Origin of the sequence: Methanobacterium sp. (genome assembly GCA_016222945.1) — an archaeon.
Lineage (GTDB): Archaea > Methanobacteriota > Methanobacteria > Methanobacteriales > Methanobacteriaceae > Methanobacterium_D.
Genome location: JACRPY010000003.1, coordinates 1 through 57,671, shown reverse-complemented (window position 1 = coordinate 57,671; position 57,671 = coordinate 1). Strand labels below are relative to the sequence as shown.

Genomic DNA, 57,671 nt, shown 5'->3' with positions numbered 1-57,671 from the left:
GAAAATAAAGAATAAACATATTATTGACGAGTATCTTCAAATTAAAACATGTAATCGCGCTGAACTCTACTTAGTTTTAGATGAATGTTATTTTGAAGATCTTGATTTTAAGAATCTTGTGGTTGAAACTGATGACGATGCCTTGAAACACCTTTTAATGCTTTCATGTGGTTTAGAATCTATGATAATAGGTGAAGATCAAATATTGGGACAAATAAAAGATTCTAGAATGAAAAGCCTTTCTGAGAAAAATGCAGGCAATATTTTAAACGCTATTTTTACCAAAGCCATTCATGTAGGGCAATCTGTACGGAAAAAAACAAATATAAACAAAGGATCTATCTCTATAGGTTCTGCAGCAGTAGAACTTGCAGAATCAGTTCATGGTGACCTTAAATGTAAAAAAGTTCTTGTGATTGGTGCTGGAAAAATGGGAACCCTTGTTGCCAAGGCTCTTGTGGAAAAACACCTTAAAGCAATAGTCGTTGCAAACAGGACATATGACCGGGCAACATGTCTTGCAAAAGAGCTTGGGGGTTCTGCAATTCATTTTGACAGGCTTGATGAAGCTATGAGTGATGCAGATGTTATAATAAGCGCTACAGGTGCCCCTCATCCTATTTTAACCTATGATAAAGTGAAAAATGCCGTTTCTACTGGAAAACTTAGCACAATGGTAATGGTAGATATTGCAAATCCAAGAGATATCGAAGATGAAGTTAAAGAATTAGGTGTTAAATTATTTAATATTGATGATTTAAGGGGAATAGCTGACAAAAATAGGAAAATGAGGGAATCTGAAGCTGAAGATGCAATGGAGATTATTGAAGAAGAGCTTCAACTTCTTAAGAATTCCCTAAAGCGGCTTGAAGTTGAAACTCTTATTTCAAATATAAGACGAAATGCTGAGGAAATCAGAACTCAAGAGACTCAAAAAGCTTTTAGAATGCTTGGAGATATGAATGGTAAAGAAAAAATAGTAAATGACCTCACTCAAGTCGTTGTCGATAAAATCTTCTCTGATATTATAAAGAATATTAAAAATGCTGCAGAAAATGATAATAAAAAGTTTATTGAAACTGCAGAATGTATTTTTGCAAGAGAAGAAAGTAAATAGTATTTATTATATCTTTAAATAATAATTTTAAACTGATTATATGAATCCAAAATGGAATAGACTTTTAAAACCAATATGGCCCATAGACAGTAGGATTAGGAAGATTTTAGAGGCCATAATAATCATTTTAATAATCACAGACTTATTCCTGCTTATTCTAATTACATTTATTAATATTCCTCCTCAAACTGTCAGTTTAATAATAGATTTTGACCTTTTTGTTTGTATAGTGTTATTTTTTGAATTTGTAATTAAGATTAGGACTGAAGAAAAGAAATTGCATTATATACGCAAAAATTGGATTGATATAGTTGCAATGATACCTGTAGATTTTTTAATTCTGCTTTCAGCAGATTATATGGGATTCATAAGATTTATAAGGTTAATAAGGATTTTTAGAGTCCTGGTACTTCTTAAAAAGGGCCAGAAAAACATTCTGGAATTCCTTAAAAAAACTAATGTAGTTCATGGGGCGGTTATATTTCTGTTTATAATTGCAGCAGGAACGGTTTCATTCTTTTTATTAGAGGGAGGTATAAATGATGATGTTGACAGTTATGATGATGCATTGTGGTATGTTATAGTCACTATTACAACTGTAGGCTATGGGGATATAAGTCCGGAATCAGTTGGAGGTAGAATGACAGGTGCAATCATAATGATTGCAGGTGTGTTCCTCATGAGTATTTTAACGGCATCTTTAGCATCTATAATGATTGAAAGGGACTCTAAAGAAGAATCTGATAAAAATTTAGAGGAAATGAAGGCTAAAATGGACGATATGCGCCATGAAATGTTATCAGAGATTAATGAGTTAAAAGAAATAATTAAAAAGAATAAATAGCATCTATTTCAATTTATAAAATATGAATCAATTATAGATTGATATATGGCAGTGTAAGATGTGCTTGTAGCTTGATTTAGGGGTTTTTGTATATTTGATCTATTTTTTGTTTGCATCCAGTCATTCCAAGATATTTCTCCATTTACACGTCCGTTATAAAGTGATGAGCTTAAATCATCAGTGGATTGGATGTATTGGGGTGTAGAAAAACTTGCTTCAGCTTCATATAATACATGATACAGTTTATTATCGTTAGTCCCACAATGAGGCGCGCAAAAGCTGTCGGTTATGTAGTGTGATGCTACTCCATAGCAATAACTTGCATAATGATAATCTCCAGTTTTATAATAATATTGCCCCTGATTTAGCCAATAACTTGCTTTATTGTAGCTATTTGGATAACGATGATTACTAAAATCAAAAAATTTAAAGTCAGGAGCTTCAGCACCATCTTTCATTGCAGACAAATCTAAATTTTGCTGAATATCTGGAGGTAATGAATAATAGTTAATTGCTACTATTTCTTCATGTGTATTCCAATTCCATGCAGATACTGAGGGTATTTGCATTAATAAAAGGTTTACTAAAATAAGAAGTATTATTATATGGTTATTCATAATTTCACGGCATAAAATCTGTTTATTGTTATTTTAAGTAATTGATATCTAATTATTTTTTTGGATTTGCTGATACTTATTTTTTGGGGATAGAAAAAGATTTAAATAACTATTGTTATATAACAATTGTAATAATATTTTTTAATTAACTTTAAAGTGAAATTTATGACTTATGATATAGCAATAATTGGAACTGGCGCTGGAGGCGCAACAGTAGCAAGAGAATTATCAAAAAAAGGACTTAAAGTCCTAATTTTAGAGAAAGGGAAACGTTATCCTGTGGGAAAATCAGTAAATCATATTAAAAATATTCAAATGGATTTAAAATTAGATTTAATCAATGAAAACAAAGAAAATTATGAATTTCTTAACTATCCTGCAGAATTGATGTATATTGAAGATTTAGGAGGTACTACTCCTGTTTCTCTTGCAAATGCTTGTTATGCATGTAGTAATTGTTATTCAAATTCTGCAACAAATCAATTTAAAATCCATGGCATTGATCTCTTTAAGGAACTCATAGACGCAAGTGCAGATTTAAAGGTTAGTCCATTTCCAGCTGATTTAATGGGACCTGCAACTTGTAAAATTGTTGATGCTGGAGAAAATATTGGGTTTTTCATGGAGCCTATGCCTAAGTTTATAGATTTTTCTAAGTGTGATGGATGTGGGCTATGTATCAATGGATGTAAAATCAATGCAAAATGGGATGCAACACATTTTATAAATGAAGCTCTTGAAAATGGAGCAACACTCATTTCAGATTTCATTGTTACAAAAATAAACCACAATAAAAAAGAATTAACAGGAATTGAAGGTATTTCAGGAGATGAAATAAAGAAATTTAAAGTTAAGAAAGTTATACTTGCTGCAGGAGCATTAAACACGCCTCAAATATTAAAAAATTCAGGAATTACAGAAAACGTTGGTGAAGGGTTATTTTGTGATCTTTTTATAACTATTGGGGGATATATAAAGGATATAAATTTCAATAAAGAAATTCCAATGGGTGTTAAATCTGAATTTGGCCCCTACTTCCTATCGCCCCATTTTTCAAACCAATTAATAGTGCTTTTAAAAAATAAAGGATTCAATGCAAATCCTGAGGATGTCATTGGAATAATGATTAAAATAGCCGATGAAGCTAACGGAAAACTAAATGAGGATAAAACTATTACTAAACCTCTTACAGAAAGAGATCTAGGGTTATTGAAGGAAGGATACGAAAAAAGTGAGAAGTTACTTGTTGAAATTGGAGTAGATCCATCATCTATAGTTTCAACACATATACGGGGTGCACATCCTGGTGGAACTGCTGCAATGGGTAAAGTGGTAGATAAAAACCTTGAAACAGAAATTAAAGGTCTTTTTATTGCAGATGCCAGTGTTATTCCCCAAGCTCCTGGCAGGCCACCAATCCTCACAATAACTGCACTTGCAAAAAAATTAGCTAATAACATTGTTCAGGATATACAATTAAAAAAGAAAACAAAAATTTAATTTTTTAATGATTATAGCAACTTAAATCCTATTTAAATGATAAAGGTGGTTAAATAATGCAGGATAGATACTCAAGGCAGGCGATTTTACAAAACATTGGCAAAGAAGGTCAGGAAAAACTAGCTCAAAGCCATGTTATTATTATTGGGTGCGGGGCACTGGGAACAGTTGCTGCAAACAACCTTACACGTGCAGGAATCGGTAAAATATCCATTTTAGACCGGGATTTTGTGGAATTGAACAACCTGCAAAGACAAATGTTATTTGATGAAAGTGATGTAGGAGAAACAAAAGCAATAGCTGCAACCAGAAAACTGGAATCTATTAATTCTACCATAGAAATCATCCCTATTGTCAAAGATTTAAATCATACAAATATTGATGAAATAATAAAGGATGTTGATCTGGTTTTAGATGGAACAGACAATATTCAAACAAGAATGCTTATAAATGATGTTTGTGTAAGGGAAAAAATACCATGGATTTACACAGGTGCAATTGGAATGTCGGGGATGACTATGAATATCCTGCCTGGAGCTGCATGCATCCGATGCCTTTACCCAAACATTCCTAAAGCAGGATCACTTCCAACTTGTGACACAATGGGAGTATTAAACACTTTAACTGTGATAATGGGTTCAATGGCAAGTACAGAAACCTTAAAAATACTTCTTGGAGAATTAAAGCCAGTAAATGAACATGACAGCAATTTGATAGTATATGATGCGTGGAACAACTCATTTGACAATATACTTGTTAGAAAAAATGAAGAATGTGCGTGCTGCGTGGATGGAACTTTTGATTATTTAAATGCAGAAGATAAAGATGTTATATCGTCACTTTGTGGCAGGAATGCAATTCAAATAACTCCTGCAAATGCAAAAGAAATAAATTTACATGAATTGGCATCTAACTTGGAACATTTAGGCAGTACTAAATGTGCAGACTTCATACTACTTTTTAAGATAGATAAATATGAAATATCCGTTTTTAGAGATGGAAGAGCAATAATTAAAGGAACTAACGATGAAAAAGTTGCAAGATCAATTTATGCAAGATATATAGGAACATAACATCTTAAAGCACTGAACTGACAAGTTATGGGATGTATTGATTTTAGTTTATATACTAAAAGGAGCAATTATTATAATATCAAATTTTTTTAAATTGATTATTTAATTAGACATATGGGGTACAATCAAGATGAATACTCTTAAAATAGGTGAAAACACCTTTAAACTCGCTGAAAGCGTGATTAATGATTTAAAGGCATCAGAAAATCTTGGAATTCTTAAATGCATCCAATGCGGGATGTGTACGTCAGTCTGTCCTGCGGCAAGGCACACAGACTATGACCCACGAGAATTAGTTAAAAGAGTACTTGATAAAGATGAAAATCTAATTTCAGATGATATAATTTGGGATTGCTTTTATTGCTATACTTGCCACAGTGTATGTCCTGTAAATAATAGTCCATGTGAGATAAATCAAATAATAAGGCAAAAATCAATTGATAATGGAAAAGGAAAACTTAAAATTGCCTTATTTTCAGCTTACGGTGAAAGTTTCCTGGAATTGGGGCTTGGTTCTATCCCCTCAGATTTCTTCGATGAAATAGTAAAAGATTTTGGGAAGGAATGGCTTCAATTAAAAGTAGATATTGAGGATATAAGAGAAAATTTAGATTTAGGGTCCATGTTCCTGCCAGAAAAGGACATAAATGAAATTAACAAAATTTTAGATAAAACTGGATTTAAAAATAGGCTAAATAAGATAAAGCGGTGCAAAGATGAAGAAAATACCAGATAAAGACATACTAATCTTTAAAAGCTGCCTTGTAAATGTGGAATATCCCGGGGTGGAATCATCTACAAAATTTATCTTTGACAAATTAGGAGTGGAATATATCATAAGTGAACGGCAGTCCTGTTGCACAGGTTTAGGACATTATGCTGACTTATTTGACCAGTTTTCTACTACTGCGCTTGCAGCAAGAAATTTTCAGGTTGCAAGAGAGGAAGAACATAAAAATATAGCAACATTATGTGCAACATGCTATGCTATACTTAAAAAATCCTGTAATATCTTAAATAATAGAGAAGATGTAAGAGAAAAAGTAAATAAGATTTTTGAAGATTCAAATTTGCCTGATTTAAAATATGATGCAGATGATATGGATTCAAGGAATAATATTTTCCATACAGCTGAAATCATTTATAATAAAGCAGAAGAAATTGAAAATTTAGTGGAAATGGATTTATCTGGCTTTAAAGTGGCTGCTCATCACGCATGTCACTACTGCAAAGTCCATCATAAAGACACTATTGGAAATGCAAGAGATCCAATGGTTATAGAGACTCTTGCAAAAGCATGCGGTGTAGAAACCGTAGACTGGTATGACCGTAAAACCAGTACCTGTGGCAACGGTTTCAGGCAACGTTATATGAACAAAGAGTTATCATTTTCTGTGACTGCTGAAAAACTTCTAAGTTTAAAAGAGCATGATGTTGATATTTTGCTTCATATGTGCCCTAATTGTCAGATGCAGTTTGATAGGAACCAGAAATCCATTGGAAAATCATTAGACACAGAATTTAATATAATTTGTCTTAATATTTCCCAATTTGTGGCCCTTGCCCTTGGAGCTGACCCTTACAAAGTAGTTGGGGTTCAAACACATACAGTTCCTGTAGATCCTATTTTAAAGAAAATAAAGCAGATTAACCCATGTTTATAAGGCAACCTTTTAAAAAAAAGCCCTCGAAAACACCGTTTTCGGGGCATGCAAAAAACGAAGTTTTTTGCGGCTACAAAACTGAGAGTTTTGTAAGCACCAAAAATTCTACGAATTTTTGAGTGGTTGATCAAAAAAGTTCAAAAAAAATAGATCACAAATCAATTATTATGAGGTAATAAAGTGAATAACTATCCTTTCTCAAGATATGCGCCAAAAAGCAGTATAGATATCGGTGTTTTTTTATGTCGCTGTGGAGGAAATATTTCGGACACAGTAGATATGGAAAAACTTCGTTCTTCAGTCGACGCTAAAGTAGTGAAAGAATTTGAAAATCTTTGTTCTATAAAATGTCAAAAGAATATTAGGGACATCATACTTGAAGAAGGATTGGATCGAGTTGTTATCGGTGCTTGTTCGCCTATTACTCATGAAAAAACCTTTAGAAATCATGTAGCTCCTCTAAATCCTTATTTGTTGGAGATGGCTAATTTAAGGGAGCAGTGTTCATGGGTACATTCTGATACGGATAAAGCAACAGATAAAGCTATATCCTTGACAAACGCGGCTGTTGAAAGGGTTAAATATGCTCGTCCATTGGATGCTATTGTCCGGAAGACCAAAAAACATGCGGCTGTAATTGGCGGGGGAATTTCAGGAATAACTGTAGCACTTTCCCTTGCTAAACAAGGTATAAAAGTGGATATTATTGAAGAAAAGCCTACTGTTGGGGGTAACATGATAAAAATAGGTAAAGTATTCTCCCCAGAAAAGCTTGCAGAAGAGTGTGCATTATGCTTATTTAATCCATTAATAAACGAGGCTGTACAGCATAAAAATATCAATATTATAACTAATGCAGAGCTTAAATCATCAAAAAGAAGATCTGGAAACTTTAATTTACTTGTTGAGAGGAAACCACGGTATGTTAAAGAAGATAGGTGTATTGCATGTGGTAACTGTGCAGAAGTTTGTCCAGTAGAAGTTCCCAATGAATGGAATGAAAAATTGATGATGAGAAAGGCTATTTATAAGCCGTTCCCTCAATCAGTGCCTGATGTTTACACAATTGATGAAAAACACTGTATTAAATGTGGTAAATGCCAAAAAGTCTGTACAATGGATGCTATTGATCTTTCAATGAAAGGTGAAATAATACCTTTAAACGTTGGTTCTGTGGTTATAGCAACAGGACATAAAGGATTTGACCTTAAAAAACGTCCAGAGTATGGATATGAAAGATATGATGATGTGATAACTCAAATGGAGCTTGCAAGGATAATGGGAGTTAATGGCCCTACAAATGGTAAGCTTCTACGGCCTTCCAATGGTGAAATCCCTAGAAGAGTGGTAATGGTACAATGCGCGGGTTCAAGGGATGAAAAACCAGAAGGAAAACGATACTGCTCAAAAATTTGCTGTATGGTTGCATTAAAACATGCAAGCTTTATAAGGCATTATTATCCTGAAACAGAAATAGTTATCTGTTATACAGATATGAGGACACCTGGAATGTATGAAAATTACTTTAGATACGTGCAATCAAAGGAAATTAATTTAATAAGGGGAAGGCCTGGAGATATATCAAGGAATGGAGAAAATATTGTTGTAAGAGTAGAGGATACTCTTCGAGGCGAACAACTGGAAATAGAAACGGACATGGTTGTTTTATCTGAGGCAATGGAACCATCAGAAGGTACTTTAAGTGTAGCAGAGACATTGAATGTGGGTCTTACTGAAGATCTCTTCGTAAAAGAGAAGCATTCTAAAATAAAACCTGTAAGTACTGATATAGAAGGAATTTATGTTTGTGGAACTGCACAGGGGCCTAAAGATATTACTGATAGTGTTTCTCAGGCAAATGCAGCTGCATCTAAAGTTTCAGAGATTATGAATGGAGGATTAGAAATAGAACCAACAATTGCTGTGGTTGATCCATCTAAATGCAAAATGTGTAGGGATTGTGTGGATGCATGTACATATAAGGCTATTTATATGCATGATGAACGTATATCAGTTGATCCTATTGCATGTAACGGCTGTGGAGTATGTATATCCAAATGTAAGCATGAAGCAGTTGAGATTATGGGTCAAACAGACAGCCAGATATTTGCCACAATCTCAGGTATATTAAAGGATAAAAAAGATGGTGAACGGAGAATACTGGCGTTTGTTGATTATATAGGTTATGTGGCCTCTGATAATATTGGAATAAACAGAATATCCTACCCAGAATCAGTTCGAATTATCAGAATCTCATCAATAAACCGTTTAATGCCAAAACATATTATATATGCATTTGAAAATGGTGCTGATGGAATATTTTTAGGTGAATATCCTGATGACATAATTTATCCAAGTATCCAAGAAAAAGTGCAGGAAATCAGGTCAGAACTTCTAAAAAACAGCATAGATCCAGATAGATTGATGTATTATAAGGTTTATGCACCCTACTTTAGGGGATTAGCCAATAAATTCTATGAATTTGATAAACAAGTTAGTAATGCTCTTGATAAGCTTGAAGCAGTTTTATATAAAGCGTCTTCTAAAGATTTATAGTTTGAATTTTACTTAGAAATAAAAATAGGAACTTTTTTTGGAAGTATATCATTTTTAAAATCAACTAATAATGCGCTGGCTCTGGATGGATTTTTTCAATAAATTCAGTGTCAAAAATATCTTTTTCTTTTAAATTCTTTTTCATATAACCTAAACTTCTCAAAACAGGAATAAATTTTAGTGCAGATTCAATATACTCCTTTGGAATGCTTGCACAGTATTTTGGAGATATTTTATATGTATCTAGCACAAAATCTTTATCAATAATTTCAATTTCTTTTAAAGCTTTTTCTGCTGCTTTTTCGGGGTGTAATCTAATTAAATTACATGCATCTTCATGGGCCTTTAAGAAATTTGTTATAAATTCTGGTGATTTATCAATTAATTCTTCTTTTACTGTTATTCCATAGCTTGGATTATAAGGCCAAAGTTGGTTTGGTGGAATTACAATTTTAGAATCAAATCTATTTGAAATAACTGTTTTAAGGGATGGAGTTCCAATGCCTGCGGCAATTTCTCCTTCTTCAATTGCATCCAAGATAAAATCAGCCCATGTGAAATTTTTAATGTGTATATCATAATCTTTGGTAATTTCACGTATGATTACATCGTGAATACAGCCGTGGGTTGGAGTTCCAATAGTTTTACCTTCAAACTGATTTAAAACAGCATCCATGCTTCCTAATTCATCAAAAGATTTGTAGGATGTAGGTGACACCATTACAGTGCCTTCTATATGTCCTCCTCCGATACATTTAATTTTTAAGCCATTTTCAATCCCTATCATAACGGGGGGAATGCCTATATAACTCACATCAATGTCTCCAGATTCGAATCCTTCTATCATTGCAGGCCCTGTTGCAAATAAAGACCATTCTAAATTGTAATCCTTTAAATGTTTAGAAGGATAATTTTTTAGGATAAATGAAGTATGATATATTGTTGAAAGGTAACCTATGCGCATTTTAATTCCTCCTCTTTCTATTATAAATTAACAATTGTTATATTAAATAAAATAAAAAAATTGGGGCGTTCTAACCCCCAGCAATGGTCTGGAAGATTACAACTTCATCAGAATCGTTTAACATGCTTTCAAGGCTCCCTCCAGATTGAGCATCTTCTCCATTAACGAGAATTTTCATATAATCTCTTAATTCACCATTTTTATCAAATAAAGCATCTTTAAATTCGTTTCCATATTTTTGAGTTAGAATATTGATTAAATCTGTAATATTTCCGTTGTGGTCGATGTTTATGGATCTTTCCCCTGTGATATCTCTAAAACGCGCTAAAAATTTAATTTTTACCATAATATATCTCCTGAATTATTTAATTTTTAAATAATTTAATTTACTTTTTATAGATCATTATTTAGGCTTGTCATTTCAATTATATAACTATTGTTATAATCATGTTATAAATTTTGCTAATTGATCCATTCAATTATTCAATTTAGAAAAAATTGAAAATTATTGCAAAAATATTATATATTAACCATTGTTACAAATATTAACGGTGAAAAATATGGTAATGACTGAAGAAATGATGGAATCGGTTGAAAAGGACCACTTAATTTTTCTTGCAACTGCAACTAAAGACGGAGTGCCTAATGTCGTTCCAATTGGATTTGCAAGACCTATAGATAATAAAACAATCCTGATTGTAGATAACTATATGAATAAAACCCGTGAGAACCTTGAAAACAATCCTAAAGCAAGTTTAGTACCAAGAGATGCTACATCCTGTCCATACCAGTTTAAAGGCACAGTTGAGATTCATAATTCTGGAAAGTTGTTTGATGAAGCAGTAGACTGGGCAAAAAGTGTAATGAGTAAACTTCCAGCAAAAGCGGCAATTATTTTTAAGGTTGAAGAGATTTATTCAGTTAAACCTGGCCCTGATGCTGGATCAAAAGTGGATTAATTACTCAGATATATTATATTATCTCTTTTTTTTATCCAGATTCTCTTTTGATTTAATTATTCAAATTTATTTCATTCCCAATGGGCTAATTTTCCTTAAATTCTCCACAACATTACCTATCGCATCTGCAACCGAATCAGCATCCTCAATGGTGTTGAAACGTCCGAAAGTAAATCTAATTGATCCATGAGCTCTTTCAGAATCTCCAGTTGCAGCCAGTATAACATGGCTGGCCTCTAAAGTTCGACTAAAACATGATGAACCGGTGCTCACGGCAAAACCACGCATATCTAAATGTAAGGTAATGGATTCTCCTTCAACGTACTCGAATGTAATATTAGCATTTTGAGGTATTCTCTTTGATCTATGTCCATTTAGAACTGTTTGAGGCACTTCCGCTAAAATCCTATCAATTAAATGGTCTCGAATATTTTGAAGCCGTTTATTTTCTTCATCAGTTACTAATTCAACAGCTTTAGCAAATCCAACTGCTCCAGCAACATTTTCAACTCCTCCGCGCATGTTGAATTCCTGAAATCCTCCGTCAAGCCATTTTTTGATAGGGGTGCCTTTACGGATGTATATGCCTCCCACGCCGTTAGGGCCGTGTATGGTATGTGCTGATACGGAGATCAAATCTACATGTACTTTTTTAACATCTAAAGGTACTCTGGTAAATGTGTGTGTGGCATCAGTGTGAAACAGGACTTTTTTTTCTTTGCAAACTTTTCCAATTGCTTCAATATCCTGTATAGTTCCTATTTCTTGATTTGCATGTTGAATGGAAACTAAAATAGTTTCTGGCGTAATTTTGGCCTTTAAATCTTTGGGATCTACAATGCCATATTCATCTACATCAAGGTAAGTTACTTCAAAACCCTGTTTTTCCAGATATTTGGCGCTGTTTAAAACAGGAAAATCTTCAATTTTAGATATTATTATGTGTTTACCTTTTTTATCACCAAGAGCATCTGCTACTCCTTTTAAAGCCATATTATTTGATTCTGCACTGCCTGATGTAAAAATAAATTCTTTTGCTGATGCTCCTAACGAACTGGCAATAATTTCCCTGCTACTTTCTAATGCTTCTCTTGCTTCTACACCCAAAGAATATCCAAAATCTGAAGTTGCAACGGCATAAACATCGAAAAAGTAGGTTTTCATTTCTTCTAAGACGCTTTCATCCATTTTAGAAGATGATGCGTTGTCCAGATAAATGTATTTGTCATTCATGAGTTCACCACCTATATAAACAGAGTTATTTTTGAATCTCGAGCTTCCTGTATATATGTACCTACTGCACCGTATTCGTCGATTAAATCTTGCTGGAGGTCTTCTTTTTTAACTCCCATTATTTCCATGGTCATTTCACAGGCTATTATTTTTCCTCCAAGCTCTTTGTAATCATTTATAAGTCTTTCTAGGGATACTACATTGGCTTTTTTCATTCTGCTTTTAATCATCCATTTACCTAAACCCAGAAAATTCATTTTAGATAAGGGGCCTTTCTCCAATCCGCCTTTTTGAAGACGTTGAAGTCCCCAGAAAGTGAAGTAAAGTGAGGCTTCCATCCCCATAGAAAGTGCTCCGTTAGCAACTATAAGTGCGCTGTATATTTTGTCCATATCTCCACTGTGAACTATAATAGTGGCTTTATCAGTCATTTTCCCACCTCATTTACGGATTTTTATTTTCCAAACTCCTTCTTTTTCCTGAACATCTACTAATTCAGAGCCTAATGCATCTACTGCCATTGGAATTTCCTTTTTGGAAGCAGGATGAGTTCCCGTAACTTCCACTAAATCTCCCTTATCTGCCTTTTTTAAAGCTTTTCGAAATTCTACTAAGGGTACAGGGCATGTTTCGCCCTTTACATTGACTTTTATTTCGGACACAGAATCACCACATTTTTCTTAATTCAAATGAAATTATATGTTATAATATGTTTTTTAATCAAGATACGATTTGTGGATGATCAATTGATTTTTTATTAAGTTGAATATAGAATATATAATGGAGTTAGGGGTGATTTTTATATCGACTAAAGTAGCAATCGCAAGCAGTGATGGAAAGTTTGTAAATCAGCATTTTGGAAGAGCAAAGCAGTTTTTAATAGTTAAAATTAAAGAGGATGGCAGTTATGAATTTTTAGAACGTCGAGATAATGTTCCTTCATGCAACCCAACTGGTGAAAGTACTACTGAAGATGCTATTGAATTAATTTCAGATGTTGAAGGCGTTCTTGTAAGTCAAGTAGGGCCTGGAGCAGCTGATAGACTTATAGCACATGGAATTCAACCTATAATCATACCAATGTTGATAGAAGACGCTATTAAGAAAGTTTATGAGTTAATGCAAGAAGAAAAAGAGGAATAAAAATTTCTTATCTTAAAATTATTTTTTTTAAAGTTATATAACGATCGTTAAGTATTTATATTATGTTCAATATTAAAAAAATATAACTATAGTTATATTGTGGCATCCTCTATCTAAAAAATGAATATTATGTATAACATTGTTATATAACTATAGTTATAAATACAAAAAGCAATAAAAAAAATAAGGTGAGAAAAATGGTAAAGATACCAGAACTAACAAGAGGAATAGCTAACGATACAACAGAATTGATAGGTAATACTCCACTTGTAAGATTAAACAAAATTACAAAAGGACTAAATGCAGAGATTGTGGCAAAACTCGAATCTTTTAACCCTTTGGGGAGTGTAAAGGATAGGATCGGAGTTTCATTGATTGAAACAGGGGAAGAATTGGGGGTCATAAAAGAAGACTCAGTTTTAATTGAACCTACAAGCGGGAACACAGGAATTGCTTTAGCATTTGTAGCGGCAGCTAAAGGTTACAAACTGATATTAACCATGCCTGACACAATGTCTATTGAACGTAGAAAGCTTTTAGCAGCTTTTGGAGCAGAAATAGTACTTACTCCTGGTGCAAACGGCATGCCTGGCGCGATAGAAAAGGCAGAACAACTTGCAGAAGAAATTCCAAATGCTGTAATGCCACAGCAATTTAAAAATCCTGCAAACCCAAAAATACACAGAGAAACCACTGCAGAAGAAATTTGGAGAGATACGGAAGGTAAAGTGGATATTTTAGTTTCGGGTGTAGGTACTGGGGGAACACTGACAGGGATTGCTGAAGTACTTAAAGAAAGAAATCCTAATTTCAAAGCAGTTGCAGTTGAACCTATAACTTCACCAGTGTTGTCTGGAGGAGCAAAAGGACCCCATAAAATACAGGGTATTGGTGCAGGATTTGTCCCTGATGTCCTTAGAACTGATTTGATTGATGAGATCATCCAGGTTAAGGATGAAGATGCAGGTAAAACTTTATTAAGGCTTGCAAGAGAAGAAGGAATACTTGCAGGGATTTCATCAGGCGCTGCAACATTTGCCGCCATTCAACTGGCTAAAAGAGAAGAAAATGAAGGTAAAAGAATAGTTGTAGTACTTCCTGATACTGGAGAAAGGTATCTGAGTGTTGAATGGGTATTTGAAGAAATTTATAAGCCATACGATGAAACAATATTCCCAAGAATATAAAAAAAGGAATAGAAACATATTTACATGCATATAATTGCATTAAATATATTCTATTTTTATTTAAACATTTATAGGAGGCAAATATCATGTTTAAAAGGATTAGGGAAGATATTGAAATGGTTCTTTTGAGGGATCCTGCTGCAAGGAATAAATTAGGTGTAATTTTAACCTATCCGGGTCTTCATGCTATTTGGCTTTATATTATAGCACACTGGTTTTGGGTTCGCAATCATTTATTAACGGCTAACTTTATATCTGCCATGGCTCGCTTTATTACAGGAATAGAGATACATCCAGGTGCAACAATCGGAAAAAGAGTGTTTATCGACCATGGAATGGGTGTTGTCATTGGTGAAACTGCAGAAGTTGGTGATGATGTTTTGATTTATCAGGGAGTTGTTCTTGGAGGTACAAGTCTTGAAAAGAAAAAAAGACATCCAAGCGTTGGTAGTGGAGTTGTAATAGGCTCAGGAGCTAAAATTATAGGTAATATTGAAATAGGAGACTGTTCTAAGGTTGGTGCAGGGTCTGTGGTCTTAAAATCCGCCCCGAGAGGGTCTACAATAGTGGGAATACCTGGAAGAAACGTCAAAGAAGAACGTAAATGCGCTATAGATTTAGATCATGGAGAATTACCTGATCCTGTTGCAGAAGTAATTACACTTCTTTTGCAGCGGCAGGATGAAATGGAAGAACAAATTAGAGCATTAGGAATATCTACAACTACTATAAAGATGGATGAATTATTTAATAGAAAATCAGAGATTGAAGAAATATTTTCTGAAGGTGCAGGCATCTAGTTTGTAATTATTTATTTTTTCAGGTAGGTTACTGCCCTGAAAATGTGATCCTATTATTTTTGGATAGTTAAAATAAAAATAAACGTAACTAATTAAATATTTCACATAAAAATATTAGGCTGGAAAAATATAATATAACAGGGGTTATATTTATTTAAATGCAATATCAAATTAAATATTATCAATTTTCATTCATAGGGAAAATGGAAATAATCAACTAAATTTTAATATTACAATTAAACGGGCGTGATAAAGTGAGACCACCATGTGAAATAGTTGTATGGTACGTAATTCCAACCATACGATCTGAATTAGCCAAAGAACTTCTTAGTTTGGGTATGAAGCAAAAAGAAATTTCTGAATTACTGGATATAACTCAACCTGCAGTTTCACAGTATATAAGTGATAAAAGAGGGCATGGAATTAAGTTTGATGAACATACGATGAGCATGATTAAGGATTTTGCATTAGATCTTAAAGAACAAAGGATGGAACAAGGTGGCATGATCCGCAGAATTTGTGAGATATGTAAAAACGTTAAAGCAGAAGAAATTTTATGTCAATTGCATAAAGAGAAAGATAACATCCCTGGAAGTTGTAATGCTTGTATGGGTTCTGAAAGAGGTTCGAAACAGGATTATTGTATATAATTGATATTATTATTTATCCTCTAAATGGATACCAGCATCACGTAACATGCTTCTTATTTCATCTGCAAGCTCATAATTCTTATTTTCACGGAGCTTTTTCCTTACATCAATGAGTATATTGAGTAATTCTTCTGTTAAATCGTTATTACGGGATTCAACTGAAAAATTAAGTCCTAAAATATCTCCAAATTCATTAAACAATTCTTTTATTTCTTTAAACATATTTTTGGGGATTTTTCCTTCATTTATGCCTTTATTTATGTCTCTTATAAAATTGAAAAGTACTGAAAGTGCAATAGGCGTATTAAAGTCATTATCCATTGCATCTAAGAATTCTTCTTTAGTATTTTCTAATATTTTAAAATATTTTTCATCAGCTTCGTGGTTTTCAGCTATATCTGCTTTTAAGATTCCATCAATAGTTTCCATTAGTTTATGAATCCTTTTAAGGCTGTTTTGTGACTGTTGAAGTGATTCGTCGCTAAAATCAATGGGACTTCTGTAGTGAGTTGAAAGAACAAAAAATCTAAATACTTGAGGGTCATACTCCTCAAGCAACTCTTTAATTGTGATGAAATTTCCAAGTGATTTGGACATTTTCTCTCCGCTGACGTTCAAAAAACCTGTATGCAACCAGTACTTCACCATTGGTTTTTTACCTGTTGCAGATTCCATTTGAGCAATTTCTGCCTCGTGATGAGGGAAAATAAGATCTAATCCTCCGCCGTGAATATCAAACTGACCTCCAAAATAGGTTTCAGTTATTGCAGTATCTTCAATATGCCATCCTGGCCTTCCAGGTCCCCACGGGGAGTCCCAGGATGGTCCATCATCTCTTTTTTTCCATAGCGCAAAATCTCCATGATTTCTTTTTGTTTTATCGGGATTGACTCTATGAACGTTTAAATCTTCAATATTTCTATTCGAGAGTTTTCCAAAGTCTTCAAAACGAGATTCATCAAAATAAACTCCAGTAGAAGTTTCATAAGCAAATTTTTTATCAATAAGTGTTTGAATTTGATTAATGATTTCATCAAGGTGTTCTATTGCCCTTGCATAAAAATTAACGTTATTTACATTTAATAGTTCCATATCATGGAAATAGAGTTCTTCAAATTCCTTGGCAAGCTTTAATGGTTCAACTCCAATTTCATTTGCCCTTTTAATTATTTTATCATCGATATCTGTGATATTTTGCAGATAAAAAACACTGTATCCTTTGTATTTAAGATATCTTGCTATAACATCAAAAGCAATATATGTTCTCCCGTGTCCTATATGTGATTTATCGTAAACTGTTGGCCCGCATACAAACATTTTAATTCTATTTTTGTTTATAGATTTGAACTCTTCTTTTTTATGGGTCATGGTGTTGTATACTTTCAGCATAGGGCATCAAACTCAAAAATTTGATTTAAATAATTCTTAAATAAATTATAATTAGTAATTTGTATAATGAGATTGAAAAGGTATTTGATTTTAGCCTCACTTTTTCTTGAAAAAAGCCCTCGAAAATATTTGATTTTCGGGGCACTCAAAAATTCTATGTTTGGTGCAGAGAAACTTTAGTTTCGCATGCGCCAAAAATTCAAAGAATTTTTGTGCGGTTGAAGGCCGAGATTGGGATTTGAACCCAAGTATCATGGTTTGCAGCCATGCACCTCGCCTCTCGGTCATCTCGGCAAAATAGATATATACTAAGTTAACAATTGTTATATATATAGTTTACTCAACTAATTGTTATTATTGTTAATTATCATAAATTTATTTTTTGCAGATAAAGAAGTAACGAGAATGTCCGGAATTATTTTAAATGGAGAAGTAGTTCATTTGGGTAAACTTTAAATAAGAGGAAATTAGTATATAAATATAACAATTGTTATACAATACATTAATAATATTTTTCATAGATTAAAAATGCTTGAAATGCTCTTTTATAACTTTTAAACATAAATTAAAATTGTAAAATGAGTCAAGCATGATATTAAAATCTATGGGCTGGAGGATGCCAATAAAACGAATTTATTGGAGGGAAAAAAAATGACCGAAGAAAAGAAGAAAGAATATGGATTAAGTACATTGGGATTGCACGTAGGACAGGAAGAACCTGATCCGGCAACAGGAGCAAGGGCTGTGCCCATTTATCAGACATCATCCTATGTTTTTAATGATACGGAACATGCGGCAAATCTTTTTGCCTTGAAAGAGTTTGGAAATATTTATACTCGTATAATGAATCCTACTAACGATGTTTTTGAAAAAAGAATAGCGGCCATTGAAGGAGGAAATAGTGCTTTAGCTGTGGCTTCTGGGCAAGCTGCAAATACATATGCGCTATTAAACCTTAGTTTACCTGGAGACGAAATAGTTTCTGCAAATAACCTTTACGGTGGAACTTATCAGCTATTTAATTATACATTCCCTGAATTAGGCCGAAAAGTGAATTTTGTAGAATCAACAAATCTGAAAGCATTTGAAAATGCAATTACAGACAAAACAAAGGCTATTTTCGCTGAATCAATAGGTAATCCAAAGTTAGACGTACCTGATTATGAAGGAATTGCAGAAATTGCTCATGATAATGGAATTCCATTTGTAGTTGATAATACAACAGGAGTAGGACTTGTAAAGCCTATCGAATATGGAGTAGATATAACAACACTTTCTGCAACAAAATTCATAGGAGGACACGGTACATCCATTGGAGGAGTAATAGTTGATTCTGGAAACTTCAATTGGGGTAATGGAAACTTCCCTGTGTTTACAGAACCAGATCCAAGTTATCATGGCTTAAATTATTGGGAAGTATTCGGAGATTTCCCGGAATTGGGTAATATTGCATACACAATAAGAGCACGGGTGAGACTACTCCGTGACTTAGGGGCAGCTTTAAGTCCATTCAATGGGTTCATGTTCTTACAAGGTCTTGAAACACTGGATTTAAGGGTTAAAAAACATTCAGAAAATGCATTTGAAGTTGCAAAATTCTTAAAAAATCACCCGTCAGTAAACTGGATAACTTACCCTGGATTTGAAGATGATTCTGCTCATGAACTAGCAGCTAAATATTTAAAAGGTGGATACGGGGCTTTAATTGGATTTGGTATTAAAGGAGGACTTGAAGCCGGTAAAAAATTCATTGAAAACACCAAACTTCTTTCGCATCTTGCAAACATTGGGGATGCAAAAAGTCTGGTAATACACCCTGCTTCAACAACCCACCAACAACTTACACTGGAAGAACAGGTCCAAACTGGTGTTACAGAAGACTTTGTAAGGCTTTCCATTGGTCTTGAAAACGTTGAAGATATTATAGCAGATATAGATCAGGCATTATCCAAAATATAGTTGAAAACTTTCATTATTTGCCCAAAAATCTAATAATGAAACGAGACTTAACAAAAACTATGGGATTTAGGAAAATGAAAAAAGAATCAGTGGGGCTTGTAGATACGCAGTATTATAATCTTTCGGATGATTTAATGCTGGAAGGTGGAGGCAGGCTTAAAAAAGCCACAATAGCCTATGAAACCTACGGTAAATTAAATAAAGAAAAAAGTAATGCTATTTTGGTCTGCCATGCCCTTTCTGGAGATGCACATGTCGCTGGATGGCATGAAGGAGACAGAAAACCAGGATGGTGGGAAACCATAATTGGCCCTGGAAAATGTTTGGATACAGAAAAATATTTTATAATCTGTTCTAATGTTATTGGTGGCTGTAAAGGCTCAACTGGTCCTTCTTCAATCAATCCTATAACTGACAAACCTTATGGATTGGATTTTCCAATAATTACTATTTTTGATATGGTAAATGCTCAAAAAAAGTTGATAGATCATTTGGGCATTAATCAACTTTTTGCAGTTGTTGGAGGTTCGATGGGAGGAATGCAAGTTCTTCAATGGTGTGTTTCTTATCCTGACATGGTACGATTGGCAATCCCAATAGCTACAGCAGCTAATTCTGCCCCACAACAAATTGCATTTAATGAAGTAGGTAGACAGGCAATAATATCCGATCCAAAATGGAACAACGGTTCTTATTATTCTGGAGAAATTCCTAAGGACGGATTAAGTCTTGCCAGGATGATAGGACACATAACATATCTTAGTTATGAATCAATGTATCAAAAATTCGGCAGAAGACTTCAAGATAAAGAAAAATACAGCTTCGATTTTTCCCTAGATTTTCAAGTTGAAAGCTACCTTCACTATCAAGGAGAATCTTTTGTAAAGAGATTTGATGCAAATTCATACCTCTATATAACAAAAGCCATGGATTATTTTGATTTAACAAAAAATGGATCCCTTGCTGAAGGTTTAAAAGATGTTAAGGCTAAATTTCTGGTTATTTCAGTGGATTCTGACTGGCTGTATCCTCCAGCACAATCAAAGGAAATTTTAATGGCATTAACAGCAAATAATATAGATGTAAGCTATCACGAGCTTAAATCACCCTATGGGCATGACGCTTTCTTACTTGAAGAAGGTCAGTTGAATTATATTATCAGTGGATTTCTTTCAGATATTCTGGTTGGAGATGTAATGACTAATGAAGTGGCTAAAATAAGTGAAGAATCAAGTATAGATGAAGCAGCAAGGCTCATGCTTGAAAATAGAGTTACACACTTACCTGTAATAAATGAAAATAATAAATTGATAGGTATAGTGACTGCATGGGATATTTCAAAGGCTGTTGCCTTAAAATACAGTAAATTAGAAGAAATAATGACAAAAGATGTTATAGTAGCTAATCCTGATGACCAGATAGAGATAGCGGCGGAAAAAATGAAAAAATACAATATTTCATCGCTGCCGGTTGTAGATGATAGTCAAAGAGTTATTGGAATCATTACAACTGACCATATAAGCACTTTAATAACAAGGGATTAGTTGAAAAGATTTAAAATAATTAACTTTCATAATTAATTTGTAATAGGAAAGAGTTTTTTGAGGTGAAATAATGATTTATATGGACCATTCAGCTACATCACCAGTTGACAGGGAAGTATTTGAAGCAATGAAGCCATATTTTGTGGATAAATTTGGAAATGCATCTACATTATACTCTATGGGAAGAGATGCAAGAAAAGCAATGGAATCTGCAAGAACACAAGTAGCATTACTTATAGGTGCAAAAGCTGAAGAAATCATTTTTACAAGCGGAGGTACAGAATCTGATAATATTGCTATTAAAGGCGTAGCTTACCGTTTAAAAGATAAAGGAAATCACATAATCACAAGTGCTATAGAACACCCTGCAGTAGAAGAAACGTGTAAATATTTAGAAAAGAATGGATTTGAAGTTACATATCTACCGGTTTATGAAGAGGGTATTGTCAGAATATCTGATTTAGAAGATGCAATAACTGATAGGACTATTTTAATTACAATTATGCATGCAAACAATGAAATTGGAACAATCCAACCTATAGCAGAAATTGGTGAAATTGCAAGGGAAAAGGGGATTTATTTCCATACAGATGCAGTTCAAAGTGTTGGTAAAATCCCTGTAAATGTTGAAGATTTAAATGTAGATATGTTATCTCTTTCTGCACATAAGGTTTATGGGCCAAAAGGAATAGGGGCATTATATGTAAAAAAAGGAGTTAGATTAGAGCCAATAATCCATGGTGGTGGCCATGAAAAAGGTTTAAGGCCAGGAACAGAGAATGTTGCAGGGGTTGTTGGTCTGGGTAAAGCTTGCGAAATTGCAGAAAAAAATCTCTCTTATGATGCGAAATATATAACAAATTTAAGAAACAAATTAATAAAAGGAGTATTAGATTCAGTAGAACAATCCTATCTAAATGGACATCCCATAAAAAGACTTCCAAATAATATAAATTTCAGATTTAGCAGCATTGAAGGTGAATCATTAGTATTACACCTTGATTCTAAAGGTATAGCAGCTTCAACAGGTTCTGCATGCTCATCAAAGAAATTAGAACCATCACATGTCCTAACAGCTATTGGCCTTAAAGAAGTTGATGCCCACGGTTCACTGCGTTTAACACTTGGAAAAGAAAACACTGCTGAAGACATTGATCATGCAATAAAATCTATTCAAGAAGTAGTTAAAACTTTAAGAGAGCTTTCACCTCTCTGGTGTGCAGCTCCCGATGCAGAAAAATGAAAATAAAGTTAATTTATGCAATTAGAGGTTGATTTATATGTATAGTGATAAAGTAATGGAACACTTTCAAAATCCGCGAAATGTTGGTGAAATAGAAGATGCAAATGGCATAGGGACTGTAGGAAACCCTACATGTGGAGATCTAATGACAATTTACATTAAAGTTAAGGACGACGTGATTGAAGACATTAAATTCAAAACATTTGGCTGTGGTGCGGCTATTGCAACAAGCAGTATGGTAACTGAAATGGCAATGGGAAAAACAATTGAAGAAGCCTTAGAAATTACTAGAAACGATGTTGCAGATAACCTTGAGGGGTTGCCCCCTGTTAAAATGCATTGTTCAAATCTTGCAGCAGATGCATTGCACGCTGCTATTGATAACTACAGGGAAAATAAAGGAGAAAAAACAGAGGGTACACGTATCTGCACAACCTGTGAAGAAGAATAAAACAATTCTTTTTTTGATTAATTAGATTATTTTTATTTCATCTCCTATTTTTACAATTCCACTTTTTACTACTTTTGCAAATATTCCTTCTTTGGGCATGATACAGTCACCTGCTTGCTTATAGATTGCACAACGCGTATGGCACTCTTTACCGATTTGAGTAACCTCTAAAATAGCATCATTACCCACAATCAGTCTCGTTTTTATAGGTAAAACTTTGAGGTCAATACATTCTGTAGTTAAGTTTTCTGCAAAGTCTCCAGGATTAACATTTAAGCCAAGAGCCCTCATTTTATTTATACTTTCTAAGGCAAGTAAACTAATTTGACGGTGCGTATTGCTGCTGCTATGGGCATCACCAATAATGCCATAATTTTCTTTAAGCTCTGCATATCTCACGTTAATTTTCTTAACTTGCTTCGTATCACTTGTACAAACTGCAATAATTTTAGCTGCCATAAAAATCGTCTGCAATAATTTTTTATGAAAAATAGAATAAAAAAAATAAAAATTTAAGTTATTAAGCTCTATTAACTTAGTTATTTACTTACCACTGCAGTTTCAGATGTTTTCGTATTTATACTGCCTTTAATTTTATCAAAAATCAATTCAGCCACTTTTTCACCAGATACAAGCATTCCTCCAAATGTAGGTCCCATTCTTGCTTGTCCATAGGTAGTTGCAACGGACATTCCAGTTACATAAAGGCCAGGGAACACTTCTTTTGTATGTTCAACAATGGCATCTTCTGACTTTTCAACCCACATTCCACCAAATCCTTCAATATCTACAAGTCCACGTTCTTCTAATGATTTAACAACTACAGCGTCGTGTCCAGTTGCATCTATTACAATTTTTGATTCAATGGCGACAGGATCAACACAGGTTATAGCTCTTGGAAGTGCAGAAACTGGTGTCCAGTTCATAACAATACCACAAACACGGTCATCTCGTAGGACTACATCATCAAATTTAGTCATGTTAATTACTTTAGCTCCTGCATCCATTGCACTTGCAATTAGCTTAGAACAGGCATGAGGGCCATCTGCAACAAATAATCCTTTTTTTACTTCTTCGTAAGGCACTCCTATTTCATCAAGTATCCTTTGACCTGGAGCTCTTACTGTTAGTTTATTCATTAAGTAGCCACCTATCCAGAAACCGCCGCCTAGATAATTGTTGCTTTCTATGATAAGTGTTTTAACACCTTTTTCTGCAAGTTTTTTTGCTGCTACAAGTCCGCTTGGACCTGCTCCAACTATAATTACGTCACTTTCAATGTAGTCTATAAATTCGCTGGTAAATCCTTCTACAATGGCCTTTGTTACATCTTTTTCTGATATTTTTGAAAATTTCTCCATATATATCCCCATTTATTTTACTTAACAATAGTTATATAACGATTGTTACATATAAATATTGTGCATTAAATGCTACATAAATTAAAAATAGAACATTTGAGGTTTTTTTAAATTCTAAAATATTAAAAAAAAATAAAAAATAAGTTAAATTTTTTGTAAAATTCAAGATTATTTAGTTTTAAAAGAAGAAAACACTTTTTCAGTTTCCGAATCAAAATTAATTTTTTCCAGCACTTCTAAAACCTTTTCAAGGTCAGCATTAGTTTCTGGATATTTTGGAACCGCTGTGCATCCTGGTGCAGGCAAAATAGAGATATCAAAAGTCCCTATCTTTTTTCCCATATTTTCTATTTCCACCTTGTCAAGACCTATTAATGGGCTTAAAACAGGCATTTGTGTTATGTATCTTGTTGCAAGCAAATTAGGGAGTGTTTGAGATGCAACCTGTCCTAAACTGCTTCCATCAACTATTGCAAGGGCATCTTCTTCTTTTGCAAGCTTTTCAGCGATTTTATACATCCCACTTTTACATAAAACACAAGTTAACCGCGGATTTGCATTTTCAATACAATTTTTGAGGAATTCTCCATAATTTCCTTCATAAAACTTAAGCTTTGAAGGTGAATATTCGTTTAGTTTTTCAACAATTTTAAGAACTTTCTCATTTGAGCCTCCAGTGTAAGGATAGTTATTAAAATTGAGTATTATAAGTTCACAGCCTCTTTTCATCATTAAAAATGCTGCAACAGGCGAATCAATACCTCCAGATACAAGTGCAATAACCTTTCCTTGAGTTCCAACTGGAAGGCCTCCTAACCCTTGAATTTTTTCATGGAAAATATAGGTTTTATCTTCTCTTACTTCTATAAAGAATTCAAAATTAGGTTTACTTAAATTTACAGGTGCTCCCGTTTTTTTAACAATTACTGAGCCGCAAAACCCTGCCATTTTTTGGCTACTGAATTCATGTGTTCCTACTCGTCTGCACCTTACTGCAAAAGATTTTTCAGATGAAAATAAACCTTCAGAAAGTAAATTATCCGTATATTTGCTTAATGTTTCTTCTATGCTCTCAAAATCGGTTTCGGTGGATACTGCAGGAGAAAATGAGACTACGCCCATTATCTTATTTAAAGATTCAATTGCATCATCAAAGTTTTCTGGATATAAAAATATTCTGCCTTGATTTATCTTAATTTCACATTTCAACTTGCTTTTTATATTTGATATAAGCTTATTTTCAAATCTACGCCTTACTTTAGGGCTTTTTACTCCAATTTCTCCATATCTAACGATTATAAGTTCATAATCCATTTTTTAATACTCCTCTGGATTTAAAAAGTATGATAATTTAAAATATTAAATTTCTTATTTGTATATTATATGTTTGGTAGCTTATATTTTTAAATTAATAAAATTTAAAACAAACTTGGAAATTAAAAATAGCATTTTAATAGTTCCTTATTTGAATTATAATTTATTTGAAAGTCCTTTGCTTAAATCTTCAATTAAATCATCAGCATCTTCAAGTCCAATGGATAATCTGATTACATCATCAGTTATCCCTGCATTTTTACGGCCTTCTTCACCCATTGAAGCATGACTCATTGTAGCAGCATGTTCTACAAGTGAATCTGCCCCACCAAACTACTCCTCCGAATCCTTTCATCTGTTTTTTGGCAATTTCATGACCTTTATGGGATGGAAGCCCTGGATAAAAAACATCACTAACTTTAGGGTGTTCATTTAAGTATTCAGCCACTTCTTGTGAGTTTGCCGCGTGCTTATCCATCCTAAGGGGCAGTGTTTTTATACCTCTAAGTACAAGCCATGAATCGAAGGGAGATGCGTTTGTTCCAAGCCCATTTAACTGGAAATGAACTTCTTCTGCTAGTTTATCTGTTGTTGTTATTACAGCTCCCCCAATAACGTCACAATGCCCGTTTATATATTTAGTTGTGGAATGAACTACAATGTCAATTCCAAAGTCAATTGGTCTTAAAAAATAGGGCGATGAAAATGTGTTATCTGTAACTGTTAGCAAATTATGTTCTTTTGCAATTTTTGAAACCATTTCAAGATCAGTAATAGTGAGTAATGGATTTGAAGGAGTTTCAATCCATATCATTTTTGTGTTAGGCTTTATTGCATTCTTAATTTTTTCAGCATCATCGAGTCTTATAAATGTGAATTCAAGGCCAAATTTGGTCATTATCTCTGAAAATAGCCTGTAGGTACCTCCATAAAGATCATCGCAAGCTATAATATGATCTCCTGCTTTCAATATATGTATTACGCTTGTAATTGCTGACATTCCGCTTGAAAATGCAAATCCTGCATTGCCTCCTTCCAGTTCTGCAAGGGCTTCTTCCAAGGCACTTCTTGTAGGATTACTTGTTCTTGAATAATCATGTTCTTTGGGTTTCTCGTAGTCATCAAAGACAAAAGTGGAAGTCTGCCATATGGGTGTTGAAATTGCACCGGTTGCTGGACATGGTGACCTCCCTGAGTGTACTGATTTTGTATTAAACTTCATATTTTGCCTCCTATTTTATATAAATTTGTGAAAATGTTCATTTTATATAAATTGATTTTTTGATACTAGATTTAAAAATAGATTCCTTTTTAAAAATATTAACAATAGTTATATAACGATTGTTATATATGTTTTTCGGGCGCAATATTGAACTAAAGAGATTCCATATAAATTAATGCAGTAAATCTGGCTGAAAACATAATAAGATAGGGGGCAAGTAGTTCTTCTGCAAAGAAAAAACCGAATATATTGGTGGATCCTATTATTTCTTTTAGTATTGGTCCTCCAATTGCCACTAAACCAAAAATAATAATTATATAACTGATAAAAAGTTTTTTAAAGCCTATTTTTTTTATTTTCTTAAATATTTGAGGAATATTGAATGCATGTTTAAATGAACCGCCTTTAGAGGCCATGTAGGGTATAGAAACTGTAAAAATCATATCTGCAAGAAATCCTAACATGATTACAACAATTAAAATTAAAATGGAAATTTCAATGCTTAATGGAGGAAATCCTAAATTTATTTCATTAAAAATATTATCTAAAATGACTAATAAAATGATAAAAGGCACTGAAAAGTAGATAATTCCAATAATTATCTCGTTAATACCGTGTTTAAACATAGAAATAAAATGATTCAATTTAGGAGGATTTTCAATTTGTAAAACACTTTTTTCAATTATTTTGAAGGAATAACCTGCTTCAAAAACTGTAAAAATGATTACTATTAAAAAAAACAGCATCATCATCACTAATAGTGCTGTAGCCCCAAAAACATCGTATACATAAAAATAAAGATCATTATATTGACCTAAAAGAAAAGCGCTTATTAAAATCATTAAACCAAGTAAAAGCAGCTGTTTTATTCCGAAGAAAGGATATTTTGCTGCATCATATAGCATTTCACTTATTTTCATATATTTTCATCCTTTACTATTTAAAATAAGAAAAAAGGGGAATAGAGAATATTTAATAATATATTCAATCATGCGAACATATGTTTAGGTTCATTTTTCTCTTTTTTATGCATTTTTAAGGCATATTCCATGTGATCCCATGTAACTGTATTCATATCTTCAGAAATTGCTTTATGAAGGGCTGTTTTTAATAAACGTTCCTTAATATCTCTGCCAGACATTCCTTTACTGACGTTTGCCAGCTTTTCAACATTTACATTAACTTCAAAGGGCATTGTTTTAATGTAATTGGTAAGCATGCTTATTCTTTGTTCTTTATTAGGAATTACAAATTCTATCTCTTCTTCAAAACGGCTTCTTATTGCAAAATCAAGTAAATGTGGATTATTAGTAGCACCTATGGTCACAACACCATAATTCTGGTCTATTCCATCCATTTCAGTAAGAAGGGCGTTTACAACTTCTGAAACGTCTCCCCTGAGTGATTGGTATTTCCTGTCAAGCCCAACAGCATCCATTTCATCAATAAATATTACTGAAGGAGCTGATTGTGTCGCAATTTCAAAAAGTTCATGTATTTGCCTTGCACCATCACCAACATGTTCACCTATAAGCCTTGTTGCTTTTACAAGGAATAATGGAACTTGAAGTTCATTGGAAAGTGATTTTGCAAGCATTGTTTTCCCTGTCCCCGGCTGTCCATAGAAAAGAACATTACGGGGGGCCCATTCTTTAAATTTTTCAGGGTCTTGCAGATATTTCATTATTATCTTACATTTAGTCTTGGCACGCTCTTGACCTACAACATCTTCCATTTTAATATTGCTTTCAATTTTCTTAAACTCCTTATCTTCTTCACTCTCCATTAGGAGTATTGAAGTATTTGCAGTTATCTGGGAGCTGTTTGGATGTGCTTTTATTATTTTAAATGCATAATCTGGTAGTAATTTTTGATCAAATAAAAAAGAACCTTCATAAACTGTGTAGCCTTCCCACTGTTCTTGAGCATAAAGTTCAAAAAGCTCTTTATCAAATATCTCTATTTTTGGATTTTCAACTAAATTACAAAGGAAAGGATAACCAATTGATTGTAAAACAACTACTTTTGCTTCTTTTTTAGGCCCACCAGTAGTTTGAGGTGTCTTTTTTTCTATTATATAGGGATCGGATACTGTATTGCTAAATTTCACTAATACACCTTCTGATGTTAATTATATGGGTTAAAATTAAGTTTTTAAGCATGCAAAAAATGAGATTTTTTGCGGTTACGAAATGTAATTTCGTAAACATGAAAAATTCGTAAATTATTTTAATTTTATACATTTTCATAGAATGATATGTACAATAATAAATAAAAACTTTAGCCTTTATTTTATCAAAACTAAAATATAGAACATGAAAAATAGAATTAGTTCAACACCATTTAAATAGTTTATGATTACTGAATTAAAACTTTCTTTAAAATTTTTTCATATTCATTTTTCATAATTAAAGCATCTTGGTCTAAAAAAGGCGTTTCACATATCACAGTGATATCAAACCCATTTTCTGAAATTAATTCAAGTAATGGGATAAGAGGCGGCCCAAAATTTTCATCTGCAAGCACATGATGCTTTCTCTCACCAGCATCAGTATACTCTATCTTTGTAAAATGTGAATGAAGTGTTTTAGTGCCTAATTCATTCTCAATTTTATCAAATATCTTTTTGTAATCTTCTTTAGTTTTAATACTTCCTCCAGATCTTGCATGTATATGGGCGAAGTCTACAGTCGGCGCGAAATTGTCAAAAGATTGACATATATCTATTATTTCCTCAAGAGATCCAAATTGGGATTTTTTACCTGTTGTTTCTGGTGCAAATGTATATTTTTTAATTCCAAGACTTTCAACTTTTTCTAAAAGCTGGGAAATCGCAGATTTACATTTTTCTGCAGCTTCCATGGGAGAATATTTTGTATAAAAACCCATATGAAAAACAATTCTATAAGCGCCCATCCAATCTCCGGCTTTAGCTGATTGAACAAGCCTTAAAATTGATTTTTGTATTGTTTCTTCCTTTTGAGAAGATAAATTAATGTAATAAGGCGCATGCATTGAAACTAAAACATCATTTACTGCTGCATTTTCATAAAGCTCAAGTGCAGATTGTTTTGATATTTTAACACCATAAGTAGCTTGATATTCGAAGGCATTAAGTCCAATTTCCTTTACATAATCACAAACCTTTGTAGTTTTACCATTAAATCCTATGGGTCGTCCTGCAGGTCCGAATTTTATATTAGATTCCATAATATCACTTTTTAATCTTTAAATATTATTTACGCGAGTTAATAGTTGATTATATTCTTTAAATTATCCTGTTTTTAATTTCATATTTTTTGCATATTTCATTTGCTCTTTCTGTGAGTTCTTTTTGATATTTTTTATTAGGATAAAAATTATTTCCAAATAAAAGTTTAGTTTTCTCTAAAAGTTCTGGAAAATGTTTTCTAAGCGTATTATAATAAACAGGCTTACAATCATTTGGTTCATCTCCAAATAACGTTAAACCACCGGTTAGAATAGAATCTGCACCATAATTTTTGGCTAAAACCACCATTTTTTCTATTTGTTTTGGGGTGTCTGATAAAAAGGGTAAAACAGGCATATAACATACTCCTACTCTAAAACCTTCATCTTTAAACTTTTTCATGGTGTTAAGTCTTTCTTTGGGCGTAGGGGCGTTTGGTTCAAAGCCAGCAAATCTTTGATTTGCGCCCCCAAACCTATGGTTTTGAGGGATTTTAGCCAGTTTCTCATCAGGAGTGGAAAAAGAAAAAGATACAATGGCTCCTCCTTTTAATTTGGGCTTTAAATCAGGAGGTAAAATAGCATTTTCATTGATCTTCTTTAAAATATCCATATCCCTTAAAACAAGAGTAGATCTAGTTAAAATACTTACTGGGAATTTGAATCTTGCTATTATCTCAAGTAATCTTCTTGTTAACTTTAATTCTTTTTCAACCTCGTTATAGGGTTCTGTTGATGATGCAATTCCTATTATTCCATATTCTTTATTTTTGGCTCTTCTTTTAAGCTGTTTTACCAGAATTTCTTCGGCATTTGCCTTAACTTTGAGTTTATGTGTTGTATCTCCGCCATAATGGCTTCCTCGAATGTAGCAGTAAAGACAATTATAAGAGCATCCAAGATAAGGATTAAGTGAATAATCTACTAAAAACCATGAATCTCGTTTTTTAGCCTTATTTAAAATTGATTTTACTCGAATTTCTTCATATTTCCCATGGGTTTTAGGAGTTCTAAAATCTAATTTGGTTTGAATATCTTCGCTCAAAATATTCACCATAAATGGTTAATTAAACTTAACTATAGATTTTCTGCTTAATATATTCTTCAGCTTCTTTAGGGGATTTTTCAGCAAATTTATAGCGTTTATGAACTGCTATAATTTCAATTAAAGCATCATTGACTAATTTTTTGTTCTCCCATTTTTTCAAAGAAGAAATAACGGTTTCTAAGCATCCTTTCTTGTAGCTTATCTGTGAAAGGACATGGATCACCATTTTTCTTACTTTCCTGTTTTTTTCATCTTGCATTTCTTCTAAAAGGGGCAATATATCTTGAGGATGTGTTCTTCCTCTAAGTTCAATTCCGTGAACCAATATTCTACGTACTTCGGGGTCTTCATTATGTAAAAACTTTTTTGCAAATTCTAAAGTAGGTTCTGGATTTTTTTGACCCATCTGCTTTAAAGCACCCATTACAGCATTCTTTACAACATGATGTTCATCATTTAGGGCAATTTCTAAATGTTTTAAGGAGCTATCAGCATCATTCTTTCCAATTTCACCGAAAATATAAACTGCAGTTTGTCGTACATTTTCATTTTCATTTTTAAGAAGATTTTCGGCCACTTTAAGAATGTATTTTCTTAGATCTTCATTTTCACGGTAGATTCTTCCTAAAATAAGATAAGTGTTTTTTCGAATGTAAAAATCATCATCAGAAGCATAATTAAGAATTTTTTTATCTTCATTAGCTTCCAAATAATTTTTTATTGATTTTTCTATCTTTAAAACTAATTCTTTTCTTTCTTCCTTTGAAAGATCGTAGAAGCCCATAGTCTCACCTAAAACCATTAACTTTCTCTATAATTCTCTTTATTTATTATTTCATTGTATTCTTTCACCAAGAATAATTTTAGGTGCTTTAACCAGGCATCGATTAAATTCTTTAAAAAAATTCTCTAGACCTGATTTTGTTGCTTTACCGTGTGTAATCTCGTTATCTAACTCCCAATAAAGTACATAAGTATAAAATTTTGGCTTTCTAGTGAGTTTTATAGGTGGTCTTCCAGCTTTTGCATCACTGAAGCTCCCGGGGCGATGTGTTCGCCTCATATATTTCACATCTTTAACTCCAGGGAATTCACTGTGGTGTTTTAGAACTTTTTTAATCAATCCCTCGAATTCTTCAGTTTTATCAGGTTTTACTTCGTATAAACAAACTTCAACAAAAGATTTCTCTTTATCAGTATTCATATCATCACTCCTGTTAAATATCCAATAACTACTCCACCTAATATGCCAATAATTAATATAGGAGCATAAGTCCTGCTTATAATTGCTGAAGGAAGAGAAAGACCGAGCCCTATTAAAGCCCCTATAATGATTGGATTAATGCCAATGGCCATATTGGGGATTATAAAGCCTATCATAAAACGATCTATGAATGCTCCAGCCATAGCATCCCTTCTCTCGCGTTGATCTTCAAATTTTATAGGTATCATAATCAGCACAGATATTATTCCAAAGATTAATCCGGCGATAACTCCAAAAATAATAGGATTCATGTTCATAGTCATAATCTTGTCGTTTTATTATTTATTTTTTTATATTATTCCTTTTAGCATTCTAGCTTGAAAATATTGTAAAAAAAACAATCTTATACACTCACGATATAAAAAATGCAATCTATTGAATAAAATAATTGGAAGATTATTAGACACTATGAAGAATAAAATTAAGGTAAAATCAAAAAATAAAAAAGATTAATAAGGATTCCAGTCTTTAACCTCATCATACTCTGGAAACGTCCCGTACTCATATTCATCAAATAAATGGCCCCATTCTGTCTTTTTATATTCATTTATCCTCTTTTTACCAGTAGTTGGGTACCATAATTTATCATGATAGAATTCTGAAGCGAATATAAATGTTTTGAAGATGGGAGAATTGAATAGGAGGTTATGTAGCCATTTAACGTTCATAGTGCTTTTCCTTATTCGTTGATCCCACTTTACAACTGGACTTCTACTGGTTTTAAATCCAAAATTTAGATTTTTTAAATCTCCTTTATCCATGCCCACAATTTCAATCTGGTCAATATCTCCCATTCCTAATCCTTTATCATGGGCCATTTTAATATAATCAATTTTCAACGGGTCAAATCCCATTACACTAGCTGCAAGAGCATCTATTGCTACTTGATCTTCACTTGCAAGGATTATATTACCAATAAAAGGTTCCATTGTTCGGGGTCCTGCACCATCTCCGCAAACGCCACCGTCCATAACTGAAAAAATTCCATTATGAATCTCTTTTTGGATTGCCAGTAAATCAACAAGGACTTCATGTATCTTTTTGTGTGCATGATGCCTGTATTTAGGTATTAATCCTCCGAAAGCATTTTTCATGGCGCCTGTGGTTGTGGTGTGACCATGAGTCTTTACCGTTGGAAAATGAATCACATTAGAGTTATAAAACATCTTAGGAACTAATACTCCTCCAAATATATCATCCATTGCAAGCATTTCAGATTTAGGTTTATGTGAAACCCATTCCACATCTGTTAAGGGTTTGAAATCTATTTCATGGCTATTTAAAAGAGGTAGCCATTTGTTGTAATATGCTCCCTTCCAGGGATGTGTTACCACTGTCTGATTTTCCACAGCAACAACATCAGTATAATTATCCTTCTTTAAAGTGTTTAAAACACCTTCAAGTTGCCATGGTGGTGTTGAACACGCAGGATAATAAAGTGTCCATGAAAGGTTAAGTTTTAAGATTGTTTTATCTTCTTTTGATAATGATTCTGTATAATTTGCTAAATTCATGATTTGGTTATAATCATGGGTCACGGTTTCTGGTGATGTTTTCATTATTGCAACCTTTGACATTATTTCACCTCTAATTATGTTTTTGGAGTTTCTCCCATAATTCTCTTTTTAAATATTAAATACACAAGGAATCCTAAAATCGCACCATACCACAGTGTTCCAAATCTTATTATTATGGCCACACCCACGGATATGGTTGATGTTAATCCGAAATATTGCAACATTCCAGAAGTTGTGGCTTCTGCAATCCCTAATCCTCCAGGAATCATGCTTACTGCGCCTGCAAGAGATGCGAAGCTGAAAACGAATGTTGAAATTATCAGACTAATGGATTGTCCAAATCCAATTATTACAAAGTACAATGCGAGACATTCAAAAAACCATGCAAAAACACTTAAAAATGACATTCCCACCAAATTTTTAGGTTGCATTGTTTGTTCAAATGTTGTATGCATTGTTTTAATGTCTTTTGAATATTTACCTGCCCTTTTTTCAAGCACAGAAATTACTATGTCTGAAACCTTTTTTGACCTTACAGCCACAAAAAATAGGGTAAATATCACGATTAACGCGATTATAATATAGCTTCCTTCTTTATAATATAAAATTCCAAGCAATGAAAGAATTATAAGGCCAATAAGGTCTGTAACACGGTCTATTATAACTACAGGGACTGTTTTGCTTAAACTTTCTCCATTTATATCTTTTATTAGCCATCCTTTCCATATTTCTCCAACTTTGGCAGGAGTTATAATCATCCCTAATCCACTGAAAAACACAAATAAATTGTCTTTAAGGTTTAAATGAACTCCAACACTTTTAAGGAAGAAATTCCACTTTATAAACCTTATAAAATATGCTATTGTAGTTAAAATTATCATTACAGGGATGAATATCCAGTTAAACTTTTCAATGGCAGATAAAAGATCCCCAAAATTGGCATATATTCCCATGATAAGGTAAATTAACACTGCAAAAAGTATAATCAGCCAGAATTTGTTTTTTGCCATAATTTCACTCTGTTAATGCTAATAATTTTCTCTTGTATTCACAAATAGTTTTATTGTTGATCAAAAATATTTTCTCCTTAATTTCACCATTTTGGTTAATACGTGGTTTAAAGGTGTTGACCTTTTACCGAAAACTTCTAAATCATTTTTTAAAATAGCAGTCCTCACATCATCATTTTCTGTGATTATGCCTGCATTACCTATTTCATTTGTAAAATGAGCATCACTTCCCCCAGTTACTCCTAAATTATTTTCTTTTGCAAATAAAGATGCATTTTGATTAGATTTTTGGTGTACACATCTTGAATTAAATATTTCAACACTATTTATATATTTAATGTCTTCTTTTTTAAGGGTGAATGTGGAAGTCCTCATTTCATCAAAAGGATGAGGAACAACTACTACTCCATTTTGAGCTTTAATCTCATCTATAACTTCATGAAAATGATTAGATTTAATTTCTTCAGATAAAAATAATCCAATTATCTCGCCTCGTGTTGTTGTAACTTCACAACCGACTATTACTTTAAAATCATCTGTTTCATACTTTTTTGCTTCTAATCCTCCTTTTATGGTGTCATGATCTGTAATTGCAATTCCATTCAAACATCTTTTAGCGGCGATTTTGACCATTTTTTGTGGATCAAGGATTCCATCTGAAGAATATTTTGAATGAGTATGAAGGTCGTATTTCATTTTATCTTTCTCTATAATTATATTTTAGTTTTTTAAACTACATTCACTGACTTTTTGAAGATTGTAACTTATTTTTTCAAAATCATTTACATTTGGGTTTAAAAAGGGAATTAAATAATAATCATCTACGAATTTGATTGGAGCTAATTGTACATAATTTTTTCTTTGAACAAACTCCAAAAAGGGTTGCTCTAAAGTAGGATAATGAGTAATGGATTCTGAACTATTGGAAATAATTAAAACTAGCTCTGGCTCTTTTTTTTCTAAATATTCTTGTGTTGCTAACTTATTTTTTGCAATGAATTTATCATTTAAGCCAACCGTATCTAGATGGTTCCATCTAGAGAAATATGGGATTGCACCCGCATCCACACTTGCTATAGTATAATTGTAACCTGAAAACGAATTTAAACTTTCTCCAAGGGCAATGTGTGCAGCAGAGAGCCTTTCTCCATAAAAATGATCATATTGAATGTCATTTATAAATGATAAATTTATAATAATTAATAATATACAAAAGGCGTATTTAATAGATTCTAATCGGATTTTAGACAGTGATTTTAATTCTTTAAATAAAATAACAATTGAAATACTACTCAATAAATACATTAAGACAAATGAAGGATAGAAAAATCGTTGTGCATAATTCATTATAGGTGCAGATTGAATATATATAACATTTGCAGATATTATTATTATTAAGGAAATTGCAAGTAAATAATAATATTTTGTAATTATTTTACTTTTTTGATTCCAAACTAATTTAATTAGTAATATGGAAAGTAAAATCACTAATATAAATGGAATTACATGTATAAATGATAATCCATTAAGTATGGCTAAAAATTCTCCATAAGTAATGGCTTTTACATAAAAAGGGAGCGGAAAGGTCTCGTTGAAATAATTTATCCTAAAGATCATATATCCTACAAGTGGCACTAAATATATTAATACAAAGGGTATGTAAAAAGATAATGAGTACTTATTTTTTATTTTGAACAGGACTAATGTAAAAATAAATAAACTTAAAGATATTATGATTCCTTCTGGTCGTAAAAGGCTAATTAATAATGAAGCAATTGCAAAAATGTACAAATATTTTCTTTCGTGGAGTATAATCAGATTGTAAGAGGCATACATTATTAACATTATCATAAATGAGTAAAATGCTGTTTCAAGGCCGGAAACCGCATGTATTGCAGTTGCAGGGTTTATAAGAAGGAATGCTGATGCAACAGCAAATGCAGCAAAATATAATTTTTTATCATCAAAAAAATCAATCGTTATTTTCCAGTAAAAATATAATATTCCTATCACTGCTCCTAAACCTATTATTTTAGTAAATAAAACAGGATTCATGTTCAGTTTTATTAAAACAGCACTAAAAATAACCCATAATAAATTTGTATATCCTTCTACTGGCGATTCGCCAACATTCCATACAATTCCCTGGCCTTGGGCTATATGTAACGCGTACCTAAAGGTTATATAAGCATCGTCAACTGTAAAATTCCAAATATAAATTAAAAAGATTGTAAAAATGATTATACTTACAAAAGTTAGACAAATCCAATTATTTATTTTATTAAACATTAAGTTGTCACCACGTTTTTAAACGTATTATACAATATTTTTATTATAATTAACTAATTAAGAATTAGTGGGTCATATTCTAAGCTTGTTTAGGTCCGTTGAAAACCAGTTCATTGTTATTTATTTTCTGGTCTTTAATGTCGGAATAGTATATTTTCTGGCCATTAGCTAAATTAATGGTTTTTATAGGAATTTGTGATGTTATTTGGGAGAAATATGCTGATTCATTGCTGATTATCCATATTATCTTCTCTGTGGACTTATTCACTGGAATTTTAAATATATTGGAATCTAACCAGATATTAGTATGGTTTTCACCGTACCACGGAGAAACAATATAGTTATCTGCTTCTATTAAATAGTAAATTGGATAGTTTGGCAAGTAATACATGGCTTTCCTCCAGTTGAATCCTTCATTAACTCTGCTAATTTCACCCATAACTATTATTGTGTTGTTTGAATTAGAACCGGGTACTTGGGATATAGAATCAAGATAAATTTGTGTATTATGGTCATTTGAGACAATTTTTTGATTATTATAAATTAATGAAGTATCTATTCCCCATAATATTCCTTCAAAAGGATTTAAACTACCAAGAGGTGTTTCCCAAAGTTTTTCTTCATTTTGATTATATGGAATAGCAAAATATGCGGTATTAAACAGTATAACTGCAACTAAAATTATTGAAATCCATTTTTTTGGAGAGTAACGCCCAATTTTATTATTTAAACCATAAGCTAACCCTTTAACAAAACACGCTATAACTATAGCTAATGCAGGTACAAATACAAGCATATAACCAGGTTTTGCTAAATGTATTAATAGATATATAATGGATGCAGGTAAAAACCATAGTACAAGGAACATGACTCTGTAATCTCTCATATTTTCTTTAAATAAATGTAAAGGGCCTTTTTCTACGTATTTATGGAATAATGCCATAATGATTATGCCTGCAAATGTTAGTGCCAGCCCTGTCCACGCGGTAAATGCTCCAAGGTCTGAAAGTCGGTTAGCTATGCTTGATCCGAATAATAGGGAGGTTCGAGGGAAGCACATTTTATATAATGTTGCTGAAGCTTGAGAGTACTGTTCGTAACCTCCTGACAAGATAATTGTGGGAATAAACCACACTAAAACAGAAGGTATAAGGACTAAGATGGCTTTTAATAATCGTAATGGTTCTCTTTTATTATAAAATAGGCAGAAAAACCATAATGGGAACATAAAAATGATTAAGTCCTGTCTAAATCCGCCTGCAAGACCTAAAACTAGGGCTGAGGGGTAGAAATATTTTTCGTTTCCCTTAAAAACCATGTAAGACATGTAGGCGATAAGTGTTGCAAAGAACGCTTCACTGGGATAAATAGTGGCTATTTCTCCGTAATACCAGAATAACGGGTTAAACACAAGTAATATCGATGCAATAATAGCAATTTGCCTTGAAAACATCTGTTTAGCAAGGAAATAGATTAATAAAACTGTTAGAACACTGAATAAAATGCTTATAAATATCATCGTGTTATTAGGGTCATTAAAAAATGTGTTTATGCCTCTCCCTAAGTACACATAAAATATATAGCCTGGAGGGTGGGGCTGATGATTTAAAATGTTAAAATTTTCAAATCCAATAGCGTAATTTACAGAATCCCATTCATATAGATATTTACTTACAAAAGGAAGCCTTGTTATCACTATTAATAATGTTAAAACTGCTGAAATGATGAGATCACTGTTTCTTGGGTTAAAAGAGCTTAAATTAAATTTATCCATCACTTTAGATTACTCCTAACAAATGGAATATTGTACTTCCATAAAGCACGATTACAACTAAAATTACCCATAAAACCATGCTCAATAGCATCCCTTTATCTTTAAACAGCATTTCGGGCTCTCCACCAAAATTTTTAGCATGTACAAGATATATGTAACGGAAAAGACCGTAAAATGCAAATGGGATGGTAAGCATTATATATATTTTACCTGTAAAAAATGTATAAAGGGCGTAAGACATGATTAAAGCACTGGTTGTTATGTTAATCATCTGATCAAGCATTTCAGTGGAATAACCATCTAAAATTTGCCTGTGATCTCCTGCATCTGCCCCTAATAGGACTAATTCGTGTCTTCGTTTACCAATTGCTAAAAATAGTGCAATAAGGAACGTACCGATTATAAGCCATGGTGAAATAGTCACGCTAATTGCCAGACATCCTGCAATAGCCCTTATAACAAAGCCTGAAGAGAGTACCATTATATCTACGATAACGATATGTTTTAAAAACACAGAATAAACCAGTATCAGTATGAAGAAGGTTATGGCAGCACCTAAAAACATTATATTGATTAGATAGGCTACTACAAAAGTCAGAACAATAAATATTAAAGCAAATAATAATGCATGGCTTTTTTTCAACTTACCTGATGCAAGGGGCCTGGAACGTTTTTTAGGATGTTTTTTATCCTTTTCAATATCAATAATATCATTTAATATGTAAAGACTACCTGAAAGCACGCAGAAAACTGCAAATCCGGCAATTACATCAATCCATAGATCAAAATTTAAAAGATTTAATGAAAACACAATTCCTAAGAATATAACTAAATTTTTGTACCACTGCTTGGGACGCATTGAAATTACAAGTTCTTTTATCATTTTATATCACTGTGGTGTCTTAATTTCTTTTCATAGGCTTTTATAAGCTAAATTAATATAACTAATCTAAAGGTAATATTCACTCTCAATAAATACTACATATTTAAAAGGAGATATAAACTATTATATTCTTTGTATTTTCATTTATAAATTTATTCAAAATAAAATAAAAATAGAAAGTTATGGATTTAATCTCTAAATTAAAGAATTCCCATAGCTTTATTAGTTTTTTCAATAGATTTTGATGGATTATCTTCTATTTCAAGCATGGCTCTTATTGCATCCACATTTTCAGGAACAACGTCTGATTCTTGGTGAATAGCTTGCATGTAATATAATTCTCCATCTACAATATTTAATGATTCTTCCCAAACGCCGATTTCGAATAAATCGTTTCTTGAACGACCTAATTCTTTGGCATATTCCATAAACTCGGCAGTTGAGCCCAATCCTTCACTTGCTTTAAGTAAAAGAACTCTTGGAGTGTTGTTTAATTTATCTTTTATTTCATCAATGGTTGGAGTTGATTCCAGTTCAACCATTAAATTATGTTGGTGCATTAATGTTGTAGGCACCAGTAAAGCAATTGTGGTTATATCAAGGTTATACATAACTGTTTGAACATCAGGGCCGTGGTGAGAAGGTACAGTTGGTGGATTAGGAACTATAGCGTTAATTGGTCCTTTTTTAACTTGTCTTGGGTCGGCACCTCTTCTTACCATAACAGCTCTTACTTTTTTAATTCCACAGAGGTCATCTATTGGTTTAAGAGTCCTACAAAGCCCAGTAGTGTTACAGGAGACTACTCTTGCATAATCTTTTCCTATAACATCTTTATAGTTTGAGAATGAGTTAAATGAGAGTCCTATTGCATCGTGTTTTTCTCCACCTTCAAATATTGCTTTTAATCCTATTTTTTCATAGATTTGTTCTTTATTTTGAGCACCAATACCTTCTGGAGTACAGTCAACTACAATATCAAGTTTTTCAAATAGTTCTTCGGCAGTACCACTTACTTTGATACCTGCTTCTTCAAAGGAGCTTTCTCTTTCAGGAACACTTATATAAAGATCATAACCTCTTTCAACAGCCATTCTGGCTTCATAATCAGGGCTTCGCTTTGTTACACCCACAATTTTCATATCGTCCTGCGCAGAAACAGCATCTGCTACTCTTTTACCGATTGTTCCGTATCCATTTATTCCCACAGATTTCATAAATTATCCTCCTTATTTGCAAGTTCTGCAATGATACCTTCAAGAAATATCCGTGTAGATATCTCAAATAAAGTTCCAAAAGGTGTTAATGGCTCATATTCACCCGCTACTTGTCTTTCTATATAATTTTTGGTTTTTGCTTTAATTCTGCCCGGTATTTCAATTACAAGGTCTGATATCTGAGCAAGTGGCGAAAGATTAAAAGATGTTATAGATATAATTTTAGCGCCAATTTCACGTGCTTTTTTGGTTATAGTTAAAGTAGGTTCAGTTTCTCCAGATCCAGATATAGCTATAAGTATATTTCCTTCATTTATTTCAGGAACTATGGTGTCACTTACAACATAAACATCCCTGCGAATTTCACTAAGTCTTGAGGCAAAAGATTTCCCAACAAGCTCTGATTCTCCAAAACCACATATAAATACCTTTTCAGCATCAATTAGATATTTTTCCATTAGCAAAATGGTCTCATCATCAACATCTATACATTTTATATGTGTTGCTATCTCTTCAAGTACGAGTCTTAACATAAAAAACACCAATTTGTATATTTAGATATATTTATGACATTATAAAATATTATTGGATTTTATATTTGGATAATAGATGTGTTAATTAAAATAGTATGTATTTTGGAGTTAGATAATATCTTTCAGCTTGAAATTTAGCATTTATCATCGTAAAACGGTTTTCTATTTTCAATAGCGTTTAAAAATAGTTCTTTAAGTTCTTCATCTGAATAACCGTTCCTCATAGGTTCTAATAAATCAACCAAGTTGTCATTTCGAAGTAGACATGGTTTTATTTTTCCATCAGGCGTTATTCTAAGTCTTGTGCAGTTTTTACAGAATTGGGTGTTGTCCATAGGTTTTACAACCTCAATTTCCCCTTCATCAACGAAATATTTTTTTCTATCCTGCATAAACTGTCTTGTTTTAACGTTATCTGCAATTTTAGTTAATTCTTCTTCTAATTCTTCCATTTCATAATGATATTCATCAAAAAATTCAGTATCATGGCAATTATCTGTTTTTAAGAGTTCTATAAGCTGTAAAACAGCATTGTTTTCTTTACAAAACTGGAACATGTCCCATATTTCCTCATGGTTTATTCCTTTCATAACTACCATATTAACTTTAACCGGATAAAGTCCAACTTCTGAAGCTTTCTGGATTCCTTCTTTGGCATTTTCAATATAATCCCTTTTAGTTATGAACTTGTATGTTTCTGGATTTAGAGTGTCAAAGCTCACATTTACACGAGTTAGGCCTGCAGCTTTCAAAGATTCGGCATAGTTTCCAAGAAGAGTTCCATTGGTGGTTAAAGATATATCTTTAAAGTTTAGGGAGGATATTTTTTCAACAATTTCAACAATATCGTCTCGTATTAATGGTTCTCCTCCAGAAAGCCTTATTTTTTGAACTCCAATATCTGCAGCGACTTTTGCAGCTTTAAAGATTTCATCAGAATTCATTTCGTAGCTTTGAGGAATTATTCCATCGTGATGACAGTAAAAACATTTAACGTTGCAACGATTGGTAATTGAAATCCTAAGGGAAATGATTGGTCTTTCAAACTTATCTGACACTGGCATCTGTGAATGTCTCCTTGAATCTTTTGATTATATAAATTTGATTAGGAGTTATTGGATATAAATTTGATAGTTGATAGGTTGATTAAATTATTGAAAATATTTTAAAAAAAATAAAAAAAATTGGAAACTTATACTAAGTTTCCTAAAAACCTAAAAAATGTTTACATTGCATCTAATTTTTCAGGTAAATATGTATCTACGACATATTCAAGACCATACTTTGAAAAAGACTGCTGTTCTGCTTTTTTCCCTATTTTAAGCATTTTCTTAATTTCCATTTGCCAGTTTTCATCCCTGTAACGAGGATCCTTACTAAGCTCCTTTAAACGAAGAACATCAATGTCCTTTAGGGGATCGGTTGGAAGGTCATAATTGATTATATCACTTGCTGTAACACCTAAAAACTTGGCATCAGGTGTTGCAAGGTCATGGTTTACGTGAGCAAGCTTTGCACTTCCAGAGATTATAACCATGGCAATGTGGAACCCCCATGGATCTCCGTCGTTACAGATATAAACAGGTAAATTAAGCTCTTCATTCACACGCTTCAAGAATCTTCTTGTTGCTCTTGCAGCTTGACCCTTAAGTCCGACAATTAATGTGTCAAATTTATCATAAGCTTTTTCTTGAACCAATCTGTGGAACATACCCATTGTTTCTACTGCAATTACTCTTTGCACGTCATGATCTACAAATTCAACATCATCAATAGTTGGAGAGATGGTATATCCGGATTTACCGGATTTTATGGCGTTAATTTCAACATCATCTTCTTGGAGGATGAGATTACCGTAAACTGAAGCTCCATCTTCTTCGGGCATTAAACCAAGGTCTTCCCTGGACATTCCCAGTGTAACTTCAAGGTCTTCTCCAACGATATTTGATTCCTGCTGGTCGCCGAAATCAACTTCCCATCCTTCTGAAACATAATAAAGCTCCCTTAATGTGGCCGTTTTATTGGTTCTTATGAGTTCTTTACAGAAATTACCCATGTAAACCATTTGGGCTATTTTTTTTATCTGTTTAACATTACCCAGTGATCTTTGACCGTATCTGTCTCCAAGGACGTAATATCTTTTGGCATCGTCATAAACCAGATTTGATGTACCTCTTGAAGGTACTTTAATGGAGGGGACATTCCTACTGTTAACATCTTCTATTATTTGCTGTCCCAATCCTTTAAGCTTGTTAATTGCAATATCTCTTCTACTCAACATTGATTTCCTCCAAGATCTTTGGTTTCCTTGTTACTTTAGCTAAAACTTCCTCATATTCTGGAACATCTTCTTCTGCAAGCAATGCAGCTTCTTTTAATATCACAGGAACATATGTTTCAAATATTTTTGAACGCATTGCTTCTTCTTTAGCTGCTCTTTTGGCGTTTAAGTATTTTTGTAAGCTTCTTGCAATTTTCATGGTGGCCTGTCTTACTTCCTGCATAATTTCTTCTTCAGGAGCAACACTCTGCTTTCCTGTAGATAGGTAAGGCACGTGGGTTGATACAATATTTGCAAACACAGTTATGGGGGCATTTTCAAGGTCTTTAATACCATAACGCTTCCAATCTATGCTTTTTAAAGCTTCAGTTATACCACAACTTCCCTGATCAAATGTTAGGGGAACTCTATTCGCAAAACGCATGATTTCTGCCTTTTTCTGCTCACCAATTGCTCTTCCAGATTTTCCACCATAGGCGATCCCTGCTTCTATTACAAAGGATACTCCTCCTTTGTAAGTTTTAGGTTTTCTTGTAATTGTTTTAACGTATTCAGGTTCTAATATTTCCCTCATACCTTTTTCAACCTGTTCTTCACCTATTGGGATTAATCCTGCGGTTGGAGGAGCCATAAAGTCCATTTTTTGGAATAAATCCACGATAATTTCAGCTTCTTCCCATTTCATGTCTTTGGGGCGCTTGTTAAAATCAATTCCAGTGAGTTCTTCAATTTCATCAATTCTTTTATTTGACATTCTTGAAAGTGAACTTGTAAGTAAACTTCTAAACCTTCTTTTATCAGTATGCTTTGCCATGAAAATTAAATCATCTGCTGTAACTCCTTTTGGGTGAGGAAGCACTTCTTTGGGCATTGGGGGAATTTCGTCTGTTGCTCTATCGAATATGAATCTTTGGCCAGTAGGGTCTTTGAATATGATTTTAGCGTGGGGGTTTGCAATCATGGTTCTTCTTATGTATTCAAATGCTCCCTGCTCACTTAATGAGTAAGAAACATCTTTAAAGTGAAGTTCTGTACTTACACCTGTTGAATCAAGTTCAATTTCTTTTCGGTCCAATATAAGCCCTTGATTCTTTTTGACATCCATTTTAACTGTCATTCCCACCCCTTTTATTTTATCTCCCTGCTTATATCCTGAAGTGATTTTTACAGGCATTCCTGTGGTCATTTGAGATAATAAAACACATCCACTACAACCTAATCCTTGTTGTCCTCTTGATTGGATATTTCTGAATTTGGAACCTGCAAACATGGTACAAAACACTTTAGTGACGAAGTCTTCAGGTATACCTGGCCCATTGTCTTTGTGGTATAGGATATAGTGATCTTTATCCACTCTTTTAAGGTCTATTGTTATTTCTGGCAAAATTCCGGCTTCTTCAGCAGCGTCGAGACTGTTGGTGATTAATTCGTGGAAAACTATAGTTAGTGACCTTATTTTACCAGAAAAACCAAGCATTTGTTTATTTCTTCTGAAAAATTCAGATGCTGTAAGTTCTTTAAACTCTTCAAAGAGTTCTGATGCTTCTCTTTCGGCAGATGCTTCAATTTCCAAAGGTACGTTACTTTCCAAAGTTAGCCTCCTTCTAAATCCTTATTTTCTGATAGTATATAATGTTTTTACATTTGATATTAAATAATTTAATTAAATGCTTTTTTATTCTTTAATTACAATATGCTGGAATTCTTTTCTTTTTAATTCTTGCTTTTTCCTTTCTAAAAATGCATAGACACTTTTGTGTCTAACGCCGTCTAAAATCATTTGAACCGCTTCTTTGGCGATTTGTATTCTTTCCATATCTCCAATAAGTGCTACGGTCTTCCCATATACAGACATGTCCACATGGGTCATTTCCTTAATTATTTCTTTTGTTCGCCCTTCTCTACCTATTATTCTTCCTTTCTGTCTCATTACTGCTTTTTTTGATTTTCCAACAAAATCTGGTAAATTGATTATTTCTAAAATAATTTCATCATCAAGTAACTGGAGCGCTATTTCAGGACTAAAACCTCTACCTATTGCCTTTACAATAAATCTGGCCTTCCAAACAGCTAAAGGATCTTCTGTGTCTTCTCGAGGACTAATAGTGACACTACCAGTCTCACTTTCAATATTCAGCCCAATTTTTGTTATATTTTCGATATGTTCTTTTGTAACGCCGTCTTTTCCAATTAGGACCCCTATTCTCTCTTGGGGAATCTTAAGATATTCAGTGTTTGGCACATTTCCACCTCAATATTTTTAATATCTTATAAAATGTTTTATCATGATTTTAAATCAATAATTTTGCTTTTAATATCTTCAGCACTTATTTTAAGGCCTAATTTTTTAGAATCTTTCACAATATTGTCTATATCTCTGTTTAAGAGATCTTCAGAAATGGGATGGTCTCGGGTCATTCCCTGGGATATGTCGATAATCACAGGCTCATCATCTTGAATTAAAATGTTGAAACTTGAAAGATCACCATGCACAAGTCCTGCTTCTTGATATAAAAGTTTCATATAATATATTATTTTATTTATAACTTCTTCTGGGTTTTGGATATCTGATTGTCTCAGGGGAAGTGCAGCATTACCTTCTTCATCCCCAATGAATTCCATTACTAAAATATTATTTTTAGCCACAATGGGCTTTGGAACTTTAATTCCAGCTTCGCATGCTCTTTGAAGGTTTCTAAATTCTTTATTAACCCATGCATTCACAAGCTGACGTTTATTGGTTGTTCGCACATGGAATCGAGGATCTCCCTGGATATATATCTGCATTTTCTTAAAATCAGATGTTGTAACCCTGTATATTTTAACTGCTACAAATTTATCATTTTCATCCATGCCTTTAAATACATTGGCTTCCTTCCCTGTACTTATGGCTCCATTAAGACGATGGATGTATCCGGAATTTGAGAGTTTATAAAGAGTTTTAAGAGTAATTGAATCAAATACTTCGCTTCCAACTCGTCTATCTTCCACGCCTTTAAGTCTTTTTTCAGATAACATTTTCTGTAAAATATCATCTGCCTTTGATATTTTAGAATCCATTACAACTCACAGCGCTTTTTTTATATATTGAACTATTTAATAAAATTAAAATACTAAAAGCATTCAAACGCTTTAAATGTTAAAATCAATATAATGATTTTAAAATCCATTTAAAGAATTATAAGTTAAGATAACCTCTACGTTCGAGCCAGTTTGCTTCTGTTCTTGTGTATCTCCATATAACATCGGCTTTTTCATCGCTTTGGAAATCCCATGGTTTTATGAGAACTACGTCTCCTTCCCTTATCCATATCCTTTTTTTCATTTTTCCGGGGATTCTGGAAAGTCTTGTTATCCCATCAGCGCATCTTACCCTTAATTTACCATGACCTAAATATCTGCTCCACAACGCCGGGTATTTCTCCCTTTCTCGGTGATCTTACTCTTCTAATTTCATGCATTCCTTGTTGATGTCCTCTACTCAAATACTCTCCTCCTTCAATTAAAAATTTTTTAAGATTTTATAGTTTATAGTAATAAATAGGATAAATATATAATTACCAAGTAAATTCTGAATTTATGCAATGTTTTTTGAAAAATCAAGCAAATTTCTTGGCAAAATAATCATCATTTTAACTTACTCAGTTATATGTTGATTATAATATATAAAATAGTCTAATCAAAATTATTAAAAATAAATTATTTTAACTCAAATTTTTAGTCGTTTTTTATAGGAAAATCAAAACAATTAATTGAGTCAATGAATTGAGTTAATGACATATATATCTATTTAATTTAAATCAATACTTTTTTTAAATTTTAAAATAGTGATGTTTTTTTATAAAACTAGTCAATAATTAAATTATAGAAAAAATTTAAAAATTAATTAAATATCAACTTGATGATTATAAAACATAATTTCAGTTATTAAATGAATTCAACGTTAAAAGTGATTTAAAATGGGTACAGAGTTTTTAAAAATAATGGATCATAATGATGTGAAGGATATAATAAAAAATATTCCAATTAAAAGAAAAACTGAAAGAATACCACTAAAAGAAGCCCATAGAAGAGTGTTAGCAGAAGATATCAGAGCTAAAATCGATCTTCCACCTTTTAACCGAGTATCAAGGGATGGATATGCTGTAAAAGCAGAGGATACATTTAGGGCATCTGAGGATAAACCAGCAAAGCTAAAATGCATCGAAATAATACTTGCCGGTGAAGTGGCAACAAAAAAAGTAGAAAAAGGAACTTGTATTGAAGTTAATACTGGTGCTCCGACCCCTGAAGGTGCAGATGGCGTTGTTATGGTGGAATTTACTGAAAAAGAAGGGGATAATGTATATATTAATAAAGGAGCTACTGTTGGACAGCATATCGCTTATAAAGGTTCAGATATCCAAAAGAATGATCCTCTTTTAAACTCAGGAATTTTACTTACGCATGATAAAATAGGAGTTTTAGCAGCTATAGGCATTGGAGAAGTACTTGTTTTTAAAAAACCTAAAGTAGTCATTATATCCACTGGAAATGAGATAATAAATTATGATGAAGAGATGGAATATGGTAAAATATATGATATAAATTCTCAAACCATTGCAAACGCCGTAAAATCATGTGGATGTATTCCTATATACTCAGGAATTTCAAAAGACGATTATAATGATATTAAAAATAATATTAAGGAACACTTAGATGCTGATGTTATTATAACATCTGGCGGAACATCTGCAGGTGGGGGAGATGTTCTTAAAGTTGTTTTAGACGATATTGGAGAAATATTTGTCCATGGAATTGCTGTAAAACCAGGTAAGCCTACTATTGTGGGAATAGTCAAAGATAAACCTATTTTCGGACTTCCAGGATATCCTGCAGCAGCATTAACAGTATTCCATGTATTTGTGGCCCCATTTTTAAGAAAAATGGCATTTTTAGATTCTCATAAAAAGTCAGATGTATTGAAACTTAAAATTTCGAAGAGATATCACTCTTCAAGGGGAAGGCATCAATTTGTCCTTGTTAAAATAGAAAAGGGGACGGCACATCCTATACTTAAAGATTCTGGTGCAATAACTGCTATTGCTGAGGCTGATGGTTATTTTGAAATCCCAAAAAATGTGGAAATGATTCCAGAAGAAAGCGAAATTGAAGTAATCCTTTTAGAAAGCAGATAAAAACTTTTTTTATGATTATTTAATTTCTTCGCTTTTTTTTAGATAATAGTCAAACAGTTTATTTCCCCAGCAAATAGCGTCCTCACTTTGACATACTAAATTTGTTTTAGAATCATTTCTTCCATTTATTTCAGGTAGATTTAATAATAAAAAGTTATCTGTGAGAATTAAAGTTAATTTTAAATTATTATGTATGGCAAACTTTAAATTACTTTTTTTATTTACTATTGAGGGTGTTTTAAGATTTATTTGTGGAGATGTATCTTCTAAATCATTTTTTGCAAAAATAAGGTTGGAATTTATATTTTGATGCAAAATATCGCTAATAAATTCATTTATAATGCCTGAAACTGGAATAATACATTTTATATATTTAGATTCGGCTATTCGGCCAGAATATGTATTTAATATAATATCAATAGGTGAATTTGTTATTTTAAGATGCTCTAAACATTCGATTTCGTCAAGTAAACTTATTGGAATCTCTTTTAGGTCATGATTCAGCAAGTAATCTTTATTATTTTTAAGGAGGTAAATGGCTTTTACCAGGTTAATAAGATTAATGGCAGTTATTTCCCCTGTTTGTGACAATGAATAATCTTGAAATTCTTTGATTATCAACTTTTTATTTTCTAACTGGCCCATATTGTGTAAAATTGCAGAAGCATTTGTTTGAACCTCATTTTTAAGTTCCCCTAATTTTTTTGGTCTCTCTTTTAAGCTGATAATAATTTTAGTCCTGATATCTGAAGAAGTAATGAATTTTAAATCGTTTTTTATTTCTTCATAGGGTTTAAAGATATTATCTGAGTCCATTTATCCACCATATAAAATTTATTGAAAAATGTTAGTAGATTTAATTATATGAATTTATTCAATAAATATAATAGGGATAATAAAAAATATAAAAGAAAATTTTTATTTTAATTGGATTAAATTACTTAATCTCATAAATAAAAGTAGTTATTATGTAAAATATTATATTTTCATTTCTTTTATTTCATTTATTATTTCGTTATCACTTTTTTTGCCACTGTTTTCGATGGCTATGGTTTTAATTACATTACCACCATTATCTTCAATAATTTTTTGCATAGAAGCAAGTGCACCTTCAGGTTTCGATCCACTAAGAGTTACAAAGAGAATTACATCTTTTCCAGTAATTTCAAAGTTTTGAACTGCACTACGTACTGCGGGCGCAGGTTTTCCTGCCCAAACAGGTGTTCCAATGCATATAGTGTCATAATTAGATATGTCTAGAGTTTCAGGCTCTATTTGGGTCAATTTATCTCCCCTTGCATCAAAAGCAGATCGTAACCATCCTAAAATTCCCATCCTATTTTTTAAGTCTTTAATTTCAATTAAATCCCCTTCTATCTTTTCTGCAAGAGTTTTTGCTGCAATTGCAGTTTTTCCAGTCCGTGAATAATAGAATACAGTAGATTTCAATTTTACAACTCCTTTTTGATTTAATATTTTGCACTTTTATTAATATGAATATCTCTATTTATTTTAAGAAGCAAAGTAATCATTTGTTGTTTGCACTGATTTCACTGTGATCTGTGAATTATTCTTTAGTACAAATTCGCTTAAACCTACATGAGAGTAGGGGTTACCCCAGTCATATGTATATCCTAATCTTGTCCAGGGATATTTTTTAGGGAAATATGATGATATTATGTTGTCATTGAACCATTTCTTGTAAGCAGGGTCAATTGAACTTGGGAAATCCAGTTGTGCAGTTGTATCATTGATTTCATTGTCTGGTGATGGTCTGAATAGATCCTGTGGCTTTACCCAGATTTCTGCAAAATAATCATTCTTTGAATCTGGAGGTAAACCTAAAAGTTGTGCAACCCTTAATTTGAGATACTGTTTAGAAACTGAATGAGCTTTAAAGAAATTTTTTATTTCTGGTGCAACTGTAACCCATGTTTCTCCCCATGAATTAGTTATATTTTTTCCAACAGGATAGCTGGAATTATATTTTGTCCATACAACGACTAAAACCCGTTTATCACTACCATTTCCTTGCCAGATTAAATTAGAGTTGTTTTCAGTAATAGGAGTCAAATGAGAATCAATTTCGCTATTTTCGGCAATTGTAGCATCATCAATGGCATTTACATAAGTTTGATTAAGATTGTCATTTACAGCAAGTGTTCCTGTAAAATAATGAGAACCTCCATTAATTGAAAAGCCAATAAGCAAACCTACTGCAAAAATAGCCGCAAATAGTACATAATCTATATTTTTATCCATTATAACATCTCAAATAATATTTAACCGTATTTTACTTAATGTTTTATTTTATCTTTTTATTGTATTTTATACTTTTACTAATAAATTGAAGGATTATGCAGCTTAATTTACTTTAGAATATCTAAATGAGAATATTGAAGATCAAAAATTAATTCAAATGTTTTTCAATTTAATCATCTGATTTTAATATAAAACTAATTATTTCATCTAAATCTGTGAAAACATTTTTATTGCTAAGTTCTGAGATTTTTGGACGAGTAACTAGTACTATGTGAATTCCAAGTTCAAGAGCGCCGCTTATTTTAGATAAAGTCCCCCCAATCTCTCCACTTTCTTTAGTTATAATGAGAGATATATCATATTCTTTCATCAAAGCTTTATTGAATTTTTTAGAGAAAGTTCCCTGCATTGCAATTATATTTTCCGGTTTTAATCCAAGATCAAGACATTGTTGAATAGAATCTACCGAGGGAAGAACCCTCGCAAAAACAAGTGAAGGATCAATTTTTCCAATTACAGGTTTTAACGTTGAAACACCTGCAAGATGAAGAACTCGACCATTTGTTAATTCCAAAGCCTTGGCAGATGCTTCATGGAAAGAAAAAACCTTATGAATTAAAGGATCTTCAACAATATCTATTGAAGGCCTTTCAAACCGAATATATTTAATTCCAACACTTTTTGAAGCATCAATGGCGTTTAATGTTGCTTGGGATGCAAAGGGATGTGTAGAATCAACCAGGACATTTATATTTTTTTCTTTAATTATTTCAACTAATTCGTCATTATTTAGGCCTTTAGAGATTATTTCATCAGCACCAGCTGATTTTACAATATTTCCGCCGTAATCTGTGGTTGTTGTTGCTAATATGTTAACTTCTTTAACTTCACTGAGTTTTTTTATGATATTGGCAGCATCCTTTGTGCCTGCCATTACCATAACATTCATTTTATAAACCTCTCAGCAAGCCAATCACTTATAATTATAGTGCTTGCAACAATTAAAATTAAAACCCAATCAAAAGCAGATAACGCAGTTGTTCTAAAGATTCCTTGGAGGAATGGAATATATAAAACTGCTAATTGGAGGAGTAAGGATATAGAAATGGCTATAACCAGAAACTTATTTGAAATATTTTTAAGACTCTTTTCTGACCTGCAATTAAACACGTTGAATATCTGATACATAACAAAGACCGTAAATGCCACACTGGTGGCTTTTAAAGCACCAACTCCACTTATTAACTCATAATAATAAAGTAAAAGTGTTCCTATGGTCATCACAACTCCGGCAAGAGCTATCTTAATCAGATTTTTCCTTGGAATTATCTCTTCTTTTATTGGCGGACGATCCATAACATTCTTTTCAGGCGGCTCAACACCCAGAGACTGTGCAGGGGGTCCATCCATAATAATATTTATCCAAAGTATCTGAATGGGGTTAAAAGGCACAGGAAGCCCTATAATTGATGAAGATGTAATTGTAAGTATGGCGCCTATGTTTGTTGAAAGTTGGAATCTAACAAATCTTCTGATATTATCGAATATGGTACGTCCTTCTTTAACTGCTTTAACAATGGTGGCGAAGTTATCGTCTTGAAGGAGCATGTCTGCGGATTCTTTAGCAACATCAGTACCGCTACCCATGGCCACTCCAATTGCGGCTTTTTTAAGGGCAGGGGCATCGTTTACACCATCTCCAGTCATAGATGTGACATTTCCCTTTTCTTTAAGTGCTTCTACAATTCTGACCTTCTGTTCAGGGAAAACCCTGGCATAAACTTGAACATCTTCCACAATCCTTTCAAATTCGGCATCAGTGAGCTTATCTAGATGAGGACCGGTGAGAACTTTACCATCTGTAAGAATTCCAATCTCCTTTGCGATGGCTGCTGCAGTATCTTCATGATCTCCAGTTATCATTACAACCTTAATACCTGCTTTGGTACATATGGCCACAGCTTCTTTAGCTTCGGCCCTCGGAGGATCCATCATCCCTGCTAAACCAACAAACACTAAATTTTCTTCTAATTTATCTTTATCTAATTCATCAAATTTACTTTCTTCATAAGGAATTTTTTTATAGGCTAAAGCAAGAACACGAAGAGTAGCATGGGTCATACCTTTTAAATCATTTAGTATGGATTCTTTATCTTGTTTAGTGATTTTTTGAATCCTTTCACCCTTTTCAATCCACAAACATTTATTTAAAACTATTTCTGGAGCTCCTTTAACTAGAACATACTTATCTCCACCCATCTCGTTTACAGTGGTCATTCTTTTTCTAACACTATCCAGTGGAATTTCCATAATTCGAGGATACCTTTTTTCAAGCTCTGATTTTGAATATCCATTTTCTTCTGCAAAAAGTAACATGGCTCCATCTGTAGGATCGCCTATAATTTTCCCTTCATTTAGACTAGCATTATTACATAATGCAGATATTTCAAACGCCTTTTCTGGAGCAGTTATACGAGTTTCTCTCACAGTCATCCTGTTTTTAGTTAGAGTACCGGTTTTATCAGTGCATATAACATTACATGAACCTAAAGTCTCTACTGCAAGAAGTTTTCTAACAATTGCATTGCTTTTTGCCATTCTTTGCATTCCAAGAGCAAGAGTCAAAGTTAAAATTGCAGGAAGCCCCTCTGGAACAGCTGCAACTGCTAATGAAATTGCAGTAAGGAATGTTTCAACAATTGGAGTTCCCTGTAGATATTGCAGGGCAAACACTAATGAACAAACAGCTATTGCAAGAATTCCCAGATTTTTCCCTAATGTTGATATTTTTTGATGTAAGGGTGTTTCTTCATCGTCTTCCTGTATCATCTCTGCTATTTTTCCTATAGCAGTTTTCATGCCTATAGCTATTACAATACCCTTTCCCCGACCTAAAGACACGTCAGTTTCCATAAAAGCAAGATTTTGTGTGTCTTCATCACCTTCAACAATTTCTGAATCTTTTTCAGCAGGAAGTGACTCTCCAGTAAGGGCAGATTCATCAACTTTTAAATCAATACTTTTTATTATCCTTAAATCTGCAGGTATATTGTCTCCTTCTTCGATTACAACTATATCTCCCAGTGTAAGCTGACTTGCAAGTATTTTTTGTTTTTTACCGTCCCTGATCACTACTGCTTCACTGGAAATTAATCCTTTAAGTTTTTCCATGGCCTTTTCGGCACGATATTCCTGTATGAATCCAACAACAGCATTTATTATAACTACAACGAGAATAACGATGGCATCAATTGCATCTCCCACATAATAGGCTGCAATTGCTGCTATTATTAATATAATTATAAGTATTTCCTTAAACTGGCTTAGAAAAAGGGTGATTGGTCCAGATTTCTTTTTTTCTACTAATTCATTCAGCCCATATTCAAGGTTACGTTTTTTGGCTTCTTCTGTATTTAAACCGTTATCTGCATTAGATTTCAGCTTTTTTAATGTTTCTTCTACACTCAAGTTATGCCATTTCATTTTTAACACGCCTTAAACCATAAAATTTAATTTTCTAAATCAATTTAATATTTTGATAAGAATTTATAAAAATTATTTTTATAAAAAACCGCTTTTAAGGTCTTTATTAACACTGTTATTTCATTAATTTATTTTATACTTCTTTAAATTTAAACTTTGAATTAATAAAATTTATGATTTAAAATAAGTTTAAAACAGTGAATTTAAAAAAAAATAGAATTGAAATAAAAAAAAATAGAATTATTTATTATTTTGACTCTCTTTTTAGATTGAGTAGGATGGTTTTTATTCTGGTGAATTTGGTTTTAACTCCTTCCCACAGTTTTGACAGAAACTAGCTTCCAATACATTCATTACACCACAATTTGAACAATACATCCTTTTTTCTTTTAATTTTTGGCTGATTTCATTTGCTTGAAATCTTATCTTTTTTTTCTTTAATTTCATGTTCCTGTTCTGGTTCTTTGCCTTTTATTATGTTGTATGTTATTGCTGTTGCAAAAAACACGAATCCTAATAATATTAACCGCTCTAATGGATGGTCACTAAAACTATAGCCTGGCCAAACAGCCTGAACACCAATAGCTATACCACTAAACAGTAAAATAAAAACTAAAACAGCCACAACAATTGCAATAACTTTCCTAACATTCACCATTAAACACATCCATCTAAGATATAACTTTTAATTCACATTAACTTACTAATATCCGTATTAATTAACTTTAAATATGTTCTATGTGCCCTAATAATATCAAAAGTGTTTATTTTATCTCTACTCTCAACCACAGCACTGCAACCCGACAAAAGCTTCAAAAAAGCATTTTCAGTATTTGTGAAGATTGGTGTTTGTCCATTGGCACCTTTCCATTTATTAAATACAGACATATACCTTATTTCAAAAAGGTCATTAAAGAGTTTTTTTGTTTTTTTATCATTCCATTTAATCTTACCTAACCTTTTAAAGAATTCTTTAGTTGGTTGGGGTGTTTTTTGGTTTGAATCGAACTCTTCAAGCATTAAAAGTATTCTTGCAGCCATTTCACCATAGCATATTTTGTCTAAATCTATTGTGGTTAAGTCTCTTTTTATTCTAATGATGTATAAATCCATCATGAAAGCATAGACTATTAAAATGTATTTTGCAGTTAATAACGGCGCAAAAGGTATATTTAAAGGGAATTTACTCATATTTTTTGATACTAGTTTAACAAGATCAGAAGGTTTATCATAACCTCCTGATTTAAAAAGAGGAATATTTTCCCTATCATGAACCAACTTCTCATAAACCCATGAATCAGGTAAACTTAATATACCTTCCACGACTTCTTTTAGTCCTTCAATATTACTGAAGTCTTTTAGTACTTTTTCTGCTACTTCTGGGGCTGGTTTTTCTTTTAAAAACATGTTTTTATCTCCTACCACCGGAATAAGTTTGTTACACCATTATAAATTGTGTTTCCTAGTGATTGGACTCCATTGTAGATTGTTGTTCCTATTGATTTAATTCCATTGTATATTGTGTTGCCCACGGATTTAAGTGTGTTGTATGCTGTTTTTCCATACTTGATAAGTGTTTTACCATATCCTATTGCTTTTTGAGTTAGGGGATGTTTTATTATTGCTTGAACAGTCGGGTTATTTTTGATTTTAGTTATATATTTAGGTGCTTCTGTTTTTATATAATTATTGAGTCCTTGGGATTTAGCTTTTTGATATTCTCCTATTAATGTATTTTTTGTTGCCTCATATGCCTGATTGGCTGAATTCATCAGTTGCGTTGTTTTTTCTTTAATGTAATTAATATTATCATTTAAAAGTTTCCCTGTTTTAAAATAACCATCTTTTAGTTTTCCTATAGGGTCTGAAATAAACCCTCCAAGGTCACCTATGCCTCGTTTAAGTTGGAAATCATTTAAATATTTCGCAGTACTAATCAAATTTTCATTTTTAGTTAATTTAGCCCCAAACTCAAGCGTACCAGTAAACCAGCCAACAGGATTAGGAAAAACAACACTACTAACTCCTGAAACAAGATTCTTCCAAGTATCAAATTCATTTAATTTAAATTTATTACCTATATCTCCTGCGAATTGTTTAATTCCGTTTATTAAAGCATTGTCTCCTAGGTTTATGTTTAGTCCTAGTTTTTCTAGTATTCCTGCTCCTTTTATGCTTCTTCCTGCCCATGATGCTACTCTTGCAATTGGGATTAGTGATACAACGTTAATTATGGTGTTTCCCATGGACATGTCACCATTTTCATCTATTCCTAATCCAAAGTCAAGTAAAGCTTTGATGTTTCCTACGCCCCATCCATCCCAATTTTTATAGCCAGGAATAGTTAGAAAAGTGTAATCCCAGAAATCCCAGAAGTTACCTGTCTGCCAAGCCTTTTGAGTGGCCTCATATGTTTTCTGTGCAGTATAATCTCCTATATAAGAACCTATAGGATTAACTACATAAAAAGGAAGCTTACTCATCCCCTTTGAATACTCATATGCCTCTTTTAAACCAGCACCAAACAAGTTTTTCATTTCTTCTATGCTTAGAGGTGTTCCTCTTCCGTTTGGATTTGTGGTTAGTGCGTTGCCTGTATAATACTTATTAAACTGTTCTTGGCTCATGATTACTGTTCCCAGGAACGGATCCTGTATGATATAATTATTACCAAGTTTTCCGAGGATTAGAGCATAATGATTGTTTCCATTAATGTTTAGGAGTACGATGTCGTTGGGTTTTAGTTGACCAGAATCAACTTTTAATCCTGTTAGTTGTATTCCATAATATGATGCTGCTTGTGACAGGCCATGCATGCTGATGCCTTGACGGGTTAATCCTCCAATCTGTGATATAAGATTAGCATCTGCCTTTGCACCTAAACTGTTTAGAAGGTTACCTAAAGCCATAGCTCTGCACAAACTAGTGTTCGG

General features: G+C 32.7%; 55 protein-coding genes, 1 tRNA gene and 2 pseudogenes (1 of these 58 running past the window's edge). 17 read left to right on the top strand and 41 right to left on the bottom strand.

Features of this window, described 5'->3' with window-relative positions:
• A protein-coding gene (locus HZC47_04890; protein MBI5680212.1) for a glutamyl-tRNA reductase crosses the window boundary here: on the top strand, positions 1-1,117 show its 3' portion. The gene continues 86 nt to the left of window position 1, outside the view; the window shows 1,117 of its 1,203 coding nt (coding positions 87-1,203); its start codon lies off the left edge, out of view; its stop codon occupies positions 1,115-1,117.
• A 40-nt stretch (positions 1,118-1,157) separates the two neighbouring features.
• Entirely contained in the window at positions 1,158-1,961 is an 804-nt protein-coding gene (locus HZC47_04885) for an ion transporter (GenBank protein ID MBI5680211.1), read from the top strand.
• 8 nt (positions 1,962-1,969) lie between these two features.
• Here the strand turns inward: HZC47_04885 and HZC47_04880 are convergent, their stop codons facing one another.
• Entirely contained in the window at positions 1,970-2,578 is a 609-nt protein-coding gene (locus tag HZC47_04880; protein MBI5680210.1) for a zinc dependent phospholipase C family protein, read from the bottom strand.
• A gap of 165 nt (positions 2,579-2,743) precedes the next feature.
• Between HZC47_04880 and HZC47_04875 the strand changes: the two genes are divergently transcribed.
• The 5 genes from HZC47_04875 to HZC47_04855 all read left to right on the top strand — a co-directional run bounded on the left by HZC47_04875 (position 2,744) and on the right by HZC47_04855 (position 9,371).
• Entirely contained in the window at positions 2,744-4,078 is a 1,335-nt protein-coding gene (locus HZC47_04875; GenBank protein MBI5680209.1) for a GMC family oxidoreductase, read from the top strand.
• A 56-nt stretch (positions 4,079-4,134) separates the two neighbouring features.
• Positions 4,135-5,151: a ThiF family adenylyltransferase gene (locus tag HZC47_04870; protein ID MBI5680208.1), complete on the top strand. Its 1,017-nt coding sequence runs from the start codon at positions 4,135-4,137 to the stop codon at positions 5,149-5,151.
• Positions 5,152-5,281: 130 nt separating this feature from the next.
• Positions 5,282-5,887 carry a 4Fe-4S dicluster domain-containing protein gene (locus tag HZC47_04865; protein ID MBI5680207.1) on the top strand — a complete coding sequence of 202 codons (606 nt, stop codon included), beginning with the start codon at positions 5,282-5,284 and terminating at the stop codon, positions 5,885-5,887.
• Positions 5,868-6,815 (top strand): CoB--CoM heterodisulfide reductase iron-sulfur subunit B family protein, encoded by a 948-nt coding sequence (locus tag HZC47_04860; GenBank protein MBI5680206.1) that lies wholly within the window; start codon positions 5,868-5,870, stop codon positions 6,813-6,815. Before HZC47_04865 ends, HZC47_04860 begins: the two co-directional genes overlap by 20 nt.
• Positions 6,816-7,094: 279 nt before the next feature.
• Positions 7,095-9,371, top strand: coding sequence for a hydrogenase iron-sulfur subunit (locus HZC47_04855; protein ID MBI5680205.1), 2,277 nt, complete (start codon positions 7,095-7,097; stop codon positions 9,369-9,371).
• Between the two features lie 64 nt (positions 9,372-9,435).
• Here HZC47_04855 and HZC47_04850 read toward each other — a convergent pair whose 3' ends face one another.
• Positions 9,436-10,335 carry an ABC transporter substrate-binding protein gene (locus tag HZC47_04850; protein ID MBI5680204.1) on the bottom strand — a complete coding sequence of 300 codons (900 nt, stop codon included), beginning with the start codon at positions 10,333-10,335 and terminating at the stop codon, positions 9,436-9,438.
• Between the two features lie 70 nt (positions 10,336-10,405).
• Complete coding sequence (locus HZC47_04845; GenBank protein MBI5680203.1) at positions 10,406-10,681, bottom strand: MoaD/ThiS family protein; 276 nt, start codon at positions 10,679-10,681, stop codon at positions 10,406-10,408.
• A gap of 214 nt (positions 10,682-10,895) precedes the next feature.
• On the opposite strand from HZC47_04845, the gene HZC47_04840 reads away from it, so the two are divergent.
• A complete protein-coding gene (locus HZC47_04840; GenBank protein MBI5680202.1) occupies positions 10,896-11,294 on the top strand; it encodes a pyridoxamine 5'-phosphate oxidase family protein in 399 nt (132 codons plus the stop codon).
• 66 nt (positions 11,295-11,360) lie between these two features.
• Here the strand turns inward: HZC47_04840 and HZC47_04835 are convergent, their stop codons facing one another.
• Genes HZC47_04835 through HZC47_04825 form a run of 3 tightly spaced genes read right to left on the bottom strand, consistent with a single transcriptional unit; the run spans position 11,361 to position 13,189 of the window.
• Positions 11,361-12,527: a cysteine desulfurase gene (locus tag HZC47_04835; GenBank protein ID MBI5680201.1), complete on the bottom strand. Its 1,167-nt coding sequence runs from the start codon at positions 12,525-12,527 to the stop codon at positions 11,361-11,363.
• An 11-nt stretch (positions 12,528-12,538) separates the two neighbouring features.
• Entirely contained in the window at positions 12,539-12,958 is a 420-nt protein-coding gene (locus HZC47_04830) for a DsrE/DsrF/DrsH-like family protein (protein ID MBI5680200.1), read from the bottom strand.
• Positions 12,959-12,967: 9 nt separating this feature from the next.
• On the bottom strand, positions 12,968-13,189 hold the full coding sequence (locus HZC47_04825; protein ID MBI5680199.1) for a sulfurtransferase TusA family protein: 222 nt from the start codon (positions 13,187-13,189) through the stop codon (positions 12,968-12,970).
• Positions 13,190-13,328: 139 nt separating this feature from the next.
• Between HZC47_04825 and HZC47_04820 the strand changes: the two genes are divergently transcribed.
• The 4 genes from HZC47_04820 (at position 13,329) to HZC47_04805 (ending at position 16,307) form a co-directional block, all read left to right on the top strand.
• On the top strand, positions 13,329-13,670 hold the full coding sequence (locus HZC47_04820) for a dinitrogenase iron-molybdenum cofactor biosynthesis protein (GenBank protein MBI5680198.1): 342 nt from the start codon (positions 13,329-13,331) through the stop codon (positions 13,668-13,670).
• A 197-nt stretch (positions 13,671-13,867) separates the two neighbouring features.
• Entirely contained in the window at positions 13,868-14,857 is a 990-nt protein-coding gene (cysK, locus tag HZC47_04815; protein MBI5680197.1) for a cysteine synthase A, read from the top strand.
• An 86-nt stretch (positions 14,858-14,943) separates the two neighbouring features.
• A complete protein-coding gene (gene cysE, locus HZC47_04810) occupies positions 14,944-15,657 on the top strand; it encodes a serine O-acetyltransferase (protein MBI5680196.1) in 714 nt (237 codons plus the stop codon).
• Positions 15,658-15,911: 254 nt separating this feature from the next.
• On the top strand, positions 15,912-16,307 hold the full coding sequence (locus HZC47_04805; GenBank protein ID MBI5680195.1) for a helix-turn-helix domain-containing protein: 396 nt from the start codon (positions 15,912-15,914) through the stop codon (positions 16,305-16,307).
• 9 nt (positions 16,308-16,316) lie between these two features.
• On the opposite strand, the gene HZC47_04800 is transcribed toward HZC47_04805, so the two are convergent.
• Entirely contained in the window at positions 16,317-17,696 is a 1,380-nt protein-coding gene (locus tag HZC47_04800; GenBank protein ID MBI5680194.1) for a cysteine--tRNA ligase, read from the bottom strand.
• A gap of 223 nt (positions 17,697-17,919) precedes the next feature.
• Positions 17,920-17,990 (bottom strand) — tRNA-Cys (locus HZC47_04795).
• Positions 17,991-18,347: 357 nt separating this feature from the next.
• On the opposite strand from HZC47_04795, the gene HZC47_04790 reads away from it, so the two are divergent.
• The 4 genes from HZC47_04790 (at position 18,348) to nifU (ending at position 22,893) form a co-directional block, all read left to right on the top strand.
• Entirely contained in the window at positions 18,348-19,655 is a 1,308-nt protein-coding gene (locus tag HZC47_04790) for an O-acetylhomoserine aminocarboxypropyltransferase/cysteine synthase (protein ID MBI5680193.1), read from the top strand.
• Positions 19,656-19,729: 74 nt separating this feature from the next.
• Positions 19,730-21,199: a homoserine O-acetyltransferase gene (locus HZC47_04785; GenBank protein ID MBI5680192.1), complete on the top strand. Its 1,470-nt coding sequence runs from the start codon at positions 19,730-19,732 to the stop codon at positions 21,197-21,199.
• A 70-nt stretch (positions 21,200-21,269) separates the two neighbouring features.
• Complete coding sequence (nifS, locus tag HZC47_04780) at positions 21,270-22,442, top strand: cysteine desulfurase NifS (protein MBI5680191.1); 1,173 nt, start codon at positions 21,270-21,272, stop codon at positions 22,440-22,442.
• A 37-nt stretch (positions 22,443-22,479) separates the two neighbouring features.
• Positions 22,480-22,893, top strand: coding sequence for a Fe-S cluster assembly scaffold protein NifU (nifU, locus tag HZC47_04775; GenBank protein ID MBI5680190.1), 414 nt, complete (start codon positions 22,480-22,482; stop codon positions 22,891-22,893).
• A 21-nt stretch (positions 22,894-22,914) separates the two neighbouring features.
• Here the strand turns inward: nifU and HZC47_04770 are convergent, their stop codons facing one another.
• The 25 genes and pseudogenes from HZC47_04770 to eif1A form a co-directional block, all read right to left on the bottom strand.
• Positions 22,915-23,352 (bottom strand): MOSC domain-containing protein, encoded by a 438-nt coding sequence (locus tag HZC47_04770; protein MBI5680189.1) that lies wholly within the window; start codon positions 23,350-23,352, stop codon positions 22,915-22,917.
• Positions 23,353-23,432: 80 nt separating this feature from the next.
• A complete protein-coding gene (locus tag HZC47_04765; protein MBI5680188.1) occupies positions 23,433-24,254 on the bottom strand; it encodes a thiazole biosynthesis protein in 822 nt (273 codons plus the stop codon).
• 168 nt (positions 24,255-24,422) lie between these two features.
• Positions 24,423-25,568, bottom strand: coding sequence for a tRNA 4-thiouridine(8) synthase ThiI (gene thiI, locus HZC47_04760; GenBank protein ID MBI5680187.1), 1,146 nt, complete (start codon positions 25,566-25,568; stop codon positions 24,423-24,425).
• Between the two features lie 156 nt (positions 25,569-25,724).
• A pseudogene (locus HZC47_04755) lies at positions 25,725-26,790 on the bottom strand (PLP-dependent transferase).
• Positions 26,791-26,942: 152 nt separating this feature from the next.
• Positions 26,943-27,710, bottom strand: a complete 768-nt coding sequence (locus HZC47_04750; protein ID MBI5680186.1) for a DUF4013 domain-containing protein — start codon at positions 27,708-27,710, stop codon at positions 26,943-26,945.
• A gap of 68 nt (positions 27,711-27,778) precedes the next feature.
• Positions 27,779-28,900, bottom strand: coding sequence for an AAA family ATPase (locus HZC47_04745; protein ID MBI5680185.1), 1,122 nt, complete (start codon positions 28,898-28,900; stop codon positions 27,779-27,781).
• A gap of 248 nt (positions 28,901-29,148) precedes the next feature.
• Positions 29,149-30,000 (bottom strand): TIM barrel protein, encoded by an 852-nt coding sequence (locus HZC47_04740; GenBank protein ID MBI5680184.1) that lies wholly within the window; start codon positions 29,998-30,000, stop codon positions 29,149-29,151.
• Between the two features lie 58 nt (positions 30,001-30,058).
• The gene (locus tag HZC47_04735; protein MBI5680183.1) at positions 30,059-31,033 is read right to left on the bottom strand and encodes a radical SAM protein; all 975 of its coding nucleotides are present in this window, start codon (positions 31,031-31,033) and stop codon (positions 30,059-30,061) included.
• Positions 31,034-31,073: 40 nt separating this feature from the next.
• On the bottom strand, positions 31,074-31,832 hold the full coding sequence (locus tag HZC47_04730) for a HEAT repeat domain-containing protein (GenBank protein ID MBI5680182.1): 759 nt from the start codon (positions 31,830-31,832) through the stop codon (positions 31,074-31,076).
• A gap of 51 nt (positions 31,833-31,883) precedes the next feature.
• The gene (locus HZC47_04725; protein ID MBI5680181.1) at positions 31,884-32,252 is read right to left on the bottom strand and encodes a hypothetical protein; all 369 of its coding nucleotides are present in this window, start codon (positions 32,250-32,252) and stop codon (positions 31,884-31,886) included.
• Positions 32,249-32,569: a hypothetical protein gene (locus tag HZC47_04720; protein ID MBI5680180.1), complete on the bottom strand. Its 321-nt coding sequence runs from the start codon at positions 32,567-32,569 to the stop codon at positions 32,249-32,251. The genes HZC47_04725 and HZC47_04720 overlap by 4 nt, the downstream gene beginning before the upstream one ends.
• Positions 32,570-32,761: 192 nt before the next feature.
• Positions 32,762-33,889: a DUF362 domain-containing protein gene (locus HZC47_04715; protein ID MBI5680179.1), complete on the bottom strand. Its 1,128-nt coding sequence runs from the start codon at positions 33,887-33,889 to the stop codon at positions 32,762-32,764.
• Between the two features lie 14 nt (positions 33,890-33,903).
• Positions 33,904-34,839, bottom strand: a complete 936-nt coding sequence (locus HZC47_04710) for a flippase-like domain-containing protein (protein ID MBI5680178.1) — start codon at positions 34,837-34,839, stop codon at positions 33,904-33,906.
• A 60-nt stretch (positions 34,840-34,899) separates the two neighbouring features.
• Complete coding sequence (locus HZC47_04705) at positions 34,900-35,535, bottom strand: PHP domain-containing protein (protein ID MBI5680177.1); 636 nt, start codon at positions 35,533-35,535, stop codon at positions 34,900-34,902.
• 24 nt (positions 35,536-35,559) lie between these two features.
• Positions 35,560-37,128 carry a hypothetical protein gene (locus tag HZC47_04700; protein MBI5680176.1) on the bottom strand — a complete coding sequence of 523 codons (1,569 nt, stop codon included), beginning with the start codon at positions 37,126-37,128 and terminating at the stop codon, positions 35,560-35,562.
• A gap of 79 nt (positions 37,129-37,207) precedes the next feature.
• A complete protein-coding gene (locus HZC47_04695) occupies positions 37,208-38,905 on the bottom strand; it encodes a glycosyltransferase family 39 protein (GenBank protein MBI5680175.1) in 1,698 nt (565 codons plus the stop codon).
• 1 nt (position 38,906) lies between these two features.
• Positions 38,907-39,785: a decaprenyl-phosphate phosphoribosyltransferase gene (locus HZC47_04690; protein MBI5680174.1), complete on the bottom strand. Its 879-nt coding sequence runs from the start codon at positions 39,783-39,785 to the stop codon at positions 38,907-38,909.
• A gap of 200 nt (positions 39,786-39,985) precedes the next feature.
• Positions 39,986-41,002: a phosphorylating glyceraldehyde-3-phosphate dehydrogenase gene (locus HZC47_04685; protein ID MBI5680173.1), complete on the bottom strand. Its 1,017-nt coding sequence runs from the start codon at positions 41,000-41,002 to the stop codon at positions 39,986-39,988.
• The gene (locus HZC47_04680) at positions 40,999-41,535 is read right to left on the bottom strand and encodes an SIS domain-containing protein (protein MBI5680172.1); all 537 of its coding nucleotides are present in this window, start codon (positions 41,533-41,535) and stop codon (positions 40,999-41,001) included. The genes HZC47_04685 and HZC47_04680 overlap by 4 nt, the downstream gene beginning before the upstream one ends.
• 134 nt (positions 41,536-41,669) lie before the next feature.
• On the bottom strand, positions 41,670-42,599 hold the full coding sequence (gene moaA / locus HZC47_04675) for a GTP 3',8-cyclase MoaA (GenBank protein ID MBI5680171.1): 930 nt from the start codon (positions 42,597-42,599) through the stop codon (positions 41,670-41,672).
• 161 nt (positions 42,600-42,760) lie between these two features.
• A complete protein-coding gene (locus tag HZC47_04670) occupies positions 42,761-43,816 on the bottom strand; it encodes a DNA topoisomerase IV subunit A (GenBank protein ID MBI5680170.1) in 1,056 nt (351 codons plus the stop codon).
• A complete protein-coding gene (top6B, locus tag HZC47_04665; GenBank protein MBI5680169.1) occupies positions 43,806-45,383 on the bottom strand; it encodes a DNA topoisomerase VI subunit B in 1,578 nt (525 codons plus the stop codon). Before top6B ends, HZC47_04670 begins: the two co-directional genes overlap by 11 nt.
• Before the next feature lie 108 nt (positions 45,384-45,491).
• Complete coding sequence (locus HZC47_04660; protein ID MBI5680168.1) at positions 45,492-46,058, bottom strand: RNA-processing protein; 567 nt, start codon at positions 46,056-46,058, stop codon at positions 45,492-45,494.
• Between the two features lie 41 nt (positions 46,059-46,099).
• A complete protein-coding gene (locus HZC47_04655) occupies positions 46,100-46,876 on the bottom strand; it encodes a serine protein kinase RIO (GenBank protein ID MBI5680167.1) in 777 nt (258 codons plus the stop codon).
• Between the two features lie 118 nt (positions 46,877-46,994).
• A pseudogene (gene eif1A / locus HZC47_04650) lies at positions 46,995-47,277 on the bottom strand (translation initiation factor eIF-1A).
• Positions 47,278-47,775: 498 nt separating this feature from the next.
• On the opposite strand from eif1A, the gene HZC47_04645 reads away from it, so the two are divergent.
• Positions 47,776-48,993, top strand: a complete 1,218-nt coding sequence (locus tag HZC47_04645) for a molybdopterin molybdenumtransferase MoeA (protein MBI5680166.1) — start codon at positions 47,776-47,778, stop codon at positions 48,991-48,993.
• A gap of 15 nt (positions 48,994-49,008) precedes the next feature.
• Here HZC47_04645 and HZC47_04640 read toward each other — a convergent pair whose 3' ends face one another.
• The 8 genes from HZC47_04640 to HZC47_04605 all read right to left on the bottom strand — a co-directional run bounded on the left by HZC47_04640 (position 49,009) and on the right by HZC47_04605 (position 57,647).
• Positions 49,009-49,809: a DUF1724 domain-containing protein gene (locus HZC47_04640; protein MBI5680165.1), complete on the bottom strand. Its 801-nt coding sequence runs from the start codon at positions 49,807-49,809 to the stop codon at positions 49,009-49,011.
• Positions 49,810-49,971: 162 nt separating this feature from the next.
• A complete protein-coding gene (locus tag HZC47_04635; GenBank protein MBI5680164.1) occupies positions 49,972-50,442 on the bottom strand; it encodes a flavodoxin in 471 nt (156 codons plus the stop codon).
• A 63-nt stretch (positions 50,443-50,505) separates the two neighbouring features.
• Positions 50,506-51,255: a hypothetical protein gene (locus HZC47_04630; GenBank protein MBI5680163.1), complete on the bottom strand. Its 750-nt coding sequence runs from the start codon at positions 51,253-51,255 to the stop codon at positions 50,506-50,508.
• Positions 51,256-51,424: 169 nt separating this feature from the next.
• On the bottom strand, positions 51,425-52,204 hold the full coding sequence (cobK, locus tag HZC47_04625; GenBank protein ID MBI5680162.1) for a precorrin-6A reductase: 780 nt from the start codon (positions 52,202-52,204) through the stop codon (positions 51,425-51,427).
• Entirely contained in the window at positions 52,201-54,738 is a 2,538-nt protein-coding gene (locus tag HZC47_04620; protein ID MBI5680161.1) for a calcium-transporting P-type ATPase, PMR1-type, read from the bottom strand. The genes cobK and HZC47_04620 overlap by 4 nt, the downstream gene beginning before the upstream one ends.
• 406 nt (positions 54,739-55,144) lie before the next feature.
• Positions 55,145-55,396, bottom strand: a complete 252-nt coding sequence (locus tag HZC47_04615) for a hypothetical protein (protein ID MBI5680160.1) — start codon at positions 55,394-55,396, stop codon at positions 55,145-55,147.
• A gap of 32 nt (positions 55,397-55,428) precedes the next feature.
• Positions 55,429-56,145 carry a hypothetical protein gene (locus tag HZC47_04610; protein ID MBI5680159.1) on the bottom strand — a complete coding sequence of 239 codons (717 nt, stop codon included), beginning with the start codon at positions 56,143-56,145 and terminating at the stop codon, positions 55,429-55,431.
• A gap of 11 nt (positions 56,146-56,156) precedes the next feature.
• Positions 56,157-57,647 carry a hypothetical protein gene (locus HZC47_04605; GenBank protein MBI5680158.1) on the bottom strand — a complete coding sequence of 497 codons (1,491 nt, stop codon included), beginning with the start codon at positions 57,645-57,647 and terminating at the stop codon, positions 56,157-56,159.
• Positions 57,648-57,671: the final 24 nt, after the last annotated feature.

Bases quoted from the DNA above. Each gene is read 5' to 3' on its own strand.
- HZC47_04855 (MBI5680205.1), top strand. From the start codon at position 7,095: ATGGAAAAACTTCGTTCTTCAGTCGACGCTAAAGTAGTGAAAGAATTT.
- HZC47_04630 (MBI5680163.1), bottom strand. From the start codon at position 51,255: ATGGATAAAAATATAGATTATGTACTATTTGCGGCTATTTTTGCAGTA.
- nifS (MBI5680191.1), top strand. From the start codon at position 21,270: ATGATTTATATGGACCATTCAGCTACATCACCAGTTGACAGGGAAGTA.
- HZC47_04870 (MBI5680208.1), top strand. From the start codon at position 4,135: ATGCAGGATAGATACTCAAGGCAGGCGATTTTACAAAACATTGGCAAA.
- HZC47_04715 (MBI5680179.1), bottom strand. From the start codon at position 33,889: ATGTCAAAGGTTGCAATAATGAAAACATCACCAGAAACCGTGACCCAT.
- HZC47_04875 (MBI5680209.1), top strand. From the start codon at position 2,744: ATGACTTATGATATAGCAATAATTGGAACTGGCGCTGGAGGCGCAACA.
- HZC47_04620 (MBI5680161.1), bottom strand. From the start codon at position 54,738: ATGAAATGGCATAACTTGAGTGTAGAAGAAACATTAAAAAAGCTGAAA.
- HZC47_04700 (MBI5680176.1), bottom strand. From the start codon at position 37,128: ATGTTTAATAAAATAAATAATTGGATTTGTCTAACTTTTGTAAGTATA.
- HZC47_04765 (MBI5680188.1), bottom strand. From the start codon at position 24,254: ATGGAGAAATTTTCAAAAATATCAGAAAAAGATGTAACAAAGGCCATT.
- HZC47_04830 (MBI5680200.1), bottom strand. From the start codon at position 12,958: ATGACTGATAAAGCCACTATTATAGTTCACAGTGGAGATATGGACAAA.
- cobK (MBI5680162.1), bottom strand. From the start codon at position 52,204: ATGAATGTTATGGTAATGGCAGGCACAAAGGATGCTGCCAATATCATA.
- HZC47_04705 (MBI5680177.1), bottom strand. From the start codon at position 35,535: ATGAAATACGACCTTCATACTCATTCAAAATATTCTTCAGATGGAATC.
- HZC47_04610 (MBI5680159.1), bottom strand. From the start codon at position 56,145: ATGTTTTTAAAAGAAAAACCAGCCCCAGAAGTAGCAGAAAAAGTACTA.
- HZC47_04865 (MBI5680207.1), top strand. From the start codon at position 5,282: ATGAATACTCTTAAAATAGGTGAAAACACCTTTAAACTCGCTGAAAGC.
- cysK (MBI5680197.1), top strand. From the start codon at position 13,868: ATGGTAAAGATACCAGAACTAACAAGAGGAATAGCTAACGATACAACA.
- HZC47_04835 (MBI5680201.1), bottom strand. From the start codon at position 12,527: ATGAATGACAAATACATTTATCTGGACAACGCATCATCTTCTAAAATG.
- thiI (MBI5680187.1), bottom strand. From the start codon at position 25,568: ATGGATTATGAACTTATAATCGTTAGATATGGAGAAATTGGAGTAAAA.
- HZC47_04685 (MBI5680173.1), bottom strand. From the start codon at position 41,002: ATGAAATCTGTGGGAATAAATGGATACGGAACAATCGGTAAAAGAGTA.
- HZC47_04785 (MBI5680192.1), top strand. From the start codon at position 19,730: ATGAAAAAAGAATCAGTGGGGCTTGTAGATACGCAGTATTATAATCTT.
- nifU (MBI5680190.1), top strand. From the start codon at position 22,480: ATGTATAGTGATAAAGTAATGGAACACTTTCAAAATCCGCGAAATGTT.
- HZC47_04860 (MBI5680206.1), top strand. From the start codon at position 5,868: ATGAAGAAAATACCAGATAAAGACATACTAATCTTTAAAAGCTGCCTT.
- HZC47_04880 (MBI5680210.1), bottom strand. From the start codon at position 2,578: ATGAATAACCATATAATAATACTTCTTATTTTAGTAAACCTTTTATTA.
- HZC47_04885 (MBI5680211.1), top strand. From the start codon at position 1,158: ATGAATCCAAAATGGAATAGACTTTTAAAACCAATATGGCCCATAGAC.
- HZC47_04840 (MBI5680202.1), top strand. From the start codon at position 10,896: ATGGTAATGACTGAAGAAATGATGGAATCGGTTGAAAAGGACCACTTA.
- HZC47_04740 (MBI5680184.1), bottom strand. From the start codon at position 30,000: ATGGAATCTAATATAAAATTCGGACCTGCAGGACGACCCATAGGATTT.
- HZC47_04605 (MBI5680158.1), bottom strand. From the start codon at position 57,647: ATGGCTTTAGGTAACCTTCTAAACAGTTTAGGTGCAAAGGCAGATGCT.
- HZC47_04645 (MBI5680166.1), top strand. From the start codon at position 47,776: ATGGGTACAGAGTTTTTAAAAATAATGGATCATAATGATGTGAAGGAT.
- HZC47_04670 (MBI5680170.1), bottom strand. From the start codon at position 43,816: ATGTTGAGTAGAAGAGATATTGCAATTAACAAGCTTAAAGGATTGGGA.
- HZC47_04725 (MBI5680181.1), bottom strand. From the start codon at position 32,252: ATGAATACTGATAAAGAGAAATCTTTTGTTGAAGTTTGTTTATACGAA.
- HZC47_04800 (MBI5680194.1), bottom strand. From the start codon at position 17,696: ATGCTGAAAGTATACAACACCATGACCCATAAAAAAGAAGAGTTCAAA.
- HZC47_04770 (MBI5680189.1), bottom strand. From the start codon at position 23,352: ATGGCAGCTAAAATTATTGCAGTTTGTACAAGTGATACGAAGCAAGTT.
- HZC47_04640 (MBI5680165.1), bottom strand. From the start codon at position 49,809: ATGGACTCAGATAATATCTTTAAACCCTATGAAGAAATAAAAAACGAT.
- HZC47_04680 (MBI5680172.1), bottom strand. From the start codon at position 41,535: ATGTTAAGACTCGTACTTGAAGAGATAGCAACACATATAAAATGTATA.
- HZC47_04790 (MBI5680193.1), top strand. From the start codon at position 18,348: ATGACCGAAGAAAAGAAGAAAGAATATGGATTAAGTACATTGGGATTG.
- HZC47_04845 (MBI5680203.1), bottom strand. From the start codon at position 10,681: ATGGTAAAAATTAAATTTTTAGCGCGTTTTAGAGATATCACAGGGGAA.
- HZC47_04730 (MBI5680182.1), bottom strand. From the start codon at position 31,832: ATGGGCTTCTACGATCTTTCAAAGGAAGAAAGAAAAGAATTAGTTTTA.
- HZC47_04720 (MBI5680180.1), bottom strand. From the start codon at position 32,569: ATGAACATGAATCCTATTATTTTTGGAGTTATCGCCGGATTAATCTTT.
- HZC47_04655 (MBI5680167.1), bottom strand. From the start codon at position 46,876: ATGGATTCTAAAATATCAAAGGCAGATGATATTTTACAGAAAATGTTA.
- moaA (MBI5680171.1), bottom strand. From the start codon at position 42,599: ATGCCAGTGTCAGATAAGTTTGAAAGACCAATCATTTCCCTTAGGATT.
- HZC47_04750 (MBI5680186.1), bottom strand. From the start codon at position 27,710: ATGAAAATAAGTGAAATGCTATATGATGCAGCAAAATATCCTTTCTTC.
- HZC47_04850 (MBI5680204.1), bottom strand. From the start codon at position 10,335: ATGCGCATAGGTTACCTTTCAACAATATATCATACTTCATTTATCCTA.
- HZC47_04690 (MBI5680174.1), bottom strand. From the start codon at position 39,785: ATGATAAAAGAACTTGTAATTTCAATGCGTCCCAAGCAGTGGTACAAA.
- HZC47_04710 (MBI5680178.1), bottom strand. From the start codon at position 34,839: ATGGCAAAAAACAAATTCTGGCTGATTATACTTTTTGCAGTGTTAATT.
- cysE (MBI5680196.1), top strand. From the start codon at position 14,944: ATGTTTAAAAGGATTAGGGAAGATATTGAAATGGTTCTTTTGAGGGAT.
- HZC47_04615 (MBI5680160.1), bottom strand. From the start codon at position 55,396: ATGGTGAATGTTAGGAAAGTTATTGCAATTGTTGTGGCTGTTTTAGTT.